Here is a 57,671-nt window from a genome sequence, read left to right as displayed (position 1 = left end):
GGCGATTATTCCGATCGCAGCGTTTGCCGCCAGTGGTGAAATCGAGAAGCTAAAAGTAAGCTTGAACGAAGGCTTGGACGCAGGTTTAACCATTAATGAAACCAAGGAAGTGCTGGGTCAGCTATACGCATATGCTGGTTTCCCTCGTAGCCTGAATGCATTGGCTGCATTTATGCAGGTTCTTGAAGAAAGAAAGAGTAATGGAATCGAAGACGTCGCTGGTCCAGAGTCATCGCCACTACCGACAGATAAAACCAGCCTTGAATTTGGTGCAGAAAACCAAACTAAACTTATCGGCGTTGAAGTAAAAGGGCCGTTATTTGATTTCTCTCCTCAAATTGATGAATACCTGAAATCTCATTTGTTTGGTGACATTTTTGCTCGTGATGTGCTGACTTGGAAGCAACGTGAAGTCGCTACGATTGCGACTCTATCCAATATACCAGGTGTAAACAGCCAATTGGCAGCTCATTACAACATTAGTATGAATAACGATGTAACCGTTGATGAGCTAAAAGAATTCATCACCATCATTGAAAAGCAAGTTGGTGAAGACGTGGCTAACAACGCACAACAAGTTCTGGACTCGGTCCTAAATAAATAACAGGGAATTTGATTATGAAAAACAAACTCATATTAACGCTACTGGCAGGGATGGTTTCATCGACGGCAATGGTTTCAACTGCCAATGCTGCTGACGATGCGGCAGGCAGCCAGCAAGCGTATCGCGCACAAGATCTTAAATCCTTTAACGGGCCGGAAAATTTGTTCACAGGAAATGTAAAAGTGGACATGCTATTCCCTGAAAATGACGTCGCGAATTACAGCGCTGCTTATGTGACCTTCGAAAAGGGCGCTCGTACCGCGTGGCACATGCATCCTGCAGGCCAGCATATGATTGTCACTTCTGGTGTGGCACTTACTGGTACCCGAGATGGTAAAGTGATTCGCTTTAGCGAAAACGAAAGCGTTTGGTGCCCACCGGGTATTGATCACTGGCACGGCGCGACCCCAGATGCACCAATGACACACCTTGTTGTTACAGCATCGAAAGATGGCAAAAATGTTATCTGGAAAGAGAAAGTGACTGACGAGCAATACGCTGCTGGTCAATAAAATCTTGGCATCAATAAAATTAAGCTCAGCTCGCTGGGCTTAATTTTTTTACAACAACTGTGGAAAGATAGAATTTTAGGAACAGCGCAAATGAAATGGGATAGCGTCATTAAGCAGGCTGGATTTTTTCTCGCCTTGCAAGTTCTGTGGCTTACATGCATCAATGCTGTGTCCGCTGCAGAGCAGGTTAATAAAACGGATATAAAAACGCTGGTTATTGTCTCACATCCCTATCCAGAAAGGTCAGTGATGACCAAGGGGATGCAGCAAGCTGCTGAAAGTGTTGAAGGAGTCACAGTCCGAAACCTAGAGACTATTTATGGTTTTGATACTCGCGCCATCGATGCACAAAAGGAGCGCGAGCTAACGAGAGAACACGATCGCATTGTATTTATGTTTCCAACCCATTGGTTCAATATTACTCCGATGATGAAAGCTTACATGAATGATGTTTGGGGGAGTGTAGGACCTGGGTTATGGCAGGGAAAAGAAATGCTGTTGGTGACGACTGCGGCTGGTGGTGCTAGTACCTACGGGGAATCGGGCAGAATAGGCGTTAAACTAGAAGATGTGTTCTTACCAATGAAAGCGAGTGCGCTGCATGCAGGTATGACTTACCTAACGCCATTAGCATTTCAATCCGTTTCTCGTTCGAAATTACCTGAATATCAACAAGCGTTGATAGAAAGGCTAACACACTAATTTGGCTAAACGTTTCTACCGCATTAATTCAACACATTAACTTCTCGTGTTTCTAATAAGAAAACGTTGTTGTCTTGATGCAGACTTTCAATTGAGCCGCAAATTGATAGCGTTATGCGGACAATTGAAAGTCTGGTTTAACGGGGTGCGGGCGACACCTGAATAGATCTGCGGCTTAAACTGAAAATTCGCTTATTGCGTTAATAACCATCTCGCTGTTGCTTCGTCGGTAACTAAACCATTCACCCAGTGTCCTCTCAGTGCGGCGAGAATAGCCGGGCGTTTATCTTCCCCACAAGCCGCGCCAATTCTAGGGCAATCATTGTTACGTATATCGTAACTGGTGATGAAAGTGTTGATGGTGCAGTCGATCACCTCACCCTCAGCATTGATAAAACGACCAAGTATTTCGCCTACCGCTCCTTGCTGATTGAGCTCATCTGCCTTATCTGCAGAGATGAAACCGTCTTTGATAATTGGGCTGGCTTTACTCAATGAACCGATACCGAGGAAAATCACATTCGCACTGTCGGCAACGCTGGATACTTCTTTGAATACACGCATACTTGCCCAAGTTTTGAATTCGTCGGTAGAGGTCGCGTAACGTGGGGCGGGCAATTGGAAGTAATTTGCCTTAATTTTTCGCGCCAGAATCAGTGGCACATCATCATAGTAATTACACTGGCCATCTATGCCCATAGCACTTATTAATGCGACACATTTACTGTTTGGTGCTTCAAAATCAATTCGGTTAATGGCTTTTTTAAGTGTCAGACCAGAGCCAATACCAATGATCTGATTCTGCTGGTCTTTCATGTATTTCGACATGAGCTGGAAGCAGCCAAAAGATACGTTATCAAGCGTCTCATCATCGCTGATGGTTGGCACGATATTACACTCTACCAATTGATACTTCTCTTTAAGCAGTTCTGCGTAGTCCAAACAAGTGGAGATCGGATGGTGAAGGCCGACAGAGACAATCCCTTCTTCTTTCGCTGCTGCTATCAGGCGCTGGACAACTGGACGTGATAAGCCAAGTTCAGATGCTATATCGCGCTGATTTCGACCAGATATGTAATACATCCAGGCTGCGCGAACCATCTGATCGGTTTTAAAACTATCATCTCTCGCCACGTTTTATCCTTATTATTCAGCTTATTGCGTTTCTCTTGATGACAATATTTAGTTCGTCATCGTATCTAGAACATCTATCTTCTCTCTAACTTCGCGTGAGTGCAATAGCAATCAATTACTCACAAATGAACAAAAAACCAATTAACGGTCTTTTGTTCATTTGTGATCTATCGCTCTTTATTTGGTAATTTGATCAATTAGAGTTAAGCCATCAAACAAAAACGAGGAAATATAATGAAAAACCAATATACGTGGCTTCACATCGGTCTAGGCTCATTTCACCGTGCGCACCAAGCCTGGTACCTGCACAAATTGCTAGAAACGGGTGACCAAAGCTGGCATATCGCGGCAGGTAACATTCGCAATGATGCAGAATCAACCGTTGAAACTCTCCGTGCGCAGAATGGTGAGTATGTGTTAGAGACGGTCAGTCCAGCAGGGGAGCGTGAATATGAGGTGATCAAATCTATTCAGACGTTGCTCCCGTGGCAGGAAGATTTGGCGCCGCTGATTGAAGAAGGTGCAAAAGCGCAGACAAAAGTGATCGCCTTTACGGTCACAGAAGGCGGGTACTACTTAAAAACCGATCACTCACTGGATGTTGATAACGCAGTCCTAAAAGCTGATCTGAGCGGTGGCCACCAAACAATTTACGGCACGGTGACGAAAATCCTTGAGCGCCGTATGGCGGATAGTGCTGGACCAGTGACACTGCTGAACTGTGACAATGTGCGTCACAATGGTGAGCGATTCCGAGATGGTCTGATGGAGTTCCTGACTCTGACTGATAAGGCTGACGTGTTGCAATGGGTGAAAGAAAATACGACAAGTCCGAACACCATGGTGGATCGTATTACACCTCGTCCCGCTGAAGACCTGCCATATCGGATTAAAGCACAAACAGGTATTGAAGATAACGCGCCAGTGATGGGTGAAACTTTCATTCAGTGGGTAATTGAAGACAGTTTCAAAGACGTTCGACCTGCACTGGAAAACGTAGGCGTGGAAATGGTGGAGTCGGTTATTCCTTACGAAGAGGCGAAAATCCGAATCTTGAATGCTTCACACAGCTGTATCGCTTGGGCCGGAACATTGGTTGGTCAGTCATTTATTCACGAAAGTACTTTGACGGATTATATCTACAAGATTGCACACGATTACGTCAGTCAGGATGTGATTCCTTGCCTTGGAGACAATGGCATCGACCTGCCGACCTATCTTGAGGTGGTGTTAGAGCGCTTTACCAATCCATACATCAAAGACACCAACCAGCGTGTCGCTGCGGATGGGTTTTCTAAAATCCCGGCCATGATTACGCCGACGATGATTGAATGCTATCAGCGTGGTGTTACACCAAATGCGACTGCGATGCTGCCTGCGTTGTTCTTTGTCTTTATGCACCAGTGGCACAAAGATTTACTGCCTTATGAGTATCAGGATGGGATTCTTGATGAAAATGCCGTACACAGCATGTTTGATTCTGAAGACCCAATCGCCGCTTACGCGCAGGATGTCGCTTTATTTGGTGAACTGGCTGGTCGCGCGGATTTTGAAACATTGCTGCGAGAAAAAATTGCAGCAGCTTACTCAATGATTCAATAAGGAATGGGCATGTATCTAGGTATAGATCTCGGCACCTCAGAAGTGAAAGCGTTAGTGATTGATGAACACGGTGAAACGGTCGCTTCACACAGCGCGCCACTGACGATTCAACGCCCGCATCTTCATTGGTCGGAACAGGCGCCGCAAGAGTGGTGGGAAGCAACGAACTATTTGATCGGGGCTCTGCGTGAGAAATGCACTGAGCACTGGGGAGCAATTAAAGCCATTGGTTTGTCTGGACAGATGCATGGTGCAGTGCTTCTGGATGAGACCAGTGATGTGATTCGTCCAGCTATTTTGTGGAACGACACACGTTGTCACGAAGAGTGCACCGAACTTGAAGCGGCCGCTCCGGATCTGCATGAAATTGCGGGCAACCTTGCGATGCCAGGATTTACGGCGCCCAAGTTAATCTGGGTTCGCAAGCATGAACCTGAAAACTTTTCCCGCATTAGCACAGTGCTGCTGCCGAAAGATTATCTTCGCTTCAAAATGACTGGCAAAAAAGTTTCCGACATGTCGGATTCTGCAGGCACTTTGTGGTTGGATGTCGCTAAGCGTGACTGGTCAGATTCTCTGCTCGACAAATGCCAGCTAACGCGGGAACAAATGCCAAAACTGGTCGAGGGCTGTGAAGTATCGGGTTCTTTGTCCGCTGACTTAGCCCACAAATGGGGATTAAGCCCTTCGGTAATCGTCGCTGGTGGCGGTGGTGATAATGCCGTAAGCGCAATCGGTGTTGGTGCGGTCAGTCCGGGTGATGCGTTTATTTCCCTTGGCACTTCTGGCGTACTGTTTGTGGTCAACGAGAAATATCGCCCCGCACCTGAGTCTGCCGTACACGCCTTCTGTCATGTTTTGCCACAACGATGGCATCAGATGAGTGTCATGCTAAGTGCTGCCAGCTGCCTTCAATGGTTCTGCCGCATAGTAGGCTCAACGGAAGTGGAGTTGTTGGCTGAAATTGAGCAGCTTAGTGAAGAAGAGAAAGCAAAAGCGCCAATTTTCTTACCGTATTTGTCCGGTGAGCGCACGCCACATAATGATCCGGAAGCGACGGGTATGTTCCACAGTATGACCCATTCCACCAACCGCGCCTTACTTGGCTATGCGGTGATCGAAGGGGTGAGCTTTGGTATTGCTGATGGTTTGCGAGTGTTGCAAGAAAGCGGTACGCACATCGAACAGTGCTCATTGGTTGGTGGTGGTGCACGTAGCTCGTTCTGGGCGCAGTTACTCGCAGATATTCTTCACTTGCCAACGATTACTCACAAAGGTGGTGAAACGGGTGGGGCGTTGGGGGCGGCTCGACTTGCTTGCCTGGCGTCAGGAAAATCGGTGGATGAAGTATGTAAGAAGCCGGAAATTCATCGCGTTTATCAACCGAATGTCGAGTGTGAAGCAGGACTGTCTGAGCGTTATTCACGTTTTCGCGCCCTTTACCAAAACGACTTGGCCCTTCGGTCGTAACACTGGCCGTTAAGAGTCACCTTAGAAAGAACATCACAACTAAAAATGGACTGCGCCCCCAAAAAATAAAAAAAGGGGGCGTGGGATTCCTTTACCCTACGAAACGAGGAATATATGGAAAACGTAAGCAAACAGTGGCTTGGATTGCCGCTCAATCTGATATGGGGATACGTCGCTATCGCAATCTTTATGACTGGTGATGGCTTTGAACTGGCGTTTCTGTCGCACTACATTACCGAGCTTGGCTTTAGTCCGGCTCAGTCATCTTTTGCATTTACACTTTATGGTCTGGCTGCGGCGTTGGCCGCTTGGGTATCTGGTGTGGTAGCGGAAATCATTACTCCTCAGAAAACGATGAAAATTGGTTTTTTACTCTGGTGTGTTTTCCACGTACTGTTCTTAACCCTTGGGTTGAGCCAGTCAAACTACGGACTCATTTTACTGTTTTACGGCATTCGTGGCCTTGCTTACCCACTGTTCCTTTACTCATTTATTGTGGTGATTGTACACAACGTTCGCAGTGACGGGGTAAGTTCGGCACTCGGCTGGTTCTGGACGGTATATTCCATCGGTATTGGTGTTGCGGGTAGCTACATTCCTAGCTTTACTATTCCTTGGATTGGCGAGTTTGGTACCTTGTGGTTATCGCTGGCATTTTGTGCTGCGGGTGGTCTAATCGCCATGGTCACTCTGCGTAATGTTAAAACGCCGACGCACATGCATAACCTGACTAACAAGCAGAAACTGACCGAATTAAGCCGAGCAGTAACGCTTCTTTACACCAACAAAAACATACTTTTCTCTAGCTTTGTACGCATTATCAACACGCTGTCGCTTTTCGGTTTTGCGGTCATCATGCCGATGATGTTTGTCGATGATCTTGGCTTTACTACGTCTGAGTGGCTTCAGGTTTGGGCAGTGTTCTTCTTTACCACCATCTTTTCTAACGTCTTCTGGGGAATCTTGGGCGAAAAACTGGGCTGGATGAAAGTAGTACGTTGGTTCGGTTGTGTGGGAATGGCACTATCTAGCCTAGCGTTCTATTACATTCCTCAGCATTTCGGTAATAACTTTTACATGGCGTTGATCCCGGCCATTTCTCTGGGGATCTTTGTAGCAGCCTTTGTACCAATGGCGGCAGTGTTTCCTGCACTGGAACCAAACCACAAAGGCGCGGCGATTTCGGTTTATAACTTATCTGCCGGATTGTCTAACTTCCTTGCGCCAGCCATTGCGGTGGTATTACTACCGTACTTCAGCACAATCGGTGTGGTCATTGCCTACACCACGTTGTACGTGCTGGCCTTTTTCTTTACCTACTTGATTAATGTTGAACAACCAGGGTTTGAAACGACATTTGTTGAGTCAGATAAAGTGTCTGTCGTTTAAAAGACTTAGGGTATGGCAATGGTTTTGGTTGTCATACCTTTTCTAATTTTGAGGTAAGAATGAATATAAAAGCGGTTATTTTTGATATGGATGGTGTACTCATTGATTCTGAGCCTCTGTGGCAAGAGGCGCAGATGGAATCACTCGACAGTTTTGGTGTGTGTATTACACGTGATGACTGCGAAAAAATGACAATGGGGAAGCGTGTTGATGAAATAGCGCAAATTTGGTGTGAGGCATATTCATTGACCGTTCAAACGAAAGAGCTGGAAGCGATGATCCTTTCGAAGTTGTGTCATCGTATTTCTACTTTGGGTGAGGCAATGGCCGGCGTTTACGAGGCATTAGACTACTTTGCCAACCAAGGTTTAAAGATCGCATTGGCAACATCTTCTAACCATGTAGTCATTAACGCAGTCTTCAATCGCCTTCAGTTGTGGGACAAGTTCAGTGTTGTCTGCAGCGCTGAAGATGAAGAATATGGTAAACCCCATCCAGATGTTTATTTAACCGCTGCCCGTAAACTCCAAATCGATGTCGCAGAATGTTTAGTTATTGAAGATAGCTTTACAGGCCTGACGGCGGCCAAAAGAGCGAACATGACGACTTACTTAGTTTCGCCAAATTATGAACAACGTAAGTTTTCTATCGCAGATGAATGTTATGCTGATTTAGAGTCCGTGATACAAAACCACGATAAGTTCGTGTCTAAATCGCACCTTGAAATATCGATTTGTTAATGCAACCCTACAGTAGGATTTAGCTGAATGACCTGCTAGCTTCTCTCTAATCCAGTTTAAACATATGAGCGATCATCTAGCCAATGACGTGAATAACATGAAAAAGCCAGTCAACATACAGCACATGCTATCATGTGCTGTATGCGGTTTTTTACTTAGTCTACCGTAAACCATATTCCATTTTTAAAAGAAACTTCTGCTGCATCGATAACTTTAGTTACCTCCCAAGCTGCTCTGAAATCGGGATACATCGGTGAATTACTTGTAATGCCCTCAATAAGGTCACGTATCTCAACCGATTTCATGTCGTTATATCCGAGGCCATGACCTGCTGAGACACAGAAGTTTTCATAATCAGGATGTTCTGGCCCTGTTAAAATGGTTCTGAACCCTTGTCGAGATTTTTTGTCTTCGGCAGTAAATAACTTTAGTTCAGATAATCTCTCCTGATCATATATTATGGTTCCTTTGGTTCCGGTTACTTCAAACCAAAGACTATTTTTTCGTCCCCAAGCAATTCTTGAAGATTCTATTGTTCCGATAGCCCCACTCTTAAAACGTACCATCATATGGACTTGATCATCATTTTCTACGTTTTTTGGGATAGGATCGTTTGGCTCATATCTAGTTGTGTAGATTGTGCTCATGTCTGCGCAAAGTGAAGAGATAGGAGATACTAAGAACTGCGCCATATTAATAATATGTGATCCCATATCACCTAAAGCTCCTGTACCGGAAAATTCGCGCTGTAAACGCCAACTAAAGGAAGTATTTTCATCTGCTAGATAATCTTCGTTAAATGTACCTCTGAAATGCACAACATCACCAATTTCTCCATTTTCTATGATTTGTTTTGCCAGCTGGATGGTTGGGTTTTTAATGTAGTTAAACCCAACTAGTGTTTTCACACCGGCTGCTTCTGCTGCTAGTGTCATTATTTTTGCGTCTTCGGAGTTAAGGGCTAAGGGCTTTTCTGAATAAACGTGCTTTCCATTTTTAATTGCTAGAAGAGCAATGTCTTTATGTAAGAAGTTAGGGGCACAAATATCTACGATATCGATCAAGGGATCGCTCACCAACAGTTGCCAATCATCTGTATAGCGGTTGAAACCAAATTCTTCTGCTTTGACTTTCGCTTGAGTAAGGTTGATATCGGCGAGAAATTCGCATTTAATGGATGCACTTAGAGGGAACACTGCCCCTGCATTTCGATACGCAATTGCATGAGCCTTACCCATATAGCCAGTACCTATCATACCGATACTTAGACTTTTCATAGTTTAATCCTTTTTAAAAATCATGTTATTTTTGTGGGGAAGAATTACATATTTATGTTTCACATAATTCTTTGTTCTCAGGAAACAATCATAAAATCAGCGGAGGTAAGTAGTACATGTCTGAAATATTCGACAATTTGTCTGAAATTAATTTCGATGGTTTGAAAGAAGTCTACTTTGGCAGCGTAAAGTATCCGCCTGGTGGTTATCACGGTCCCAGAGTTCAACGTGGATTACAGCTTTTTCATTTGTTATCCGGTGAGGTGACTTTTTATGTTGAAGATACTGAAGTCAATATAAAACCAGGTGAATTTTGTCTTTTACTTCCTGGTAACAAGGAAACACACCACTTTAGTCAGCATCAAGAAAGCCACCATACTTGGTGTCAGTTAGACTTTCATGAACGGCCTGATTACTACAACAATATTATTCCCAATGCCCCGTTAGTTACGGAACAGAATATGGACTTACTGCGTTTTATGGAATTGGGGTTATCTTTAACAAGAAATCCGGTTACTCCTACTGTTCAATCGTTAATGTTGTTGGGGCCTGCATTAATTCGTTACTACATTAATTATGCGCATGGGTTTACGTCAGAATCTTCTGAGACAAAAGTACCTAGGGCTATTACAAAAGCCTGCGATTATATGAGTGAGCACCTTGCAGAACCTATTACGTTAACTCAAATTGCTGAAAATTCGAATATAACAGCTAATCATCTGGTGGTTATTTTCAATAAGTACCTATCTATCACACCAATGAAATATTTATGGCGATTACGCTGTCAGCAGGCTGCGCTGCTTCTTAAAGGAACAAGTATTCCTATTGGCAATATTTCGGATCAATTTGGTTTTAGTACGCAGTACCATTTCTCAAGATTGTTTAAGCAGTATTATGGCGTTGCCCCCTCTATTTACAGGAAAAATTAAGATATTTAGGAGTTTCAAGTTAGTTGTTCAGGCGTTCTTCGCGTGGCTGTGTTTTTGCTTCCTGAATTGTAAAGGAGATATGCCAAAATTCTGTTTGAATACCCGGGAAAAGTGATATGGGGAACTAAATCCCGTCTGCTCTGCTATGTGGGCGATAGGTATATTATTTGTATTGTTCAAGATAACACTTGCCCGCTCACACCTAAGTCGCCAAAGATAACGCATTGGAGTGACTGATAAATGAGTTCTAAATAGGTGTATCAAGTGATTAACTGATACGTGTGCTGCTTCTGCTATTTGAGGTAGAGTCAAAGGCCGTGCTATGTGTTGGCTTATATAATCACATGCTAGCAATACACTTTTGGGTAATGGGGGTTGATCATGGTCAGTAGAAGATAATCTGTGAGAATAATTAATAAAATAGCGCAGTAGCGATTTTCCTAGTTCCAAAAGTGCATCGTAGGTATCAAGTTCAGGAGACTGAGTAAGTGCTAAACCCAAGTCCATATAACGGATGATTTCACTATTTGCTTCAACAACGGGTGGAATTGGCTCGAGCTGTAGCCGGAGATGATCTGTATTTCCAAGAAAGTCTAACTGGCACCAGGTATGGTAACTTTCTTGTGTTTGACTGAATCGATGAAATTCATGACGCCCAGGTAAGAGAATACAAAAATCTCCTGCATTGAGTGTTAATGTAAATTCTTCTATTTCAAAGGTGACCTGCCCGCTATGTAGGTGAAAAAACTGTATACCCCTTTGAATACGTGGTCCTTGGGTACCATTTATAGGGTATTTTATACTCCCAAAATAAACTTCCTTTAACTCTTCTATAGTGATTTCAGACAATTTTTTCATAGTTTCAGATATGTACCTTTATGTTATTTAGGCATTATATTATCAGGGCTGGTGAAGATAAATACTTTGTGATTGATTGAAAAAATTTATTAGCGATCACAATTATGGATAAAATGTGACATAACGCAAGTTAAGCGTATTTTTGTGATAAAAGTCAATGTGGCCAAGGATAATAGGTAGCATGTCTAATCTACTGAATGGGGTATTAGTCTGGCTAATGGTGTAATTATTGGCGTAAGAAAATATGAGCATTAGTCAGCTAAAATTATTTATAGATATGTTGGGAATAGTTCTTACTCCTGTTAGATAATTTCCAACAACATGAATACAGATACTACATCTTTAATAACTTTGAGGTGCATCATGTATAACATTGCTTTATTTTAATTCTGTAGTATATGAATCGTTAAAAAACCAGTAAAAAATCAAGCTATAACGATATAACTGCCGGCTATTTATGCAGAATGTTATTTAATGATCATTTAAAAATAATAAACAATAAATCGAAATTAAATTGCAGAGAGAATGTGCTCTCTCTGGAGGAAAGACAATAACGTGGAGAACATCAATGGATAAGAATAAAGTAAAATTAGGTATCGCTCCTATAGCTTGGACTAACGATGATTTACCTAGTTTAGGTGGTGATAATACTTTTGAACAATGTGTGAGTGAAATGGCTCTTGCAGGATTTACTGGAAGTGAAGTAGGTAATAAATATCCGAAAGATACTGCTGTATTAAAAGAGAAATTAGATTTGCGAGGTATTCAAATTTGTAACGCTTGGTTCAGTACTTTTTTCGCAGATGGAAAAGAAGATGAGACTATTACGGGTTTCCTATCGCATATGAACTTTCTACATGAAATGGGAGCGAAGGTTATCGGCTGCTCTGAGCAAAGTGGCAGTATTCAGGGTACAGATAAAGCAGTGTTCGATGAAAAGCCTTCATTTAATGAAGAACAATGGAAAAAGGTTGCATCTGGTTACAATCAGTTATCTGAACTTGCTGCCGAAAAAGGAATGAAAGTTTGTCTTCATCATCATATGGGGACAGCTATCCAAACGCCTGAAGAAATTGATAAGTTTATGGGAATCACTGACCAATCGGTAGGGTTGTTGCTAGATACCGGACATATTTATTATTCAGAGGGAAGTCAGCAGGCAATCATTAATGTATTAACAAAATATGTTGATCGTATTCCTCATGTTCATCTTAAAGATATTCGGGATGAGAAGCGACATCAAGTTATTGATGAGCATCGTAGTTTTCTTGATGGTGTGAGATTAGGAGCATTTACTGTACCTGGTGATGGTGTAATAGATTTCGCACCTGTATTCGAAATCTTGGATAAAAGTGGTTATGAAGGTTGGATGGTTGTAGAAGCGGAGCAAGATCCTGCTACAGCGGATCCGTTAGAGTATGCACTAAAAGCACGTCAATATATTAAAGATATTGCAAATATTTGATTTGCTCGTTAGGAATAAATTTTTGTTCTAGTAGTTACTAAAAAGTAACTATTAGAATGTCAGAAATATTATTGATGCTACTTTATCCCGTTTAATGGGCCTTTTTGTAGGTAATATCTCTGATTTAAAGTTTAATTTTGTGAAATATATATCTGTAATAAAGTGATAGTTAATATTATGTCATTTGATATTGGATATAAAAATAATTTTGAAACTGATGCATAAATTAAGAATTGATAATTAAGAAAATTTGCTATTACTGATTTATGAAATAGGAGACGACAATGTATAATATCGCACTTTTCGGCGCTGGACGAATTGGACAAGTCCATTCTGTAAATGTAGATGCACATAAAGATACCAACCTTTATTCAGTTATTGACCCATTCGCAGAAAATGCAGAGAACTTAGCAACTAAATATGGCGCTAAAGTTCAGTCTATTGAAGAAGCGCTCGCAGACGCCAATGTTGATGGTGTACTGATTGCTTCTGCTACAGATACACATGCTGAGTTAATTGAATTGGCAGCAATGGCAGGCAAAGCTATCTTCTGTGAAAAGCCGGTCCATCTTGATATTGATCGTGTACGCGCGTGTCTGAAGACGGTGAACGACAATCAGGTGCCGCTTTTTGTGGCTTTTAACCGCCGCTATGACCCACAGTTTCGCAAGATTCGTGAAATGCTAAGTTCAGGCAGTATAGGTAAAGCTGAATCTCTGATCATTACTTCACGTGATCCATCACCACCACCAGCAGAGTACGTAAAAGTATCTGGTGGCATGTTCCGTGATATGACTATCCATGACTTTGATATGGCGCGTTTTATCATGGGTGAAGATCCTGTATCTATCTATGCACAGGGGAGTAACCTGGTTGATCCGGCCATCGGTGAAGCTGGTGACATAGATACCGCATTCGTTGTTATGAAGTTCCCATCTGGCGCCCTGGCGACTATCTCAAACACACGCCGTTCTGGCTATGGTTATGATCAGCGTATCGAACTGCATGGTGAAAAAGGTCTGCTGACTGCCAACAACATCAAAGAAGATGCAGTTGAGCAGTGGAACGACGCTGGTTGCACTGCAGCAAAACCAGAACACTTCTTCCTGCAGCGTTACGATGCGGCTTACAAAGCTGAATGGGAACATTTTGTTGATGTGCTCGCAGGCCGCGCTAAACCAGAATGTAGCGGTTATGACGGTGAGCAGGCTTTGGTGATGGCTGATAAAGCCCTCGAGTCCCTGCAGACTGGCAAAGAAGTCAAATTATAATAACGCTATAAATTTTTTAACATTCCAATAGTAGTCTGGCGCCAATTCTGTGTTGGCGTCATGGCAACGTGCAAACACAATTTGGAGGCTACATGTTAGCTCTATTATCCTTTCTTGCGTTCACCCTGTTCGTAGCTGGGTTCGCATACTACAAAACACGTGCGGCTCATCTGGAAGAGTCATCGGAAGGTTACTTTCTTGGGGGGCGTTCTCTGACCGGTGTTTATATCGGTGGTTCCATGTTGTTGATGAATATGTCAACTGAACACTTGGTGGGTCTAAATGGCCTGTCTTTCCGAACTGGTTTTATCGTGATGGCCTGGGAGGTTATGGCAGCAATCACTATCGTATTGTTTGCGATGTACTTCCTGCCTCGTTATCTCAAACTCGGCATCTCCACGATTCCTGAGTACCTAGAAAAGCGCTTCGATAAGCAGACACTGACGATCACATCGATCCTTTTCCTCAGCATGTATGTCATCTCTTTACTACCTATCGTGCTCTATACTGGAGCGATCGCTCTCGAGAGTTTATTTGATGTATCCAATGTTTTTGCAATCGATAAATCAGCGGCGATGTGGCTCATGGTCTGGGGCGTGGGTGGCTTAGGTGCTATCTACGCTGTATTCGGTGGCATTAAAGCTATCGCTGCCGCGGATACCATTAATGGTGTCGGTCTTATTACTGGTGGACTGATGGTAACTGGATTTGCACTAGCCTATGTTGGTGATGGCGATATGTGGAGCGGTTTGGTGGAGGTTTACCAAAGCCACCCTGACAAGTTCAACTCCATCGGTGACAGTGATTCCTTAGTCCCATTTTCTACACTGTTTACTGGTTTAATTGTGTCCAACATGTTCTTCTGGTGTACCAACCAGTCGATTGTTCAGAAAGCACTGGGTGCCAAAAACTTGGCTGAAGGTCAGAAAGGTGTGCTGCTGTGTGCATTCTTTAAGCTAATGATTCCAATGATTATTATCTTGCCGGGTATCATTGCTTTCCATGTGTTCAATGGCCAAATAGACAACCCAGACAATGCCTATCCGAACTTGGTTCACCTTGTGCTACCAGAAGTACTGGTTGGTTTCTTCGCCGCAGTTGTAGTTGGAGCGGTATTCTCGACCTTTAGTGGCGGACTTAGCTCTTCGGTGACTCTGTTTACGGTAAACATCTACAAGAAAACTCTGCGTCCGGATGCCACTGAAGCACAATCCGTTCGTGTAGGAAAACTATTGGGAATGGGGCTTGCGTTAACTTCTATGCTGGTTGCACCACTGGTCGCAAATGCACCGGATGGCCTATTTTACCTGATTCAGCAGTTGCAGGGGATCTTTAATTCGCCAATCCTGAGTGTAGTGTTGGTTGGGCTACTGACTAAGAGAGTACCGGCTATTGCAGCTAAGCTTGGCTTGGTCTTTGGTATGGCGGCATACATTCTGTTTAACTTTGTGATTAAAGTCGATATCCACTTCTTCCACCTTGTCGGCCTTCTGTTTGTAGCAAACGTTGTATTCATGCTAATTGTTGGACACTTCTATCCACAAGACGCGTACGAAGAAGAATACACAGAACAGGTAGATATAACTCCTTGGGCCTTTGGTAAGGCTGCCGCATCACTTATTTGTTTGGCGTCTATCTCTATGTACATCTTCTTAGCTCACAATGTACCGGGCTGGGTGATGAATGGATATTACGTGTTGGCTATTGCTATCTTGGGTTTTGTTTTTTGGTCAATCGCCAAAGAGCTGATGCGTGTATCGCAGTCTAAAAAAGTGGCGCCAGTATCTGAATAGCTAGCTTAGAAAACTACGAGTTTTTTGATTTTTAGACTTAAACCACCTACTGAAGTAGGTGGTTAACATTAAGTAGGTTGAGTTAGCCTAAAGACAAAGCTCCCTTCTCGGGACTTAAGAAAATCCCACTTTTTTGTGGGTGATAGTTTACCTTCAAATTTCTCTCAGGTGATTATCGAAAGAATTGTTTTGGAAACGTGACGACATGGAACAATCATTACTTCCTAATATCTTTGGTTTTCTGTCTAAACTGCCACCTTTTGATCAGCTACCTTACCGTGAAGCCAACGCTATGGCTTCTAAAATAGATATCCTGTATCTCCATAAAGGCAAAGCGCTGGAGGAGGATCAACTAGTTGGTAAAGGGCTTTACATTTTAAGGGTAGGGGCTGTAGAGCAGTATCATCTAGATCAATCGCTCAGAGCTCGTTTGGGCTGTGGTGATCTATTTGGTTTCAGCCATCTGTATCAGAAACAAACGTGCTCATATACGGTTAAGGCCATAGAAAATACCTTGTTATACCGTATCCCGAAAGCGGTTCTCTCTGAGCTTATTCGCTGCACTCCATCACTTGGTGATTATTTTTCCGAACATGAATCGGTGAGATTGGCTAAGTCAACTGAGGTTATGACCAGAGGCGATGATGCTGTTTACTTGCGCCCGGTAGATTCTGTTATGAATAGAGACATGGCCATCGTTTCGGCTGACACCTCGATAGATGAAACGGCTAGAGTAATGGTCAAAGAGCACAGGTCAAGTGCCTTAATAATGCAGGGACACGAGTTGTTGGGCATTGTGACTGAACGCGATATGACAAAACGTGTCATCGCTCAATGCATGAATTATAGCCAGCCTATCTCCACTGTTATGACCAGTAACCCGCTAACAATCACCAGTGGCACCTCGATGTTAGAGGCTATTGAAACCATGATGCAGCATAATGTGAGGAGTCTTCCTGTTGTAAATGCTGGGAGGGTTCAGGGAATAGTAACGGCAACAAGTATGGTTGAGCGCAGCCAAGTACAGGCTGTGTTTTTAATTAGTCGCATCTATCGCAAAGAGTCTCTGGAAGAACTGGTTGCCCTTACGAGTCAGCGTACTACCGTCTTCAGAACCTTAGTTGAGAATCGCACGCATCCTAGAACTATCCAGCATATGATGACCCTTATAGCCGATGCTTATAATAAGCGTCTGTTACAACTGGCTGAGAAGCTGTTGGGACCTGCTCCTGTTGACTACGTCTGGTTTGTGGCTGGGTCACAGGCTCGGTACGAGATCCATAACCTGTCGGATCAGGATAACGGTATCATCCTTAAACGTAAGGTTGATGTTAAAGAGCGGGAGTATTTTGGCAAATTGTCGAATTATGTATGCCAAGGCCTAGATCAATGCGGCTACTCCTTGTGTAAAGGAGACATGATGGCATCTAATCCGAGCTGGTGTACCGACCTTTCGACGTGGACTGGCTATTTTGGCCGTTGGATCAAATACCCCGAAGCAGAAGCATTGTTAAACTCCTGTGTCTATTTTGATATTCGGCCGCTATATGGAGATTTTGAGTTAGCGGAAGAATTAAAGGACAACATTAACCGGTATCTCAACGGGAATCGGCGTTTTATATCTATCATGTTGGCGAACTCACTTAGAGTGTGCCCGCCGCTTGGTATGTTCAGGCAGTTTGTGTTTGAACGGAATGGCACCAATACTAAGTCTTTTAATATTAAGCGTCATGCTGTGAATTTGCTGGTTGAGTTAGCACGGATCTATGCATTAACGGCCAAGAGTAAAGAGACCAGTATGGAGGAGCGGCTACGCGCAGCAATTAATGCTTCTCTGTTGAGTGAAGAAGGCGGGAGAGAGATCCTAGAGGCATTTGATTTTATTAATCAAGTTCGTTTTAACCATCAGTGTAATACGTCTGAGCGTAACCTCGCTTTGAGTAACAACATAACTCCAGAGGTCTTAACCCAATTTGAGAAAAATCATCTAAAAGACGCATTTCGGATAATATCTAGGTATCAAGAAGCAGCAGAGCAGAACTTTAAAACTCTGGAGATTAGAAGTTGATCAAATTTAGGAAACATAAGATTAGTTCTCTCGAGAGATTGGAGCAGCAACGCCAGCAGTTTATACAGCGCAGTGATATACCTAACGCAATAAGACGCTGGTTCGTATCGCCTGTCGCATCCGTAGATAGTGTATTTACTGCGTTACCCTTGGTGGTGATGGATTTTGAAACCACAGGGCTGGATCCAGAGAGCGATGAGATCTTGTCGGTCGGTTTAGTTGACATCAATGAAAGTGTTTTATCTTTATCTAGTGCAAAGCACTATTACCAGTTATCGTTGGCCGGAGTTAAACCTGAGACTGCTGTGATCAATCATATAGTGCCTGAGACGTTGCATGGCGGTTTGGAAACGCAGGAATTTGCGGAAAAAATCCTGAGGTCAATCTGCGGAAAGGTGGTAGTGGTCCACTGTGCCATTATCGAAAAACGCTTTTTGGCGAGGTTGTTACAGTTGCCACAAGGTGTTGAGCTCCCAGTTATCTGGATAGATACCTTAGTCCTGGAAAGTTCGCTATACGTCAACAAACTCAGTTTTCTTAACGATTATCGCCTGTGTAAGATCCGAGAAAAGCGCCAATTGCCAGCTTATCTGGCGCATAACGCCCTTGCTGATGCTGTGGCGACCGGAGAGTTATTGCTAGTGTTAATGCAGGAGATTTTTGCCTCCGGCAGCGAGGCAACGTTGGCACAACTCTATGCAAGATCCTGCGGTTATCGCTAGATCATGTGCTAATTTAACGATTAGTTGCTTGAGCTAGGATTAGGCGCAGCAGTTAAGCAAAAAGTATAGATCCTAGGCTGACACGAATCATATTACGGTCGTTTAAAACTTCAGTATTAACCGTAAAGAGATTACCTCAAAGCCTCTGCCTAGTAGGCCAGGATTGGAAGACAGCCTTTAATTGCAATCGACTTCGCCAAAAGCTTTGGGTAAGTTCGTGTCTAAATCGCACCTTTCAGTCGTTGCCAATTAAAATTGCATAAACGAAAAAGGCCGTTAAATTATTAGCGGCCTTTTTGCTAAAGTGCCGACTAGACCGAGCAGTTCAATTGGCTTAAACAGGGTTGAACGGTACCAGCTCTACTTCCTTAGTACCCCAAACACCTCTCGACACAAACTAAACAGACAGCTTTCCTTTACATCCAAAATGATGTTGTTCCGATAGTAAGGACTTAGGTCAACGCCCATGCCGACGCCGTAGATTTCTATTTTATTGCGGTTTGCTTCGCGCTCGATGACCTGCTTTAAATGATTATCGAGATAAAATTGGTCGTTGGCTGTGCTAGTGGCAGTGTCCATGGGACAACCATCGGAGAATACGATAAGTATCTTTCGCTGCGCACCTTGTGCAGTTAGACGTTGAGCGGCAAACTGTACGGCTTCTCCGTCAATTCCTTCTTTGAATATGTCGGCTTTTCGTAAGCTGGCGATGCCGAGTCGAGCTCGTCGCCAATGAGTATCGAAGTCTTTGAATATAATATGTCGAAGTTCGTTTAAGCGACCAGGGTGTTTTGGTTGTCCTTGTTGTAGCCACTGTCGATAAACTTTCCCGCCGTTCCAATTTCCGGTTGTGAAGCCAAGGATTTCAAAAGGAACTTCGGTTAGACCTACGGATTTAAGCAGTGTGTCCATCAACAAGCTCATTTTATGACTGTGCTTTTGCATGGAGCCAGAGCAGTCCATCAAAAATGTAATGGCGCATTGATGGGATGCACCGAGTTCTGGTTGTGAGAATATGGTGCGTTCAAGCGGAGAAGTAACCAGTTTGGTTATGGTGTTCGCATTAACGACTCCTTCTTCCAGATGATCTTGGCGTTTGTTTCGCTGCGGGGTTTGGACAATACTAGACAGTATTGCTGCTAATCGACGAGTGTTAACCTGTCTTGCCATCATGTCGTCAGTAAGCTTTTGTCGTAGCTCAAGCAGTAACGCTTGTCTAACCACAGTTTCAGCACCCACCTCTCGGTCAAACTCTCGACTAAAAACTTGATATTTAGACCCAGCGAGTTGGAAAGCTTTACTGCTACCAGTGATATCCGCGTCGTATTCTTGGTCTTCGATGTCCCCGTCTACAATTAGCGCCAGTTGGGCAAGGATTTTAATGTCTTCTTCAACGGCAGGAATGGTTTGATTGTTTGATTCTTCTTGTTCTTGATCGATAAGTTCACTGACGAGAGTCGCAAGTTGGTTGGCATAAGTGGCGAACAAACGCTGATCTAATCGATGTCTTTTTAGTTGTACCAGACAAGTGCCTATGATCGGTACGATTCCAGCTCGAGTGGATTCGATAGCCTCGGCGATAGGTTCCGAAACAGGTATCCCTGTTAAACGCGAATGGATGATCTGCATAAGCGTAAAAAGAAGCATACCAAGACGAGACTCAGTAAAGCCATTCTGATGATACTGTTCACTCCAATAACAAAAGTTGAATCGAGTGCTAACTTGAATACCTGCTAAGTAATGCGGGACTTGGGACTCGATTCGGACTTGCTCGCAAAAATCAAACAATAGACGTTCAACTTCGCCATTGGGGCGTTGCGAGTAATGAAGCTCTGCGTCTGACACCAAAAGGCGCAACGCTGAAGAATCGGTCTTACCTTGCATAGCCATTTTACTCTTAGTTAACTCATGGCGAGAAACAAAAGTGAGGTCATTGGTGTGGGCTGAGAGAAAGTAGTAAGGCTGATCGCCTCTATATAAACGCTCACCCCTATAATTAAGTGTGAGATTTCCACTGATCGCTCTGGCAACGGAGACACTAAGATCGAGGATCTTTTTCTGTTGAGACGCTACATTAGCCATGGCTAAGTTGCTCCATACCAGAGCTAACTGATGGATTGGCAATCAAAGTTTCACCAAAGCAGCGGAAGTAGTATTCGCAAACAAGCTGTTTTTCTTCTTCTTCACATCTATTTAGAAATGACAGCCTGAACGCGGTTGCGACGTCGTTAAAGATACGAATGTTCTCGGCCCATGTCAGTACCGTTCTGGGAGACATTACTGTAGATAAATCGCCCGCCATAAAACCGTTTCTAGTCATTCCGGCTGTTGCGATCATTTGCTCAACTAGCTGCAAACCTTGTTCATTATTGAGTTCCGGATTCTTGGATAACACGATATTGGCTTCGTGTTTAGGGTCAAGGTAGTTCAGAGTAGCGATGATATTCCATCTATCCAGCTGACTGTGATTGAGCACTTGTGTACCTGAATACAGACCAGAAAAATTGCCGAGACCGAGCGTGTTACATGTGGCGAACAATCGAAAATATGGGTTCGGGGTAATGACGCGGTTTTGCTCCAATGAGGTGTATTTACCATCTTGCTCAAGCAATTGCTGAATAACGAACATCACATCTGGTCGCCCTGCATCGTATTCATCCAATACCAGTGCGATAGGTTGTTGGATACTTTGTGGAAGGATGCCTTCTTTAAACTCGGTGATTTGCATGCCGTCTTTTATAACGATGCTGTCTTTCCCGATGAAATCGAGTCTGCTCAAATGTCCATCAAGGTTTATTCTCAGGCAGGGCCAGTTCAGTCGAGCTGCCACTTGTTCTATGTGAGAAGACTTACCGGTTCCGTGTGTGCCTTGAATGAGAGTGCGACGATTTGATGAGAAGCCCGCTAGGATGGCTAGCGTCACTTCAGGGTCAAAACAGTAATTTGGATCGATTTGCGGAACATACTCGCCACCGTGCTCAAATGCCGATACTGTTAAATCACTGTCTATACCAAAACATTCTCTGGCGCTTACTTGTCTCGTCGGTATCAATTCCGTTTCTTTCATTGCTCATTCCCTCTATATATCTTGCGAACTACCTGCAACTGTTGGTGATGTTCGTCGATTATGAACAGCTAAATCTAAGTTAACGACACTATTTGTACAAAATATTGTTAACAATGTGATCTAGTTTTGTTAATTGGAATAAATCATTCCAATTAAAGATAAATCGTTGACGCGCAAAAATTCTCCTACTAAGGTGAATGTGAATGCAAAAAAGAGACAATTCATTCCGAAAAATGAAATTTTAGTTCAACTCAAGGAGAAGGGAAGGATGAGCGAGCAAGAAAAACGCACGGTTGTTTCCGGCAATACAACGATGACACCATCAGAAGCGTTTGTTGAAACTATGGTCGCCAATGATGTGACAGACATGTTCGGCATCATGGGATCAGCATTTATGGATGCAATGGACATATTTGCTCCTGCTGGCATTCGATTAATTCCAGTGGTGCACGAGCAGGGGGCTGCTCACATGGCGGATGGTTACTCACGTGTATCAGGTCGTCACGGTGTGGTTATCGGTCAAAATGGTCCTGGTATCAGTAACTGTGTTACTGCGATTGCAGCTGCTTATTGGGCACACAGCCCAGTGGTTATTGTCACGCCAGAAACAGGTACAAAAACAATGGGATTGGGTGGTTTCCAAGAATGTAACCAACTTCCTATGTTCCAAGAGTTCACTAAATACCAAGGTCACGTGACGCACCCTGAGCGTATGGCGGAATACACCGGTCGCTGTTTTGACCGCGCTATGAGTGAAATGGGACCGACTCAGTTGAATATTCCACGTGACTATTTCTACGGTGAAATCAAAACGGAAATTCCAAAACCAGCTCGACTAGACAGAGGTCCAGGTGGCGAAAAGTCACTTAATGAAGCTGCGGATCTGATTGCCGAAGCGAAATTCCCAGTCATCATTTCTGGTGGTGGGGTGGTCATGGCCGATGCTGTTGAAGAATGTGCGGCATTAGCAGAAAGACTGGGTGCACCAGTTGTGAATAGTTATCTGCACAATGATTCATTCCCGGCAAGCCACCCATTGTGGTGTGGTCCACTTGGCTATCAGGGCTCTAAAGCAGCGATGAAGTTGATTGCCCAAGCGGATGTGGTTATTGCATTGGGTACACGTCTTGGTCCATTTGGTACTTTACCTCAACACGGTATGGACTACTGGCCAAAGAACGCGAAAATCATCCAAATTGATGCCGACAATAAGATGCTTGGTCTGGTTAAGAAAATTTCTGTCGGTATTTGTGGTGATGCTAAAGCTGCTGCAGTTGCACTAAAAGAACGACTAGAAGGTCGTGAACTACTTTGTGATGAAAACAAAGCGTCTCGCCAAGACACAGTCGCAACGGAAAAGGCACTGTGGGAAAAAGAGCTGGATGAATGGACACATGAACGTGACCCATTCAGTTTGGATATGATCGAAGAAAACGCGCAAGAAACGCCGTTCTCTGGTGGTGAATATCTGCACCCACGCCAAGTGCTTCGTGAGCTCGAAAAAGCTATGCCGGAAGATGTAATGGTGTCTACTGACATCGGCAACATTAACTCTGTTGCTAATAGCTATCTACGTTTCGAAAAACCACGCAGCTTCTTTGCCGCAATGAGTTTTGGTAACTGTGGTTATGCCTTCCCAACCATCATTGGTGCAAAAGTTGCGGCGCCACATCGTCCTGCTATTTCTTATGCAGGTGACGGTGCGTGGGGAATGAGTCTAATGGAAACGATGACATGTGTTCGTCACAATATTCCTGTGACTGCGGTGGTATTCCACAACCGTCAATGGGGCGCAGAGAAGAAAAACCAAGTGGACTTCTACAACCGTCGCTTCGTGGCTGGTGAGCTAGACAACCAAAGCTTCGCTGAAATCGCGAGAGCAATGGGTGCTGAAGGTATCACGGTTGATAAGTTGGAAGATGTAGGTCCAACACTTCAAAAAGCCATCGACATGCAGATGAACGAGGGCAAAACAACAGTCATCGAAATCATGTGTACACAGGAACTGGGCGACCCGTTCCGTCGCGACGCACTGTCGAAACCTGTTCGCTTCCTAGATAAATACAAAGACTACGTATAGGTCTCGGGGAGTATGTCCGGCCATTATATGGCCGGGCATTTTGAACACACGGAAAGGTGGAAGCGATGATTTCTAAAACCATGAAAATGCCCAGAACGCTATATGGAGAAGCGACGGGCATCGCACCGGGATTATTACTCAGTATTGTAATAGCCGCAGCGGCAACGTTTGTCTCTGATCACTACGGCGGTCCTAAGTTTCTTTATGCACTATTACTGGGTATTTCTCTGCATTTTCTCTCTGACCATGAAAAATGTGGTGCCGGTATTGAGTTTGCGGCTAAGAAGTTGGTTCGAATTGGTGTTGCCTTGTTAGGTGTGCGCATTGCCTTTAGTGATGTCAGTACCATAGGTCTTCATGGCGTGGGTATCCTAGCTGGTGCTGTAGTGCTGACGATTATGTTCAGCCTTTTGTTCGCAAAGCTACTTAAGGTGTCTGGTACATTTGGGTTACTGGCAGGCGGCGCAACAGGGATTTGCGGCATCTCCGCGGCGATGGCGATTTCATCTACGATTCCACAGAGCAAAGAGAACGAGCAATACACATTAATGACAGCGATTGGTGTTGCTGCATTTTCAACGATAGCCATGGTTCTTTATCCATTTGTCGTTACTTCACTACAGTTATCACCGAGTGAAGCGGGTATGTTTTTGGGTGGCTCCATTCATGATGTGGCTCAGGTGGTCGGTGCGGGCTTTATGTTGTCTACCGAGATCGGGGATGCTTCAACATTAGCGAAAATGTTTCGAGTCGCGATGCTGATGCCAGTGATACTGTTAATTGCATTGTCATTTCGTGCGCAGAGAAAGAATGATGGTCAAGAATCGCATATTAACGCCCCAATAATACCGTTCTTCCTGATGATGTTTATTGCACTGATTGTAATCAATAGCTTTAACCTAGTACCTCCTACAGTGTCAGAAGGAATGTCAGAGATATCTAAGTGGTGTTTAGTTATTTCTATTGCCGCTCTAGGCGTAAAAACATCATTTGAGAAGCTTTTCTCTCTAGGGTGGAAACCAATTATATTGCTTTTATTGAATGCAATGTTTATCGCAGTATATATGTTGACGGTTATTTATATTCAGAGAATAGTTTAATCATTACTTTGTTTTTCGATAGTAAGAGTATTAATTATGAAAGGTAAATATTATATCAGTATGCTCGAAGAATTATATGAAATAGTAAATGTATTTTCTGAGTCCAAAAGAAATAACACATTAATATATCGAGCGGAAGAATATAAAGTCGGTGCACTAATTCCAAGTTTAGGCAAAGTAAATAGCAATAACCTTAGAAGGGTAGAACAAGAACTTCTTTCCACAATGAAAGTTTACGGAGTACCGATGCTGGGTTCCCGTGCTGTTAATGAATGGCTATTAATGTGTTTGTCCGAACAACAAGGGTTTCCTACACGACTACTAGAGTGGACTGAGAGTCTTTTTAACGCAATATGGTCTGTCTGTAACAGTTCGACCAAGGATTGTATAAATATAATAAAGGTTCGGGGACGTCATAAGGCTAGTTTTATAAGTTCACCCCATCATATTGAAAGTACAAAGGTATTTAAAGCTGTCGACTGCGATTTTCAGGAGCAACAACAGGATAAATGGTATTCAATTCATCCATTTATAAACGAAAGAAATAGCTGTATACATTCTCTTCATGATGAGCAAGAGTATGTGAAAGATCTAATATCTATTAATATTTTACCCTCAGTGAAAAATAACTTATTAAAGGAGTTGATATCTATGAGTGAATTAAATAAGACAACATCGAATGTTGAAGAAAAAATGACGAGTATAGATTTTGAATCTAGTTCGGAAAATGACTTAGACAGTCAAAGTGGCGAAATTAAAGACGACTTTGAAGTCAATTTTCATGATAGGAAACTAGAACAATATGGGCGTAAGTATAATCAAGACTTTGATTTCGACTAACAACAAATTAACGTAGAAAATAAACAAGCGTTTGAATAATCAGTCGATGAAAAACGATTTTAAAACTTACTAGGTCAAAAATTAAATTATAAAAAAATTAAATCTGTGAGCTTAGAGTTTGTACATACCACAACTGAAAGTTAGAGTGGAGGGATGTTATAAACTTGTTAATTGTTCGTAATTATAGTTTAAATGCTCTAATAAAACGGCAATGTAGAACTGCTCTGTATTAAACCAATAACGAAAAAATAAAAGGTCTTTGGAACATGAATATGCAAACAAACACAGCAACATTATTACAGGAAAACCAAGTCGACACGACATTTTTACAGTCCTTTAGCGATGCCTGGAATAACCACGACATTGACGCATTAATGTCATTTATGACCGATGATTGTGTGTTTCAGACCGTCGCAGGAGATGGCTTGCTTGGAAACACCATTGAAGGGTACGAAGCCGTTCGTAATAGCTTCGAACTGGTTTGGCAGAATTTCCCAGATGCGGCTTGGAGCGACCCTGTGCACTTTGTTTGTGGCGATCGTGCAGTAACGGAATCAACCTTCTCTGCTACCAACCCTGATGGTACGGTGATCGAAGCTCGTATGGTGGATGTTTTTACTCTGCGTGATGGAAAAATCAGTGTTAAGAATGCCTTTAGAAAAGCTCGACCAGTTATCACTCCAAATAAGTAAACATGGCAACCACTATTCGTTCAGGGGTTATGACTAGGAGAGTCGAATTATGAGTTTAGTAATGGAAGAACCAGCAGTCGATGCTGTAGAAACTAATGCGAAAAGCACCCAAGCGAAAGATAAATACGATCCTAAATATGATCCGCTAAAGGATAAAACGCCGGGTCATGGTAAAGAGTACGCCCCAACTTACTGGGTAGATACAGCGGGTGCTCCACCGGAAGACGATGGCCCAATCACATCGGATATGGATGTCGATGTTGCGATTATTGGATCTGGGTTTACAGGCTTAAGTACTGCAATTCACCTTGCGGAAATGTATGGGATTAAAGCAACAGTTATCGAGGCGAATCGCTTGAGTTGGGGGTGTAGCACCCGTAATGGCGGTCAGGCTCAATGTGCGTCAGGACGACTAAAGCGTTCTCAGTGGATTGAACGTTGGGGCCTTGAAACGGCTTTGAAAATGCACCGCGAGTGTGTGGATGGCATGAACACATTCAAGGAACTGATCAAGGATATCGACTGTGACCCACAACCCGGTGGTCACCTATATGTGGCCCATCGTCCAAAGATGATGCCGGGATTAGAGAAAGAAGCGAAATTGCTTCGCGAAACCTTCAACTACGACGCGCAAATTTTAGATGCTGACACGGTAAAACGAGACTATGTCGGCGACCAAGAAGCAGCAGGTGCAATGCACGAACCAGAAGGTATTGGTATTCATGCAGGTAAGTTGGCTTTTGGCTACTTGAGAAAAGCGCGCGCGTTGGGCATTAAGGTCCATCCAGCTAGCCCTGTTATGGGGTGGGAAACTCGCGGTGGCGTACACTACCTCAAAACACCAGGTGGTGTGGTAAAGGCTCGCTCGGTGGGGGTTTGTACTGGCGGTTATACCAGCCAGGGTCTGCACTCGGAGTTAAAAAACCGTTTGCTCCCAGTCTTATCAAACTCAATGGTAACGCGTCCTTTAACTCAAGACGAAATTGCCGCGTGTAACTTCAAAACCAATCAGGTGATTACGGATACTCGCGTACTTCGTCATTACTATCGTTTACTTCCAGACAATCGAGTTCAGATTGGAACTCGTAGTGCGATTACCGGTAAGAATGCGCCAGAGAAGAAATACGAGGACATGTTACGTTCAGACCTTACGCGAAAATTCCCAGCATTAGACCAAATCCAAATTGATTACTCATGGTGGGGGTGGGTGGACGTAAGCCACGACATGATGCCAAGAATCTATCAACCGAATCCATCACAATCCATCTTCTACGCCTTGGGTTATGGCGGTAATGGTGTGATGTATTCAGCGCAAGCCGGTAAACGTCTGGCTCAGTGGATTGGAGGAGAGGGACACAAGCTCGACTTACCAATATTCGAATCAAAACTTCCGTTTCCAAACGTGAGGGAAGTGGTGGAATCGGAGATGTTTGCACCATTTCGACGAGTAGGACAGCGATTCCTTTACCAGTGGTACTCACTAAAGGATGAAGTGCTGTAACACTCAAAGCCTATCTCCAAAATAGGGAAATGACGACGACCAGGAAAGTTGTACCAGGTCACCTTGTAAGCAAAGTACAGAGTGGATGTCTGTACGTTATGAAAGGTTAAGACTATGAAACTTATTAAAAACAAAATCATTGCTGGAGTGACAATTGCAGCGACAGCAGTGTTTTCGTACACGGCTTCGGCAGCAAACTTCAAAATGGCTATCGGCGATGCTGCTGGTGGAACGCAATGGGAATTAGCCAAGACTTTTTCCGAGTTGATGGAGAAAAAGACAGATGGCAAAGTAAAAATTGACCTATTCCCAAATGGACAATTGGGTAATGAACAAGACACCGTTAATGATGCGGCTATTGGTCTGTTAGATTTTTCCGTTTTAGCAATTAACAACGTAACCCCATTTTCACCAACGGTTGGCTTATTAACGATGCCCTATGTGATTCAAAGCCCTGAAGAAGCCGTGCTTTTGACACAAGGAAAGGTAGGTCAGGAATTGGTAGAAAACACCATTCGAGATGCTGGTGTTCGAATCGTTGGTTGGGCGTATTCAGGCTTTCGAGTATTGACCAACTCGAAGAAGCCAGTTGCCTCGCCAGAAGATCTAAAAGGGCTGGTGATTCGTGTTCCTCGTAACGAAATCATGATTGCTTCTTACCAAGCTTGGGGCGTAAACCCAACACCAATGGCTTGGTCTGAAACCTTTACGGGTCTGCAACAAGGTGTGGTTGACGGTCAAGATAACCCATACATTACAGTGTATGCGATGAAGTTCAATGAGGTACAAAAGTACGTTACTAACATCCGCTACATCTTTTCGCTTGAGCCGCTCATCATCAGTGAGTCAGTATTCCAGCAACAATCTCCAGAGATGCAAAAGACCATTCTTGAGGCCGGTCAAGAGGCAACAGATCACAGCTTTGCTTACTTAGAAGAAACGGAAATCAAGATCCGTAAAGATCTCGAAGGTAAAGGCATGGTATTCACCGACCCTGCGAACGGTGAAAAAGAGTGGATAGAGAAAGTTACTACTTCAGTATGGCCAAAATTCTACTCAAGCATTGGGGGTAAAGAGAAGCTAGATAACGTTCTTGAGCTACTGGGTAGACAATAACGATTAGTTACACCCTATTTGACGGCAGTCCGTTGGATAGGGTTTTTGCATGGCGTTACTCGTTTATCTGCTCAAACACATTGAGCGACTGGTTGTCATGTAAAAATCAACATTGGAGGTTATATGTCAGTCGCTAAAATAATTAGAAAGCACCTAAACAACATCGAGGAGTATACCTGTTGTTTATTACTAGCGAGCTTTGTCTTACTACTTTTTACGCAAATTTTATCTCGTCAGCTGTTTGACTATTCCATTCCTTGGGGTGATGAAGTTGCCACCTATATGTTTGTCTGGTTTGCTTATTTAGGTGCGGTGGTTGCCGCGAAAATGTCAGCCCATAACCGAGTAAGTTTCCACTTTAAGTTCTTTCCTCCCATCGTACAGACCATCAGTGAAACCATAGCGGATTTACTATGGCTGCTGTTTAACGGTTATTTTGTGTACCTCTGCTACGACTTTGTATTCAATAAAATGAATCTTTTCTGGAAATCGCAGACGACCGGTATCCCGATGAAGTACTTCTACATGATTTTACCGATCGCATTTTCTCTGATGATGGTTCGGATCATTTGGAACAACTATGAGCGCTTGTGTAAAGGTGCCAAGAATGAAGACCCAGAAGTAAAAGAACTTCGCAAAATGACCGCTCAAAAGTCACTGCCAGAGTCGTAACAGAGAGATGTAATTATGGAATCCTATTTAACTCTAATCCTATTTGGTGGTTTTTTAACACTGTTAATTCTAGGCGCACCAATTACTGTATCGCTCGCAGGCGCATCCATGGCTGCCTACTTGATATTGGATAAAAACCCCATTGCACTAGTGCAAATAGCTTTTACTTCAGTGGGCAACTTCCCTTTGATGGCACTGCCATCCTTCGTATTGGCTGGCGCATTGATGGAAGCCGCTGGCATTTCCAAACGTTTAGTGGATATTGCTGAAAGCCTGGCGGGACCAGTGACTGGTGGCCTAGGGGCTGCAACGGTTATGGCGTGTCTGTTCTTCGGAGCGATTTCTGGCTCTGGCCCAGCAACCACAGCGGCGGTGGGTATGTTAATGGTACCCGCAATGGTTAAGCGCGATTACGAAAAAAGCTATGCTTCCGCAGTAACCGCTGCATCAGGTGGGCTTGGGATTATTATCCCGCCGTCGATTCCGCTAGTTATCTTCGGTATCTCTGCCATGGGCTTAATGGCACCGCCAGAGGCCATTGCTCAACATGGCCAGTTTGCATCACTATCGATTCCAAAGCTGTTTGTTGCGGGCGTGATTCCAGGACTGATCATGGCATCAACCTTGGTAATTACCAACTATATGATTGCGAAAAAGCAAGGCTATCAAGGTCTGACAGAAAACTGGTCATTTGGAGAAATCAGGCAATCATTACGCCGCGGGCTTTGGTCTGTTTTAGCGCCGTTCTTGATCCTCGGCGGCATATATAGCGGTATGTTTACCCCAACAGAATCGGCAGTGGTGGCTATTTTCTACTCGCTGTTTGTTGGCTTGTTTATACACCGTGAACTCTCGTTTAAGAACATTCTTAAATCGTTGTCGACAACGACATGGATCACTGGGCGCGTTCTATTGATCTTATTTGCGGCAACCGTGTTTGGCCGCTTACTGATTGAACAGAAAATTCCAGTAGTGGTAGCAGAGTCACTACTTGGCTTTACAGACAATATGTATCTCGTATGGGCACTAACCATCATATTGCTGTTGTTTATCGGCATGTTTATGGAAACGTTAGCGGCGATTATGATCATTGTGCCAGTCTTGCTCCCAATCATGTACATGTTAGGTGCTGACCCAACTCATGTTGGTATTGTCGTGGTTTGTACGTTATCGATAGGGTTTGCTACTCCGCCTCTCGGCGAAAATATCTTTGTCGCCTCGGGTATTGGTGGAGCCACAGTTGAACAGATTACCGCTAAGATTCACCCATTTGTTCTTGCGTCGGTACTGGGCGTGTTTGTTATCGCCTTCTTCCCACAAATCACGCTTTGGCTACCGTCATTAGTTGGCTATTAGGAGAGATAACCATGAACATATTGAAACTGATTGTTATAGGTTGTGCGTTGTCCATTGTGTTGGGTAGTGTCGCTTTGCGTGCGGAAGATAGCGCTGCCGTGAATGTACTCGATATCACGGAGCCTCACGTAGCAAGTGAAGCGGAAAAGCGTGCGAAAACCCTCTTGGCCAAGGCAGTTATACATGTTCAAACAGTAGGAGAGGAGAGCGTAAAAGACTTCATGAGTGACCCTGAATACATAGATGGGGAACTGTATGTCTTTGCCTTAGGTATTGACGGTGAATTCCTAGCGAGCGGTGGCTCGTCTATGGTGTTGATTGGCGATAGTGTGCTTGATACGCAAGACGTTTACGGCAAGCCGTTTTTTCGGGAAATGATCACCAAGGCGCTACATCAAGGTTACGGGGAAGTGAAATACAACTGGACCAACCCTACTGACCGTATGGGGGAGCCTAAAACCACCTTCTTTGAGCGTGTTGGCGAAGTGATTGTGGCCGTCGGCTACTACCCAGAGCGCGCTAGTACATCCGAGGCGAAGCGGTTACTCGCTAGAGCGATGAAAGCCATGGTGGAATCTGAGCAGAAAAGTATTGATGAGTTTAACGACCCTGAAGGAAGCTTTGTTGAGGGCGATTTATACGTCTTTGTGATGGACATGAGTTCGGGAAAGTTTCTTGCTCATGGCGCATCTCCGGAGTTGGTGGGACGCTCACATGATGAGATTTTAAGCCCGGATAATAAGCCTATTCTTACCGAATTACTGACGTTAGCTAAGAAAAACGGTCGAGGCGTGTACATCTATCAGTGGCTAAACCCTCAATCGAACAAAGTGGAAACCAAGCACACTTATTACCGAGTGCTCGATAATAAACTTGTCGCTGTTGGCTACTACGTTAAATCAAACCTATCCTAGCTCAGCTTTCCATTCGTTATCGCTATCAATCTTTAATTTGATTGGTAGCGATCCATTCTATTCCATTTCTTCTTTTACATTCATATAAAACACAATAGTGGAACAAGTATGGTAGAACCATAGCCACTCGAAGTGTGTTCTCAGCCGATTCGTGCTCTCGGTTGCGTTTTTAAGTGACCGATCTGTGTCATGTCGACCGAAAGAGACAAACCCCAGTAGATTGGATCTCACTGGGGTTAGGATTTGTGTTTGGCAATAAGGTCAGCGACTGGCGCCACAGGGTTGGTTGTTTTGCCAGGCTAAGTGGCTAACGTATCCATTGAGTATTTTGGGGACTAATGTTCGCCCCAGTTATCGGCTTCTATTTTTGCTAGTGCTTTCGCTGCTTTTTGCAGAGTAGGCAAGAACTTAATAGCTTCATCTGGTTTGACGCGAATAACAGGGGCCTGTATTGCTAAACCAAGATTAGATTGTCCTGTCGGAGAAGGCACAAGCACGGCAATACAGACTAGACCGGGCAGAAACTCTTCATCATCAATGGCAAAACCTTGGATTTTTGCTTCCTCGATGTTTTTTTCCAACTCGGAGTAATCAGTAATCGTGTTTACGGTATATTGAGTGAGAGGAACATTCTCAATAAGCCGCCTACGTTGTGACTTAGACATATGCGCTAAAAACAGTTTGCCCGTTGCAGAGCAGTGAACAGGTACTCGTGACCCCGGATGCAAATGGAAGCGAAGGGGGGCTTCTGTTTCTGCACGATCGAGGTAGATGATCTCGCCGCTGGACAGCGCTGTTAAATTACAACTTTCACCCACCTCTTCTCTGAGGTTCTCGAGAATTGTGCGTCTTGCGCTATGCATGGTGCTATTAAGCAACAAGTTCTCGGCTAGCTTTCTCAAACGAATACCCGAGCTATAGTGCTTTTCATCTCCGTCTTTTTGAATGATGCCTGCGGCTTCTAACTGCTGCAACATACGATGCAGGGTTGGTTTTGGTAGTCCGGTTTCTTCTACTAATCCTTGTAGAGATATGAACTCGTCTTTTTGCGCTATCACCTCTAATAGTGCAAAAAGTCTGAGCGTAGGAGTATCTCCTTGAACTTGCGGTGTTTCTGTAGGCATAGAGTCATTTATCCTTGCGATACGTCGAAGTCTAAGATTGTACATTTCAATTTAGTATATATCCATTTTCTGAATAAAATTTGATCTTTTTTATTAGTGCGATTAACATTTAATTAAAATATGGAACAAAATGTATCATTAAATGGAATTTATAGTATGAAGGCGATGGAAAGGATTATCAACAAAGCTCAGTTAGATCGTAAGCGAGTGGTGTTGAGCGAAGCTGAAGACCCTCGAGTGCTTGCCGCAGCGCGGATGGCCGAGGATAAGCAATTGGCATACATCACTTTGATTGGTGATCAACAAGTGATTGCAGAGACTGCGGAGCGGCATAATGTGAGTCTTGCAGGCATTCAAATTGTTTCGCCTCAGGGTTCGCCTCTTAAAGAAGCATTAGCTGACCGTCTATACCTTTTGCGTAAAGCGAAAGGCATGTCCTATAACGACGCCCTAGAACAGGTTCAAGATCCTCTCATATTTGCCAATTTAATGGTGAAAGAAGGGTTTGCTGACGGCACGGTGAACGGTGCTGTTTATACTACCTCCGATGTGGTTCGTACGGCTTTACAAATTATCGGCCCTGCACCTGGCTGTGAGTTGGTGTCGAGCTTCTTTTTGATGATGTTGTGCGAACCTTTTCACAACCTCAAGGGTGGTTTGATTTTCAGTGACTGCGGACTGGTGATTGATCCTAATGAAACGCAGCTTGCTTCCATTGCTATTGCCGCATCAACCAGTGCTAAATCGCTATTAATGGAAGAACCTAAAGTGGCCATGCTGTCTTTCTCTACTAATGGCAGCGCGAAGCATGAATCTGTCGACAAAGTTCGCAACGCAGCTCAGCTAGTGAAACAGCGTTGTCCTGATATCGCCGTGGACCAAGACGTTCAGTTGGATGCCGCTATCGTAACTGAGATTGCTGCTAAAAAACTGCCGGATTCGCAAGTGAAAGGCCAGTCTAACGTTCTGGTATTTCCTAATTTAGAAGCGGGAAATATAGGCTACAAGCTGGCAGAAAGGTTAGGTGGTGCGGTGGCAATAGGCCCTTTGTTACAAGGGTTAAACCAGCCAGCGAATGATCTATCTCGAGGATGTTGCGCTGAGGACATTTTTAATGTGATTGCGGTTACAGCGGTTCAGGCTCAACAAGATAAGAAAATAGACCAAGTTTCATCCGCCTCAATAAAAGAAGACATAACCAACTAGGGAAATAAATGGAATTACCGACGTTACTCGCCATTCTTGCCGCCATCATGATTGGCACTTACTTTCAGACCGTGACTGGATTTGGTCTCGGTATCATTGTGATCGGTTTAACTGTGAGTCTTAATCTGGTTGCACTGCCCGTTATCGCCGCAGTGGTGAGTATCGTCACTTTGTTTAATTGCTTAGTGGCATTGGTAGGTAAGCCCTTGTCTGGGGAACTTAAAATCATGCTGGCTTTAGTGGCGGGTATAGTACCTGGCGTGATTGCTGGGGTATTTTTGCTCGATCAACTCAGTGACTCAGCGACCAACATATTACGTGGTCTACTAGGCATCATGATTTTAGCCGCAGGGCTCAATTTCATGTTTAAACCGAAGACGTTAGTAATGCGCTCCGCTTCGACGTCCTTTTTATTTTCAGGATTCGGCTCCGGCCTCACTGGTGGGTTGTTTGGCATGGCAGGACCACCCATTGTTTATCATCTCTACAGACAGCCATTTTCCATTGAATTAGTACGTAGCACGCTATTGATGGTCTTTGCCTGCACTTCTGCTTCGCGCACCGCTTATGTGTATTTTGATGGTAGTTTAGGTGCAAGTATTATTTGGTTGTCCGTCATTGCAGTTCCGTTAGTCGCACTAGTCACTTTGATAGCCAGACGATATCCGCCCCCATTGTCTAACGACCAGTTGAGGAAATTGGTATTTGGAGTATTAATGATGGTTGGTGGGTATTTGATAGGGACTTCTGCTACGTCGTTGGGGTAAAGCTGAACTCATCTTACTGAGCCAATAAAGTATAGGGCGTCGTAAAAGATCGACACCAGTGGAAAGTCAATGCGCAATATCTAACAGAGCCAATGACTAATTACTGTGTAGTATGGTGCTACCAGCAAATTTGACATCTCCTAATTTAGGTTAGGTGTGATACTCTAGGCATTCTCATTTCTTTCATCTCGACCCGATTTATCTCATCTAACTTTAATGGATTCTTATCGAGTGATTGGTTAACATGTTTGAGTGTTTTGCGTCACCTTTACATTATCAGCGGTTTATTTGACCCACTTAGCCTAAGCAAAAAAGTAGTGATTAATTCAAGCTCAAGCCTCATCGATTTTGCCAGCGTAATAAACAATATTGTTTGTAGTGCTGTTGGCTGCATATTTTTATCTCAGATTCGTTCTGGCTTGACTCACTATCAACGTCGATCAGCACTTTATTTCTTTTACTTTTTCCTGCTGTTTGGTTTTGCGTTTGCAGCAATGGCTATTCGCTCCTGGCTTCCGCTTATTTATTCTGTTTTATTAAACAATTTTATGTACATGACAGTTGCGTATTTGTTGCTATTTGGCTCTATAAGTTGGTATCAACGCGATATTAAGCCGTGGTTATGGAAGCTAGCAATTGTTCATGTCTGCTCATATACAGCGATACAAACTCTTATTTATCACTTCGTACCAAATACACTTGAATTGCGTGTTCAGATTGCGTTCGTCAATTTTGCTCTGGTGTATGCTTCCACTTTTTTACTTTGTCACAAACATAGAACTTCAAATGGTAAGGGCGAGCGTATGCTCGCTTTAGCTGCATTGGTTTGCCTTGTTGCTGCTGGTTTTCCTACTTTTGCATTGGCTGTAACAGGTCAAGTAGAGTATTACCGTGTCGCAGTCGTGGTGACTCAAAACATAGTTTGCTTCTTCTTGTTAGGCGGATTATTGTCGTTATTTCTTTTTAATCAGATAGACTGGCACTACGAAAGATCCATTAGGGATGAGCTGACAGGGTTGTTCAACCGTCGTTACATTAATGAGCGTATTGCCCATTTGTTTCAGGGTGATTTGCCTATTCAGGGAACGCTTGCAGTTGTCGACATTGACCATTTCAAAAAAGTAAATGATCGCTTTGGTCACGACGTTGGTGATAACGCGCTCGTTTATGTCTCTAAAATTCTGTCTGGTAGTCTTAAAAAGGGCGATTTGGTTAGCCGCTACGGAGGAGAGGAGTTTGTGATTTTTATTGCGGATAATGATTCCAAACAAGCTCTGGCGACGTTGCATACAATCCATTCATCAGTGGAATCACAGAGCCGTTTATCGGCTATGAGCATTCCCATTACAGTTAGCATTGGTTACTGTAACTTAACTTCTCAAGACACATTACAAAGTGCTTTCACCAGAGCTGATTCAGCTCTGTATATGGCGAAAAACCAAGGTCGTAACTGTATTGTTGGCCAGTAATTTCGCCGCTCCCATAGCTTCTATATATCGAAATTGTCCATAGGCGAGCTAGCACGACCGTGGTTAGCACGTTTGAGCCCCAAACCGTTTCAGAGCGCGTCGTTTTGGCTATAGAACTAGCTAATGTGCAAAATATGCACATTGATTATAATGTTACACCTAACTGATCCACAGTAGCACCGAGTCGTGATTTGACATACTGGGGCAGTCCACAGAGGTTATCTCAACAATATCGAATTTGTTTATCCAACGCCCAAAAAGATTACATGAAATTTGATTTGAGTTTGGTGTCACTGCTAACTATCCTGCCCACAACTTGAAGGAAAGCAACGGTGTACAAGAGATAAAGTGGTCCAGTGCAGTTTATACTGATTACCGCTAGCGTATCCGTATAAACCCGTAAACAGGAGAGGGACGATAAATAATCGAATCACTTTTATGAAAGAATGGACGTTACTCATGAGTAATACCTAGTTGTTTCAAATCCTGACTATCCTGTTGTTCTGCATACTGCGCAATAACTGGAAACTGAGTATGATCAATACGCTCTGACCAGATATGCTTTGGGATATGGTTAAAGGTGTCAGCGTAGCTCGGTGCTATCTCAAGCACTAACCTGGCAATGCTATCGAGCTCTATTGACTCAGAAGATGCTGGTAAGGTCAGGACTGTTGCGGAAGATTGCGCAAGATATAGCAAACTTGGATTCTGTTCGCCTAATAACTCTGGTGTCAGCAGATGAGGCGTTTGTTGGTCGCCAAGGTCGTAATGACGCTGTAGAACCATGTACTTGTTTGGGATCGACTCTTGTGAGTTCCACCATTTTCCGTCGACGGCGGCTAAGACCATTTTTGCTTTCGACTTATCGACAATGCCAAGTCCTCGCAGGCTTGCATTGAGAAGCAAGCTGACGTTTTGGTTATAGTCTCTTTCGTTTAACACCTTATGCTGTTGAATGAGGCTAAGTACGATTTTCGCGCCCAACATATTGGAGTAAAGATCTTCAAGCGAGTAGGCTGAAATCGTCTCTGGCCATCCAGAAAAACTAGCGTAGCCGTGCCATTGGGCAATCTCGTGGGATTCCGCCTTGAAGTAGGCTAAACGCGCTGCAAGGTGAGCCGCAACAGACCATCTTTGCTCCTCGGTTAGTAAAGACGCGTCGAACGGGGTCATCTCGATATACCTTGGCCCTAATTCGGCTGGTAAATCAATGCGGTGGGCTTGACCCAGGTTAGCGAATATCTCAAAAAATAATCCCATGGTGTCATCGGCGGTATCGCGTACATGGGCGAGGTCTATAAAGCCACCTTTCTGCGTGTATAAGATACCGTTATTTTCGCTGCCGCCATGGCCCAATGCCGATGAGGATGAAGGCGTGTAGTGATATATCCCGCTGGCAAACTTGTGCGGACCTATCTCCTCAAGTTCGACAATGTTGTTCAGTCGGAAAAAAGGCACTGGGACTGGCCCGAATTTAACTTTCTGCATATCCCCAAATGCACAACACGGGCGAACGTTCTGCGGTACCGTCAATTGAGGGAAGCGAGACTCATCCAAATACCAATTCTGACTGGTCGTCAAATTGCCTGCTAGCATATCTGCGGCCTGATTCGAAGTTGGCACAGCATGGGTTTCCCAATCAGAGGATGAACATCCAGTAAGAAAGGCACACAGTGCGATAGTATAAAAGGGTTTATAAAGTACACGGTTCATTTCAGTTAAAACGCTTCATTAATTGCAAAGTAAAAACCACTTTGATCGTTACCAAAGCCGATATCTAAACGCAGGTTAACTCGTTGCTTGATTTCAAATCGGTAGCCAACGCCGACAGAGTAAAGCCACTTGTCATGACCCAGTTGATCAAATTCCTCAGCCAATGTGCCGGCTCCTAACCAGTACACCATGCCATGGCGACCGGATAGCGGCTGCCGGTACTCCACTTGGGAAATAAGCATGTTTCTGTCGCGATATTGACCTTGTTCGTAGCCACGCAGCGCCTCTGCGCCTCCGAGCATCGCCATTTGATCCCAGCTCACGTCACCGAAATTAGATTCGGCACGCACCTGCCAGGCCAGAACCCCAGGAATTAACGATAGAGCGTGGTAGTCACTGTAATTGAACCTTACACGTTCAAAATCATTGTCTGAGCCTAATTCAGTACTGAAGTTCTGATATTCAAGCTCAATCAGCCTTCCTTTTGATGCATTAAGGGCAAAATCCCGCGAGTCATAAGTCACACTGAGCAAGCCGCCAATGTTACGCTGCGTTTCAGGAAATTCCGCAAAATCATCACCAATCCAAGGTGTGTTTGTGTTTTCTTGTTTGGCGTTGGACGCTCCATTATGGGAAAACGAGAGACCAATTCCTAAGTAGGTGTTAGGTAATATACGCGTCATACCAGTGATGGAGGCGGAATAACTGCGTCGGTTATAATCGACCCGTTCATTGTGCATTCCTGCATCAACCCCAAAGCCATGAAATACATCGGGAGAATCCACTAGCTCAGCATCAAAAAATAAACGGTATTGGTCGTTTTTGAGGTAGTTGGCATTATTGAGCGATACCCCATAAGCGCCGTTTATTGACCCAAATCCATTAATGGTAATCGAGCTTGGCTGCGAGTCGGTATCGTTAATATCTGGTTTGTAAAGGCCAACTGCCGACACGCCAATACCAAACTTTTTCTCCGGAGTATAAAAGGGCCCGGGCATGACACTCCAGTCGACGCCTTTTTCAGGATCGAACTGACCATCTGCGCCGAGCTCCAGCAATAGATCCTCAAGCCACGCTTGATATTGCTGATACTTGGTCTGTTCATGCTGTTCTGGTTTCGGTTCCGTCTGCTCGGCGAGGGCGATCCCAGACATAAACAGACAAACAAGAGGGAGTGTTGTTTTCATGATTTTCAATGCCTAGAATCGACGTCCTAGAGAAAAGAACAGAGTCTCACGTTCGCCAAATCCGGCCTCCATCAAGATTTCCCAGTCTTTGTTAAAGGTATATTGGAAGCCAACCACGCCGTTCCAGTTCTCGTCAGCAGTTTGACTGACATTGAAGCCGGCATCTGGACTCAAGTGATCGACGAGTTCATGGATTTCTCGCGGTAGATTTAAGCTCTTTAGATCACCAGACAGTTCTTGTTGAACATGTTGATACATGGCACCGGCAAATACACGTAGCTCGCGTCCGCCATCATATTGCCAGCGATACCCGACACGAGGTGCGGCAACGAAGGTTTTAATATTGCCATCAATAGCGGCAATGCTGGTGTAGGTGTAGTTCATATCGAGTAAAGCAAACCAATTTCCTATGCCTCCCGCCAACGTGGTACCTGCGCCATAGGTTCCGCCGTCCATATCCAGCTCAAATACGGCATTGTCCGGTAACTCGTCGCCTGCAGCATCCAGCAACGAGCACAGAGCTTTGTTTCCGATACCGTTCACAGAGGAAGCATCACAGCCGAGTGAGTTAATTTTTGCCGTACTGGTACCTTGGGTATAACCAATAATGCCGTAGATATTCATAAACGGGAAAATCCAAACATCTCCCCTCAGAGTAATATTTGAGCCTGTAAAATCTGCGTGGTTGGCATCAATATCAAGCGCGTCAAGTACAGGGTGTCCTGTCAAATCAATGCTGTTGACTGTAATAGGGTTGCTCATATCCATATAGGAAAGAGAAAGGCCGTAAGGCTTGGGTAGTGAATAGCCTCGCTTTTCAGCTTCCTCACCCCAAATAGGGAAAAATGATTCTTGAGCAACGCCCAATGGGGCAAATAGAACGGTCAAAAAAGCCAGTACGAAGTTTATTTTCACAATAGCATCTCCTCAAGTTAGTCAAATACCTCTTCCTTGAGGAAATCAGTAAATTTATTATGTTTAATGGTCTGTTATTTTAAATTTTGAGGTTTACAAAATAGATCTGAAAATAACTTCCCAATCAGAAGAAAAATTAAAATATTCGTCAGCATAAGAATTGGCGTTTCAATTTTATATGTTGGAGTCAGGTTTAAAGCGCCAGAGGTAAGTACGACCAATAGATTGATTCCTAGTATTCGATGAATCATCATTTTTGGTGCTGAAAAAACCTCCCAAATCACTATTGTGTTAATGAAGTAGAATAGTGCTAACTGCCATAGTTCGGTCATTAGGGGCATCAAAAACACATACTCCAGTAAAATTACCGTTCCAGTACCTATTACGCCGAAGAAGGCATCTTTGAGTACACTCGGCGGCATTGTCGGCAAGATGCAAGAAAAAGCAGCTGCAATCATTGGGAAAATTGAACCACCAGGTACCGGGAGATAAATCCAAACGAGTAATGATGTTACGAACATCGACACACCATGAAAAACTTTACGTCTATCGTCTTTGATATGTTGGCTAAGTGTCCGTTTCTTCTGATGAATTGATACTTTGACACTTTCAGTTTTATTGCTGTTTCTATAGCCGATAAGAGACGTTTGAGGCTTATCTACATAAAAGTTTTCTAATTTTTCTGCCAACACTTTCCATTCAGCGCTGTTTTCATTCGAGTTATTCACTCGACTCAGTAGTCTTTCTTGGATATGAGTCATTTCATTGACTCGATCAAGCCAAACTCGTCTGTGCTGCCTTAGTTGATAGCTGTCCTTTAACGGCAAGTTTAGTAGCTGATATAGCTTATTAATATTTCCCGCATTAGCTTCAAGCGCTTCAATGTTAAAGTCGTGCTTATTTTTTAATGCTTCAAGCAACAGAGTTCGGCTATTTTCAAACTTCTGGATAAAATTTTGTTCGGTATTAATAGGCCAAACAATTCTATAAACAACAGAAAACGTTATTACACCTAGTACCGTTTCTTGAAGTCGTAATATTGCGAAGTGAAATATAGTTTGATCATCAAATTGACCCATGCAAGCGACGATGGAGCATACTGTAAAAGCCATCGAAAATATGTATCCATATTTCTCGTCGCTTGACATAAAAATACATAACCCAAGAAACATGGTTAGAAAACTCAGGAACAAGAAAGGATCCTGGGGAAACGTACCAATTAAGAAAAGCGCATAAGCGATACCGACTAGCGTTCCCCACACACGGTTGTGTCCTTTATGAATGGAATGGGCATAGCTCTCGTTCAATGCCATAACCACAACTGCAATTGCAGCCCAGTATGGTTTTTCCCACTGGAACCATAGCGCAAGACTGAGCGCAATCACGATAGATAGCGCGACTTTAATGGCTTCTTTGGTAGAGGCATTGAGCATGGTATTTACCTATTAGTGTTTCATGATTTTGATGGATGCTGTCATGCCGACACGTAGCTGTAGACCCTCAGGGATCTCGTCCAGTGTTACCTTGACTGGAATTCGTTGAGCCAGGCGTATCCACTGAAAGTTAGGGTTTACATTAGGCAGGAGATCGTTGCCCGTAGTGCCATCTTTTTTAGCAATGCCGAAACCAATACTCTTAATCTTGCCTTCTAACAGCACATCATCGCGCATCAGTAACGTCACGTAGGCTCGGTCGTCTGGATTAATACCCGCTAAGTCAGTTTCTTTAAAGTAGCCTTCAATCCAAAAGCTGTTCTCATCAATAAGAGCAACGACTGGAGAGTTGGCCACCACTTGTGAACCTGCCTGAACATTTAAGTTGGTAATGAATCCGTCAGTTGGCGCGTAAATTTTGGTGTAATCGAGGTTAAGTTGCGCCTCCTCGATCGTTGCTTTGGCCAGTTCTACGTTTGCTGCTGAAGTTTCGACGGCGTTTGCTAAATTGCTTAGCGTTAAGGCCGGTACGGCACCAGGACTACGCTTTGCGAGATTAATGGCGCGTAGTTCTTCATTTTTCGCTTTAGCCAGGAGTGCAGAGGCTTGCTTTTTACTCGCCAACGCTTTGTTGTATGTCGCTTGGTAGATGCTTGGGTCAATCTCAAACAGCAAATCGCCTTTTTTAACTTTTGAGTTATCAGCTACGTATACGTTGGTTACCTGTCCTGTGACGCGCGGTGTTACCGAGATGACATAAGCACTGACTTGACCGTCTCTTGTCCACGGATTATTGGCGTATGTTTCGTAGTAGGAATAGGCCACAGCTCCTGCCCCACAAAGCAATAACAGACTAATTAGATAACGTTTAATCACGGTGAACTTACCTCAGAATATCGTAATAAATTGGCCGATAACGCCAGTGAAAATAACAATTAAACTCAGCTCGGCTATCGCTGGGAACGCCACATGTTTGTGTAGGCCCAAACGAACAGCGAAGGATGTAACTAGTGTGGTCAGAACGTAAGCCAATCCGATCACCAGCAACAATGGGGGGAAGTAAATCTCGCCCCACACGAGTTCATGCGGCATTGGGTTCATGAGTTGTGCCTCAGAGTTATTTGATGGGACAAATATAAAGGAAGTGATCTACTTCAAATAATCGCTTATGTAGGATGACATCCATCATGTTTGGGGCGTGCAACCATCACTCGTTTTTCATTCAGAGGTCGATGCCTTGATGTTGAAGAGGAACTTTTGGTGCATTTCTTTGGCCATTAGTGCGTTTTGAATTGCGAGGTGAACTCATGACAAAGATCATATTCTCCGGAATTAACCCAGTTAATTAATCAATTAGACTCATCACGACAAATGAAACCTTGAAACGTTGGCTAAGCTTAATCGAGGTAAGCATCCGCAGTTTTTACTCTGTATTGAGTGATTTTTCGCAATGTGGGTGTGTGTTTATTGGTGAGTGGAAGTCTATGAATGAAAGCAATTTAGAAATTGAGTTGGCTGATAGCATTACTTCTGCTGTTGTTGGAGAGCTTTGGGATAAAGCGAACAAGCTTCTCGAATCACACCCAAATTCTCCCATCGTGGTAGACGCGAGCAATCTAACCTTTATTGACATCTCTGGTGTCGCATTCTTATTGGATTTACAGACCCGATTTCGTGCTCCTGGCGCTGAAATTTCCATAATTGGCCTCAAACCTAGTTTGGCAGAGCTTGTTCCCCCTGTACCCACGAGGAGTACGTCTGCCAACGTTAAAAGAAAAAGTGTTTTTTTCGAGCGTGTCGGGCAAGCAACGATGGAAATGCTCGTTTATGTCGGTTCTGTGGTTAAGTTTATCAAAGAGTGCGTACTGGTTTTTAAGATAGGAATACGTGGGAGGAAAAACGTCAACTGGGCGACTGTTTCGAATATTTCGACAAGGGCAGGGGCGGATGCGGTCCCTATCATTCTGTTAATTGGCTTTCTAATGGGAGTCATCATCGCCTTTGAAATTGGCTTAGTTGCTCAACAATTTGGTGCAGTTCTGTTCGTAGCGGATGGGATTGGGATATCCATGTTTAGAGAGTTAGGCCCATTGATGACGGCGATCGTTTTCGCAGGTCGTACTGGTGCGGCATTCGCCGCGGAGATTGGGACTCAGAAAGTCAATGAAGAGATAAACGCGCTGCGCACCTTTGGGATAAGTCCTGTGGAGTTTCTCGTCATACCTCGCATCTATGCCTCCGTTATCGTGCTCCCTCTATTGACCATACTTGCCGACATTGTCGGTGTTTTCGGTGGTGCACTTGTCTTACTGAAGTTCGATATAAGTTTCGTCCAATATTACAACCAACTTTTAAATGCACTTTCTGCTTGGGACTTGATATTTGGCTTGGTAAAGGCGACCACTTTTGGGTTTATTATTGCAGTCATCGGTTGTGAGCGGGGGTTAGCCACTGGCCAAGGTTCGACTTCGGTCGGCTTGGCAGCAACAAGCGCAGTGGTGAGCAGCATCATATGGATAGTCGTGATTGATGGCTTCTTTACCGTATTACTAACCTGAGGGTGTCCAATGAATTCGGCATTCAATGATTCAGATAAAGATGATGCAGTCGTGGTCACCGGCTTAAAAATGGGATACGGCGATAAAATCTTGCTAGAAGACGCCAGCTTTAATGTAAGGCGTGGTGAGGTTCTCGTTATCTTAGGTGGTTCGGGCTGCGGAAAATCCAGCCTCATGAAACACATTATTGGTTTGTACGAGCCAATGTCTGGCGACATATCCATAAATGGCAAGAGTATCGTACATGCGGGACAGTCGGAAAAGTCATCCATTCAGCGCGAGCTGGGTGTTATGTATCAGAGCGGCGCGTTATTTGGGTCATTAAACATATTAGAAAATGTGCGTTTCCCTTTAGATGAATTTACCGACCTCGGTTTGGCGGAGAAAAATAAAATTTCGCGGACATTATTAGAGTTATTAGAGATGGGGCATTCTGCGGAACTCATGCCAAGTCAGCTCTCTGGAGGGATGCTCAAGCGAGCCGGTATTGCCAGGGCCATGGCGATTGGGGCGAATATTTTGATTTTGGATGAACCGTCGGCAGGCTTAGACCCAATCACTGCGGCGAACTTAGATCAAACCATTTTAAATTTGAGAGAGAGTTTGGGGTACACATTCATCATCGTGACGCATGAGCTGCAAAGTATTTTTTCTATCGCCGATAGGGCAATCATGCTCGATCCTATATCGAGAAGCATTATCGCAGAGGGCAGCCCTAAAGATTTACGAGATAACAGTAAAGATACGCGGGTTCGCCAGTTTTTCAATCGGCAGCCAGATGCACTAAAACAAGAGAGTGAGCTAAGTAATGGATGATTCAAAAGGCAGTTATAAATTAGGGCTGTTTGTGGTTTCGGCGTTAATCTCGCTATTTGTTGTCCTGTTCATTTTGGAAGGAAGAAGCTTATTTGAGCCCAAGATGATAGTCGAGACCTACTTTGATGAGTCAGTCTCAGGACTTGATGTAGGCGCGCCCGTGAGATTCAGAGGGATAACGGCAGGAGAGGTGGTATCGATTGAACTCTCCGATGCTATCTATGAATCGGATGTACCAAGAGAAAACAGAAGGTCATATGTTGTGGTTCGTAGTGAAATTACCGGCGCTAAAAAGACAGTTGCTGAGTGGGACATGAGTGTTCAAGTGGCCATCGATCGTGGGCTGAGAGCGACAACTCAGTTAGCTGGTATCACTGGCCAACAGTTCCTATCGTTTGACTTTATATCAACAGAGAAAGGCTTGACCTTTGATTGGACTCCAGAATACCCCTATGTACCATCGACAAAAAGCTCTACAGGTAAAATTGTTTCCGGCATACAGAACCTCATTGACCGTTTGGACGAGGCAGATATCAATACACTGGTAAGTAATATCAATATGCTAATTGAGACTCTCGACGGCAGCATTGGGCAGATAGATGTTGAAAGTCTGAGTGTGCAGTTGATAGAGCTATTGAAGAACACGAACCAAATGGTGAAAAGTGTTGATGGCGTGGTTTCGGACGCTGAAATTAAAGCGATCATTTCATCCGTTGCGCAGATCAGTAAAAAGTTAAATACGACCCTCAATAATGGGGGAGAGCTGAATCAATTAATCAATGATTTAGACCGAGCTGCTGTCAGGCTAGACGTCATTATGGCCGACAATCAGTCAGATATTAATTATGTAATAAAAGACCTCAGGGTCACGGTGGAAAATCTAAAGGACTTTTCGGAGACTTTGAAGAGTCAGCCATCTAGCATCATATTTAGTGCTGAGCCCGAGAAGTTGAAGCTGGATTGATAGTTTAAACATACATAATCAAACAAGTGTGGTCAGTTATGAATATTAATAAATTACTCCCTTTGATTTTGTGTTCTATTGCATTAGCCGGTTGCAGTATCAATGAGCCGGTGGAAAGCCCAAAGCACTACACCATCGTGCTTGATGATTCTGACAAAACCTTTTCCCCAAAGTTTGAGTTTTTACTCATTGATAGCGTTCGCGTAGACAGCCCTTTCAATAATACTCAGATGGTTTTCAGGTTATCAGACGTGAGTTTCGAGACGGATTATTACAATCGCTATATATCCGAGCCGAGCACTTTGATCGAAAGCCACTTACCAACCACACTTACTCGTTCTGGTCTAGTTGAACATGCCGTTCCATACAGTTCAGGGGTTTCTACTCCGTTGGTTTTAAAGACCATCGTGACGCAATTGTACGGTGATTTCAGAAAGGACCAAACACCAACAGCCGTAATGGAAATTCAGTTCATATTGGTAGACAGTTCGAGTGTTCGACCAACGATCATCTTTGATAAAAAGATTTTGAGACAAGTGGATTTGTCAGAGAGAACGCCTGAAGCATACGCGAGAGGTTTGGGCGTTGCGCTCACGCAGATTCTCGAAGTTTTGTCAGTGGAGATTAGCCAGGGTTAACCGTGGTAAGTCTATAATCATTTGTGACAAATGTGTTCCCTGATTCTCCGTATTGGTAAGGGGTGGCTGTGATTAGAAAAAAGGAAATTTTTTCGTATGTCGTTGCATTTACGATCATGGTTGTCATGTCGATTTCCATCTACGTTCTTACCTATGAGGAGCAAACCGCCTACTCTAAAGTTTTCAACAGGGAAAACTTTATAGAGAGAGAAATCGAGTATGACCAAGAGAACTTCACCGATACTCATAAGCTCGAAATCGAGCTTGATAAGGTTAAGCTCGAAATCGCCAAAATGTCCTCAGATTTGGAAAGAGTCAGTCTGGAGTACGCCGAGCTTACAGAAGAGTTGGAGGTGATAAAAAGTAATCTGGATTGGCTTAATAAAACAACGGAATTCGGAGCTTACACCAGAAAAATGCTGCAAGAGTTGCCCCAAAACGTCGACCTTGAAAGTCTTCAGGATTATCGGGCACAGGTTAATATTCGACTATATGAGATAAGCAAAGCGGAACGGGTTTTGGAGTCGGACAAGCTCCAGGAATTGATTGCATTATATAAAACGCTTTCAACGGCGATAGACTCGTTATTAGCAGTGTCTAGTGACTACTCTCTAGTCCTCGAAGAGGCCAGATCTTTCTTTAAAGAGCGCCAAGTTTGGACATACAGTAACTCACCGATTTGGGAAAACGTTTTTAAGCTCGACAGCCGAAAACTTTTTGGCGTAAGGGAAGTGATCAGTTCAAGTGTTCAGAGTATCGACTGGTCTAAGGCGCGTATTTCATTAGTCTATTTTGTTGGACTCTCACTGCTATTGCTGTTTTTAAATTGGTGGTCGAGGTTAAAACTTGATCTTGTTTCTCAGCGGCAAGAAAAGGTATTTGGAAATCCGTTAAAAGACAGCTTTTCAAACAGCATCATTGTGTTGTTGATAACATTTGTTGCGTCGTCAATTCTACCGATATTTTTCTTTACCTGTGTGTGGTTTATAGATTTCATATGGGCACGCCATCCGTCAATTCTGTTCGATGAGGTCATGGTTGCCAGCTTTATTCTCTTATGGAGTGTTGGTTTTCTCTATCACTTGAGCAGAAAGAAAGGGGTGCTTGAGTTGCATTTTCGGTGGTCAACGGAGGTGTGCCATACGATTCATCATCGAATACGAGTGATAATGTTTCCCTTACTAGTCATTCTGGTTTTCTTCCAATTTTTCCGTTTGATCGCTCAACAAAATGATGCCGAAATTCTACGCATACTCTATCTGCTGGTGGTCATTCTGCTTTTTGTGCTTTACAAGAGCGCGTTAAATTTAGGCGATGTTAATGCTCACCTGCCTGCTTTTTTCCAATCTGGAATGGGGCTCTTTGTTGTTTATTATTCAATACTTGGTTCATTTTTTGTGGTTATTGTTATGGCCATACTGGGTTTGTATATTGGCTCTTGGAAGATACTTGTTCTTCAGCAGCTCAATATATTTGCGTTAACCGGGGTATTATTGGTTTATCAGCTGGGTGAGCGTTGGTTGATTCTAGAGCAACGACAGTTAAGTTATCAGCGTTTTCTTGCCAAACGAGAGGAAAAGATTGCCCGGGAAAGCGAGGGATTGCCTGAAGATGTCATGGCTTTTGATGCTGAAGACCAGGGTTTGGATAAGGCATCCATCAGCGAGCAGTCAATGGCGTTGTTGAAAGGGCTGAGTCTGGTCTTGCTTGTTACTGTGCTTTCGACAGTATGGTCCAGTCAGCTGGAGTTAACCAACTGGATGGACAACGTTGTTTTATGGCAGGTGACTCAATCTTCGGGGGGCGATGCTGAAGCGATAGATATCACTATGAAGTCCTTAGTCTATGCGGTACTGACTTTAGTTGTAGCTTTTGTGAGTATTCGTAACATCCCTGGTCTTTTAGAGTTGTTGGTTCTACGCAGGATGAGTCTGGCACCGGGAACTGGCTACACAATCACTACATTACTCCGTTATGTGATCCTGATGCTCGGCATAACTATTGCGTTTACGACAATCGGAGTCGATTGGGAGCGCTTGCAATGGCTGATTGCGGCAATTGGTGTTGGGTTGGGTTTCGGGTTACAGGAAATTTTTGCCAATTTCATCTCAGGCTTGATTTTGCTGTTTGAGAGGCCAATAAGGATTGGCGATACAGTGACGATTAACGAGCTCTCTGGAACGGTAAGCAAGATTCAAACGCGTTCAACAACCATTATCGATTGGGACAATAAAGAGATTGTCGTCCCCAACAAAGTATTTATCACAGACAAGCTTATCAACTGGTCCTTAACTGATTCTGTTACTAGGGTAGTGATCCCTGTTGGTGTTGCCTATGGCTCAGATATAGACCTTGTTGAAGACTTACTATATAGAGCCGTGGCTGATACTCCGCTTGTGTTGAGCGTTCCCGCACCACAAGTTTATTTTCTGAAGTTCGGCGATAGCAGCTTGGAGTTTGAGCTTAGACTTTATATCAATTCAATTGATGACCGCTTGCCAACGCTTCACCTGGTTAACAAGAAAATTAATCAGTTATTCAAAGAGAATGAGGTGGAAATCTCTTACCCTCAACTTGATCTGCATATAAAGGAAAAATAATGAATTTTCATTCACCTTTCATACACGAGTGTCGAATTATATTCAGTAAGAGGGTGGTTTAGCGTTCGAATTTATCATAGTCAGTTCTTTTGGAGGATTCTGCCTACTAAGTTCTAAGTATTTCATTCCAAATAGATGTTTAATAAATGCATGTCGAGCTAATACGGTTAAGTTTCTGATAAACTAGAAATGTTGGTGGTAAGACAAAATAGAGTTTTCAAATACGGTTTAGTGCGTCAAATCTTCGAGGGGGGAGTATGAAAAAAACGCGGTGGTATATTGTTCTATCTTATTAAAAACAGCTCAGTTAACTTGTTTAACTCTAGTGTATTTGTTAATTGAAGACTTTGTATAACGCTTATTATAAGCCACTCTTCAGTTTACGGAACCTACCAAAATAAAAAGAAGTAGAAAATGTCAAACACAGAAAAATCGTCAAGAAAACTAAGCATATACATTATTACATTGGTGTTGTTTATCTGGCTGTATAGCCTTTGGTCTGATCGAGTTACGCCAATTACCAGCATTGCGAGAGTACATTCGTATTTAGTGCGTATCGCTCCGGAAGTAGCAGGAAACATTGTTGACGTTAATATTAAGAACAATCAAGTAGTGCGAGCTGGTGATGTGCTCTTTAAGATTGACGCGAGAAACTATGAACTCGCAGTGCGTGAAGCTCAGGCTAATTTGGCGATCGCCGGGCAAAGTATAGGGGCGAGTACTGCTGCCGTCGAGGTAGCACAGGCTAAGGTCGTCGATGCTCTCGCGGCTAGAAATAATGCCAGAGAGCAAGCTGCACGTATTTCTGAATTGGCATCACGTGGCGTTCTTAGTCAGTCCGAGCGAGACAACGCCATTGAAGCGAAATCACGAGCGCAAGCCTCATTGGAAGCCGCTGAAGCGTCTCTTGTTCAGGCTAAACAAAATCTTGGCCCCGAGGGTAACAACAACCCTCAAATATTGGCGGCAATGGCTAGGCTTGAAAAGGCACAGCTGAATCTACAAAAAACGTCTGTTGTCGCACCCTCTGACGGTATTGTTACCAACCTTCAACTTACTTTAGGACAGCCAGCTTCTGTCGGCGCGCCGATGCTGACATTTATTGATCCCAGGGAGATTTGGATTTCAGCTTTAGTTCGCGAAAACTCTTTGGAATACATAAAAGTTGGGCAAACTGTCAAAGTTGTATTGGATTCACTACCGGGCAGGGTATTAGAAGGCGAAGTGTATAACGTTGGATGGGGTACAGGAGACAGTAATAATATAGATGCAAACACCGGGTTCATTCGTGCTGACACGACCTCTCTAAATGCTCAGCGATACCCAGTGAATATTGTGTTTAAGGGTGTGCCACCAAACATTCGTTATGGCTCTCAAGCAACGGTAGCGTTTTACACCGAACAAAGTTCGCTAGGGGAGTGGTTAGCGGGACTATGGATGAGAATTGTTAGTGTATGGACTTATGTTTCGTAGCAGCGTTAACCCAGTAATAAAAATAGTATTTGCGCCAATTTTGTTACTTTTCTATTTAAAGTACATTGGTCAGCCTTTACCTATTTTAGCCCCTATGTTCGTGGTCATACTGTTGACCACGTTACCTGCAAAGCCACCAATTAAAATGATTCTACAGGTTGTTGTTGTTATTTTATTTGTTAGTTTTGTTGTGGTTTTCTTTGCGCGAATTTTGTCTGATACCCCAACGGGTTATGCTTTGTTTTGCTGGTCTCTATTTTGTTGGAGTTACTATCGTAGTCATAAGAATCCACAAGACATCATTTCAACATTAACTTTGATTGTCTTGATTATTGCAACGGTAGTAAGTAAACAGATGGACTTTGCAATTAGCGGAGTACCGTTAGTTATCTTTAAAGCGTTTTTGATCGCGATAGTTGTCTTCTGGTTATCTCACTTCTTATTTCCTGGTGAACAGGAAGATATCTTGCCCGATGAAGGCATCAAAGGGAGTGAAGCGCATTTAGGGATTGCGATGTTTAAGGCTACTGCGATGAGTATCGCTCTGGCGATTTTGATAGGTATTGGAAGCTCTCAGACAATGCTTATTGCGATTACCGTTAGCAGCATGATTAAACTTCCTATGTCTTTTCATCAAAGGGATTTTAGCTCTCAAAGGTTAGTAACCACAGCAGCAGGAATTTTATTTACCTTACCTATCATGCTGTTATATGGTTTTGGAGCACCTTATTGGGTTGTACTAGGCTTCACGTTGTTTTTGGGTATCCAATTAGCTTGCTACGCAATTCGTCGTCAAAGTCATTCTACGATTTATCAATTATTGTTCACCAACTTTGTGGTTATCACTTATCAAATCATTAATCATGAAGGCGTGGATTCACTTTCTTCAGGTTTCAAGCGTTTAGTATCGATAAGTATCGCTATTTTCATAGGTGCGTTGATATTGAGGCTAATAAATCACAGCCCAAAAGACCCAGAACCAACAGAGAAACTTAATTGACGTGTATTCATCCACGGTGATGGATGTTGCCGTTCATAATTGGGTCGATATCAGGAGTAAGTTTGAGCGAGAGAGGGAGTGCTACTAACTAACTTCTATTGCAACGAGCTAATTAACATAAAATTCCACGAGTTAAAGTTTTTGAGTACCGAATCGACTTATGTAGGATGGAGTCCTACATAAGCGATTGGTCGAGGGAGCTCTTTTCTATAATACTGAGTTGAGTTGATTGATGGCAATCAGCCGGTTGAGGCGGGTTACGTTATTAACGCTTCGCAAGTTCAAGTATACGAAGCTAATTAATCCGTTTTAGTGCATGTGAAATTGTGAGAATTAATCTGGTAGCGGCTATTAATTAATAATTCAGGTTTATTTATGAAAGGTATTATCTCCATTCAAGCTCATGTTGTGTATGGGCATTCAGGCAACAGTTCTGCGGTATTTCCTGTTCAGCGAATGGGTATAGATATGTGGCCAATCCATACTGTTCAGTATTCTGACAATACACGCAGTGGACAAGTGAACTTGGGTAATACTTCACCCACCGATAATATTCAAGCATTGATTGATGGGTTGGACAGTATCGGGCAATTATCAGAATGTAGTGCAGTGATATCGGGGCATCAAACTCGCTCAGTGGATTGCGATTCAATTTCTGAAGCGGTTATTCGAGTGAAGAATAAGAATCGACAGGCACTTTATGTTTGCGATCCTGGCCTAAACGATCCTGCAATGAGTTGTGCAGTCGACAAGTCTGTTCAAGATAAATTGATGGGTGAACTGATGCCAATGGCAGATGTACTTGTTCCGGACCAATTTGCATTGGAGAAATTTACTGAAGTATCGATCCACAGTGTCGAGGATGCTGTTGAGGCCTGTAAAAAAGCGCTCTCCATTGGCCCTAAGATCATCCTTGTGAGAAATCTACAGCTTTCGAGTAATCCTGTTATCAACATGATGCTGGCGACGCCAAAAGCCATTTATCTGTGTCAAAGACCGATGATGGACTTTGAAGGTGACATGAAGGGCATCGGGGAGCTAATCACGGCAGTGTTTGCTGCTTGTCTTGTCAAACGTATGTCTCCAGTCGCTGCATTTCGTCACACCAACAACGCCATCTACGGTGTTCTTGAATTAACTGGTGAAATTGGCAGCTTGGAGATGGAAACTATAGCGGGACAGTGGGAGTTTATTGAGCCAACCTACGACTTAGAAATTACAAAGCTCGCGGTGTTATAGCGAATAATGAGAAGAGGGAGTCGGTGCCTTAGAAGGAATAATGCATCCTCCTGAAATTAATGCAAAAGTAACGTCAATTAGTGTTATCTTTTAGTATGTATGACACTGACTGGGAAATGATATGACTTTTAACCATGAGCAACTGTTGGCCTTTGTCACTGTGTACGAAGAGCTGTCATTTAGCAAAGCAGCTGTCAAACTAGGTAAACACCGCACTACAATGAGCCAAGTTATCGCTAACCTTGAAGATCAATTAGCCATAACGCTGTTTGAACGTCTCGGACGTTCGGTTGAACCTACTGAAGATGGTCATTTGCTTTATCATTATGCTAAGAAGACGGTTGAACAGGCACGAGTATTTGAAAATATAGCGTTAAGCTTGTCATACGGTGGTTTGGAGCGTGTTGTTATCGCCTATTCTAGTTTTATGCCTCCTGAAGCTTTATACATGATCCGAAAACAACTGGCTCAAGATTTTCCGACAATGAGCGTGGAATTACTGGTGCGAGATCGTTCGGAAATTAAGCAGGGCATTGTAGAGGGCTCGATTCATTTTGGGCTGGTCAACGTACACGAAAGCAGTGCGATCCACAGTATGGACGCGGTCTTTTTAGGTCATGTTGAATTTGTTCCTTATGTACAAACGGGTGGCAGACTGGCAAAGATGAATAAAACATCTGTCGTGGATGCGTTGGTTACGGAGCGTCAATTCATATTAAAATCTCTCGTCGATGAGGGATTGAAAGAGAAATTCGTATTTTCAGCTAATAATGAGCAAGTGGATCAACTCTCGGTTGTGACACAGATGGTCAAGGAAGGGCTAGGATGGGCATGGTTACCTAAAGCTCTAACAAAGCCGCAGTTCAAAGTTGAAGGTATTGAACCTGTCACTCTCGACTTGATGCTGGAAGGCATGAAACTGCCTCTGTCAATGTGGTGCCCGCACGCTAAATATCTAAAAGAAATTAAAGCGTCAATAATGAACGCGATACATGAACACGTTGAGTCATACAATTATTAGCGAGTTTAGTGAGTAGGAGAGAATATATATTCTTCTAACTGCTATTTCTGTTTTGTAAATATATAATTGGTACGTTTTAAGTCAGTCACGTAAGTTGTTTCATTGTATATTTTTAGGGTGATAAAATGATTGCTTTGATAGTAAAATATTTGTCTATCTTTGTGTATATATCTACGTCTGTCATTTTATATATTTAATGAATGCCTGTGTTCATTACCATCTCGTTTATATAAATATTGCTTTTGATTTGTAGGAAATAATAATGTTAAAATATATTTCAATAGCTGTTTTATCCTTAGTTGTCGGAACTGGATGTGTGGGCAAAAGTGTCTCAAATTTTCAGTCAGAACAAGCTCTTGATCATCAACAGAAAACGGTTTTCGCCAATGAAAAGCATAATGCTCGTCACTCTCTAGAATGGAATGGCATCTATAAAGGTAGCGTTCCATGTGATGACTGTGCTGTTACTAATTTATTTCTGGAAATAAAGCAAGATGGCCAATACTTACTGTCTCGCAGTTACATTGATAAAATGAGCGCTACAGCGATGGAAGAGGGTGAAATTCACTGGAATAAACAAGGTAATATTATTCAAATAGGTGAGTATCTATTCCTCGTTACGGAGAATAAACTTTCACTGGTTGATAAAAATGGAAAGATTACACTAGACGAAGACAGAAATTCGTACGAGCTTGATAAACAAATTCATTAATATCTAACTAGGTTTTGATACAGACTTATTTACTATAAAAATAAGTCTGTACTCAAATAAATTACTACAACTAAAAGTTAACCCACCTTCTCCCCTTAATCTAGTCCAGTCTACACTTAGTAATGTTCATCCAACCAAGGAGATGATGAACATGAAAAAGCAATTCAATGAACAAAAAATCATTACCATTTTAAAGGAAGCGCAAGCGGGGATTCCCTCCCGAGAGCTAGGCGGCAAATACGGGATATCGGATGTAACGCGCGTCAATGAGATATCAACGTCAGGCTAACCACTAGGATATTACGCTTCAGATTCGTATAAAAGAGCCAGCATTAGAGCGACGTCGGTTCTCGTCATATCCACCGCCTTCTGAGGCGAGAACGGGTTGATGTTAACCATAAGCGAGTTTGTCGCTTGTACTGTGAATTGGGCTTAATGGTTAGAAAACGGAGCCGTAGAAAATCACTCCCGCTCAGCTCTGGGTTGTCTGACTTCTTCTGAGCTGTCGGGGCCAGTAAGAACGCAAACCGTTTAATTAGTTGTTGGAATAAAAGTTTCAAAAATAAGGGGCTACAATGTGAACAATTCAAATGAGAACCTAGAAAAGGTACTAGTGAAGGCATTCAGTACTTCATTGATACGATTTTCAGCTATTACGCTTATTGTCATAGTTTGCTGGTGGGCGTTTTTACCATTTTTACCTATTTTGCTTTGGGCTCTGGTATTGGCGATTGCACTTTACCCGATTAAGTTGGGTATTGAGCATAAGTTGGGCTTAAGGTCCAGTCGGGCGGCGACTTTAGTCGCTGTAATTGGAGTGCTGGTCCTTGGAACTCCGACCGCTATGGTTGGTAACTCATTTGCGTCTAAAACGTTGGAGACAGTCGATTCTTATCGAAATGGCACACTAGTCGTGCCGACGCCAACTGACAGCGTGAAAGAATGGCCTTTGGTCGGGGAAAAAGTATATGAAGCCTGGGACGAAGCTGCAGTCAACCTGCCAGACTTTATTGAAAAACATCAGCCTCAAGTAAAAAGCATCTTTGGTTGGGTCTTTGATAGTGCGGCTGGGGCAGCTAAGAACGTATTTGTATTGATAGGTGCGGTAATCATTGCTGGGATAATGTTAGCTTGGGCTGAACCCGCATCGGCATCAATAAGTAAGATTTTCATTAGTTTTACTGATCCAGTCAAAGGCCCCAAGCTTCATAAGTTAACAACCGCAACGCTCAGGCAGGTCGCTATTGGTATTATAGGCATTGCATTTTTAACAGCGATGGTATTTGGCGCTGTTGTTGCTTTAGCAGGTGTTCCAGCGGCTGCTCTGTTTACCTTAATAGCTTTAATTCTTGCTATCGTTCAGCTTCCTGTGACCGTCATAGCTCTGGTCGCTGTTGCGGTATTGTGGTCAGGGGATAGTGGAACGGCACATAATGTTATTTTCACGATATTACTGATTGCTTCGAGTCTGATAGATAATTTCTTAAAACCGATCATTCTTGGAAGAGGGTTAGATGTACCAATGCCAATAATACTCATCGGTGCTGTTGGCGGGGTTATGTCTGGCGGAATACTGGGTATGTTCGTTGGTGCGGCATTTTTAGCAGCAGGATATCAAGTATTTATGCAATGGGTAGAGGATGAAAACACGCAAGTTTTAGAAACCATGGAAAAAACGGAATCCAAATATAAAGGCTCTAGTGAATAATTTGCCATTTAGTGTCCTTCTGGTTGCAGGTTATTAATCCGAAGTTTTAAGGTAATAAAATTTTCTAGTCCAATTCGAGTCAGCGAGATCTGAGTTGACTCGTTTGTGTCTTTTTTTCATTTAGATTGATACCAATAGCGAACCTAAGCGTTATTAGTTAAGGAAAAATTGATATCTTTCTTAAACACTAGTGCGGCAAAAAAGACAAAGTTAACAGGAGGGAAAAATGCGAAGATCAATGAGAATAATGCTGCAAGCTTTGCACGAGATAACTTACGCTTCCCTAAGTAGTAACCAGCCACCATGTTCCCTATAAGATATAGTGAGAAGATTACTGCTCCAATTATGATGTGTCCCATTCCGCGCTCCTATCTGATCATCAGGTAGAATAAAACTCCAGATGTAAATCCAACAACGCTTAGGTTATTACTCAAAAAAATACTAATTTTTCCCTTCACAATTAAATCCTTTCGTTGGTTAATAAGATACCAACAGTATTAACGTATTCATTTAATTGTCAAATTTTGAATGGTTGCTGAAAGTACAGGCAGGAAGCTGCTTTTGGAAAATATACATATCAAACGGTTGAGGTGTTTCAATATACATCTTTCAATCTGGGAGCAAGATTGAGGGTTATACGTCTAGATCGGTTCTGTCCATAGGCGTGTTTGAAAATATTAAATATTTTTGTGATAGATATTTATGTCTGCCGACACTCACGTCCATCTCCTGAATCTATTGGGTGTCCTGTCTGAATAGATACTCAACACATTAGCCTGTCGAGCGATCTGTCTTACTTCACTTCATTGCTGGAGGAAGACATAAGCAAGAAAAACTACGTGGGTCAGAAATGAAAAAAACCGCTGATAAATCAGCGGTTTAAATGTGGCGGAGAGATAGGGATTTGAACCCTAGATACGCTATTAACGTATGCCGGTTTTCAAGACCGGTGCTTTCAACCACTCAGCCATCTCTCCGTTGTGTGGCGTATGATAGTGAGAGTAACAAAACTTGTAAAGCCTTGAACTAACGAAAAAGAACTGTTTGGTTGTTTTGTAATCATAGGTCTATGCTGTGATAGGTCGTGATAAAGAAATATCTATTAAAATGGGGCATTTTATAGAGTTTTTACTTTATCTCATTACTTTTCAATAAAATGGTGTTTTATTGCTATCTTTATGAAAATAAAGAAATAATCACCTTTGAGTATACATGTGTTCGCCCGAAAGTGTTTGCATCAGTTTGTGAACTAAT

General features: G+C 43.3%; 50 protein-coding genes and 1 tRNA gene (1 of these 51 cut by a window edge). 38 read left to right on the top strand and 13 right to left on the bottom strand.

Features of this window, described 5'->3' with window-relative positions:
• From V1U08_RS03040 to V1U08_RS03030, 3 genes are all read left to right on the top strand, one after another.
• Positions 1 to 604: the 3' portion of a carboxymuconolactone decarboxylase family protein gene (locus tag V1U08_RS03040; RefSeq protein ID WP_330469887.1), read on the top strand. Its footprint begins 113 nt before the window's first position; 604 of the gene's 717 nt are visible here — the last part of the coding sequence; its start codon lies off the left edge, out of view; the stop codon is at positions 602 to 604.
• Positions 605 to 618: 14 nt separating this feature from the next.
• Positions 619 to 1,116, top strand: coding sequence for a (R)-mandelonitrile lyase (locus V1U08_RS03035; protein ID WP_065303789.1), 498 nt, complete (start codon positions 619 to 621; stop codon positions 1,114 to 1,116).
• A gap of 90 nt (positions 1,117 to 1,206) precedes the next feature.
• Entirely contained in the window at positions 1,207 to 1,818 is a 612-nt protein-coding gene (locus tag V1U08_RS03030) for an NAD(P)H-dependent oxidoreductase (RefSeq protein ID WP_155759630.1), read from the top strand.
• Between the two features lie 192 nt (positions 1,819 to 2,010).
• Here V1U08_RS03030 and V1U08_RS03025 read toward each other — a convergent pair whose 3' ends face one another.
• The gene (locus V1U08_RS03025; RefSeq protein WP_330469886.1) at positions 2,011 to 2,952 is read right to left on the bottom strand and encodes a sugar-binding transcriptional regulator; all 942 of its coding nucleotides are present in this window, start codon (positions 2,950 to 2,952) and stop codon (positions 2,011 to 2,013) included.
• 234 nt (positions 2,953 to 3,186) lie between these two features.
• On the opposite strand from V1U08_RS03025, the gene dalD reads away from it, so the two are divergent.
• The 4 genes from dalD (at position 3,187) to hxpB (ending at position 8,153) form a co-directional block, all read left to right on the top strand.
• Positions 3,187 to 4,554, top strand: a complete 1,368-nt coding sequence (gene dalD, locus V1U08_RS03020; RefSeq protein ID WP_330469885.1) for a D-arabinitol 4-dehydrogenase — start codon at positions 3,187 to 3,189, stop codon at positions 4,552 to 4,554.
• 9 nt (positions 4,555 to 4,563) lie between these two features.
• Positions 4,564 to 6,024 (top strand): xylulokinase, encoded by a 1,461-nt coding sequence (xylB, locus tag V1U08_RS03015; protein ID WP_330469884.1) that lies wholly within the window; start codon positions 4,564 to 4,566, stop codon positions 6,022 to 6,024.
• A 114-nt stretch (positions 6,025 to 6,138) separates the two neighbouring features.
• Positions 6,139 to 7,413, top strand: coding sequence for an MFS transporter (locus tag V1U08_RS03010; RefSeq protein ID WP_330469883.1), 1,275 nt, complete (start codon positions 6,139 to 6,141; stop codon positions 7,411 to 7,413).
• A gap of 59 nt (positions 7,414 to 7,472) precedes the next feature.
• Complete coding sequence (gene hxpB / locus V1U08_RS03005; RefSeq protein ID WP_330469882.1) at positions 7,473 to 8,153, top strand: hexitol phosphatase HxpB; 681 nt, start codon at positions 7,473 to 7,475, stop codon at positions 8,151 to 8,153.
• A gap of 155 nt (positions 8,154 to 8,308) precedes the next feature.
• On the opposite strand, the gene V1U08_RS03000 is transcribed toward hxpB, so the two are convergent.
• Complete coding sequence (locus V1U08_RS03000; protein WP_065303785.1) at positions 8,309 to 9,430, bottom strand: Gfo/Idh/MocA family protein; 1,122 nt, start codon at positions 9,428 to 9,430, stop codon at positions 8,309 to 8,311.
• Positions 9,431 to 9,546: 116 nt separating this feature from the next.
• On the opposite strand from V1U08_RS03000, the gene V1U08_RS02995 reads away from it, so the two are divergent.
• Positions 9,547 to 10,359: a helix-turn-helix domain-containing protein gene (locus tag V1U08_RS02995; RefSeq protein ID WP_065303784.1), complete on the top strand. Its 813-nt coding sequence runs from the start codon at positions 9,547 to 9,549 to the stop codon at positions 10,357 to 10,359.
• A 27-nt stretch (positions 10,360 to 10,386) separates the two neighbouring features.
• Here the strand turns inward: V1U08_RS02995 and V1U08_RS02990 are convergent, their stop codons facing one another.
• On the bottom strand, positions 10,387 to 11,217 hold the full coding sequence (locus V1U08_RS02990; RefSeq protein WP_014234526.1) for an AraC family transcriptional regulator: 831 nt from the start codon (positions 11,215 to 11,217) through the stop codon (positions 10,387 to 10,389).
• Between the two features lie 568 nt (positions 11,218 to 11,785).
• On the opposite strand from V1U08_RS02990, the gene iolE reads away from it, so the two are divergent.
• The 5 genes from iolE to V1U08_RS02965 all read left to right on the top strand — a co-directional run bounded on the left by iolE (position 11,786) and on the right by V1U08_RS02965 (position 18,536).
• Positions 11,786 to 12,682 (top strand): myo-inosose-2 dehydratase, encoded by an 897-nt coding sequence (iolE, locus tag V1U08_RS02985; RefSeq protein ID WP_014234525.1) that lies wholly within the window; start codon positions 11,786 to 11,788, stop codon positions 12,680 to 12,682.
• Positions 12,683 to 12,966: 284 nt separating this feature from the next.
• On the top strand, positions 12,967 to 13,953 hold the full coding sequence (gene iolG / locus V1U08_RS02980; protein ID WP_014234524.1) for an inositol 2-dehydrogenase: 987 nt from the start codon (positions 12,967 to 12,969) through the stop codon (positions 13,951 to 13,953).
• Between the two features lie 92 nt (positions 13,954 to 14,045).
• Positions 14,046 to 15,746, top strand: coding sequence for a solute:sodium symporter family transporter (locus tag V1U08_RS02975; RefSeq protein WP_065303783.1), 1,701 nt, complete (start codon positions 14,046 to 14,048; stop codon positions 15,744 to 15,746).
• Between the two features lie 205 nt (positions 15,747 to 15,951).
• A complete protein-coding gene (locus V1U08_RS02970; protein ID WP_014234522.1) occupies positions 15,952 to 17,814 on the top strand; it encodes a DUF294 nucleotidyltransferase-like domain-containing protein in 1,863 nt (620 codons plus the stop codon).
• The gene (locus V1U08_RS02965; protein WP_330469881.1) at positions 17,811 to 18,536 is read left to right on the top strand and encodes an exonuclease domain-containing protein; all 726 of its coding nucleotides are present in this window, start codon (positions 17,811 to 17,813) and stop codon (positions 18,534 to 18,536) included. The genes V1U08_RS02970 and V1U08_RS02965 overlap by 4 nt, the downstream gene beginning before the upstream one ends.
• A gap of 360 nt (positions 18,537 to 18,896) precedes the next feature.
• Here V1U08_RS02965 and V1U08_RS02960 read toward each other — a convergent pair whose 3' ends face one another.
• Together V1U08_RS02960 and V1U08_RS02955 are read right to left on the bottom strand one after the other, a co-directional pair.
• Positions 18,897 to 20,618 carry a cobaltochelatase CobT-related protein gene (locus tag V1U08_RS02960; protein ID WP_330469880.1) on the bottom strand — a complete coding sequence of 574 codons (1,722 nt, stop codon included), beginning with the start codon at positions 20,616 to 20,618 and terminating at the stop codon, positions 18,897 to 18,899.
• A complete protein-coding gene (locus V1U08_RS02955; protein ID WP_330469879.1) occupies positions 20,611 to 21,603 on the bottom strand; it encodes a MoxR family ATPase in 993 nt (330 codons plus the stop codon). Before V1U08_RS02955 ends, V1U08_RS02960 begins: the two co-directional genes overlap by 8 nt.
• A gap of 268 nt (positions 21,604 to 21,871) precedes the next feature.
• On the opposite strand from V1U08_RS02955, the gene xsc reads away from it, so the two are divergent.
• The 9 genes from xsc to V1U08_RS02910 all read left to right on the top strand — a co-directional run bounded on the left by xsc (position 21,872) and on the right by V1U08_RS02910 (position 31,874).
• A complete protein-coding gene (gene xsc, locus V1U08_RS02950; protein WP_020335198.1) occupies positions 21,872 to 23,683 on the top strand; it encodes a sulfoacetaldehyde acetyltransferase in 1,812 nt (603 codons plus the stop codon).
• A gap of 65 nt (positions 23,684 to 23,748) precedes the next feature.
• On the top strand, positions 23,749 to 24,783 hold the full coding sequence (locus V1U08_RS02945; protein WP_330469878.1) for a YeiH family protein: 1,035 nt from the start codon (positions 23,749 to 23,751) through the stop codon (positions 24,781 to 24,783).
• A 36-nt stretch (positions 24,784 to 24,819) separates the two neighbouring features.
• Positions 24,820 to 25,623, top strand: coding sequence for an FRG domain-containing protein (locus V1U08_RS02940; protein WP_330469877.1), 804 nt, complete (start codon positions 24,820 to 24,822; stop codon positions 25,621 to 25,623).
• A gap of 266 nt (positions 25,624 to 25,889) precedes the next feature.
• Positions 25,890 to 26,315, top strand: coding sequence for a nuclear transport factor 2 family protein (locus V1U08_RS02935; protein WP_330469876.1), 426 nt, complete (start codon positions 25,890 to 25,892; stop codon positions 26,313 to 26,315).
• A 49-nt stretch (positions 26,316 to 26,364) separates the two neighbouring features.
• A complete protein-coding gene (locus tag V1U08_RS02930; protein WP_330469875.1) occupies positions 26,365 to 27,816 on the top strand; it encodes an NAD(P)/FAD-dependent oxidoreductase in 1,452 nt (483 codons plus the stop codon).
• A gap of 114 nt (positions 27,817 to 27,930) precedes the next feature.
• The gene (locus tag V1U08_RS02925) at positions 27,931 to 28,932 is read left to right on the top strand and encodes a TRAP transporter substrate-binding protein (protein WP_020335193.1); all 1,002 of its coding nucleotides are present in this window, start codon (positions 27,931 to 27,933) and stop codon (positions 28,930 to 28,932) included.
• Positions 28,933 to 29,055: 123 nt separating this feature from the next.
• The gene (locus V1U08_RS02920; protein ID WP_020335192.1) at positions 29,056 to 29,604 is read left to right on the top strand and encodes a TRAP transporter small permease; all 549 of its coding nucleotides are present in this window, start codon (positions 29,056 to 29,058) and stop codon (positions 29,602 to 29,604) included.
• A gap of 15 nt (positions 29,605 to 29,619) precedes the next feature.
• A complete protein-coding gene (locus V1U08_RS02915) occupies positions 29,620 to 30,960 on the top strand; it encodes a TRAP transporter large permease (RefSeq protein ID WP_020335191.1) in 1,341 nt (446 codons plus the stop codon).
• 11 nt (positions 30,961 to 30,971) lie between these two features.
• Positions 30,972 to 31,874 (top strand): cache domain-containing protein, encoded by a 903-nt coding sequence (locus V1U08_RS02910; RefSeq protein ID WP_330469874.1) that lies wholly within the window; start codon positions 30,972 to 30,974, stop codon positions 31,872 to 31,874.
• Positions 31,875 to 32,209: 335 nt separating this feature from the next.
• Here V1U08_RS02910 and V1U08_RS02905 read toward each other — a convergent pair whose 3' ends face one another.
• Positions 32,210 to 32,998 (bottom strand): IclR family transcriptional regulator, encoded by a 789-nt coding sequence (locus V1U08_RS02905; RefSeq protein WP_020335189.1) that lies wholly within the window; start codon positions 32,996 to 32,998, stop codon positions 32,210 to 32,212.
• 156 nt (positions 32,999 to 33,154) lie between these two features.
• Between V1U08_RS02905 and pta the strand changes: the two genes are divergently transcribed.
• The 3 genes from pta to V1U08_RS02890 all read left to right on the top strand — a co-directional run bounded on the left by pta (position 33,155) and on the right by V1U08_RS02890 (position 36,440).
• Positions 33,155 to 34,204, top strand: coding sequence for a phosphate acetyltransferase (pta, locus tag V1U08_RS02900; RefSeq protein ID WP_330469873.1), 1,050 nt, complete (start codon positions 33,155 to 33,157; stop codon positions 34,202 to 34,204).
• An 8-nt stretch (positions 34,205 to 34,212) separates the two neighbouring features.
• Positions 34,213 to 34,971: a TSUP family transporter gene (locus V1U08_RS02895; protein ID WP_330469872.1), complete on the top strand. Its 759-nt coding sequence runs from the start codon at positions 34,213 to 34,215 to the stop codon at positions 34,969 to 34,971.
• Positions 34,972 to 35,288: 317 nt separating this feature from the next.
• Entirely contained in the window at positions 35,289 to 36,440 is a 1,152-nt protein-coding gene (locus tag V1U08_RS02890; protein ID WP_268669146.1) for a GGDEF domain-containing protein, read from the top strand.
• 453 nt (positions 36,441 to 36,893) lie between these two features.
• Here the strand turns inward: V1U08_RS02890 and V1U08_RS02885 are convergent, their stop codons facing one another.
• The 6 genes from V1U08_RS02885 to V1U08_RS02860 form a co-directional block, all read right to left on the bottom strand.
• Complete coding sequence (locus V1U08_RS02885; protein ID WP_330469871.1) at positions 36,894 to 38,063, bottom strand: DUF4056 domain-containing protein; 1,170 nt, start codon at positions 38,061 to 38,063, stop codon at positions 36,894 to 36,896.
• 95 nt (positions 38,064 to 38,158) lie between these two features.
• Positions 38,159 to 39,340 (bottom strand): BamA/TamA family outer membrane protein, encoded by a 1,182-nt coding sequence (locus V1U08_RS02880; protein WP_330469870.1) that lies wholly within the window; start codon positions 39,338 to 39,340, stop codon positions 38,159 to 38,161.
• A gap of 12 nt (positions 39,341 to 39,352) precedes the next feature.
• A complete protein-coding gene (locus V1U08_RS02875) occupies positions 39,353 to 40,255 on the bottom strand; it encodes a hypothetical protein (RefSeq protein WP_330469869.1) in 903 nt (300 codons plus the stop codon).
• Positions 40,256 to 40,329: 74 nt separating this feature from the next.
• Positions 40,330 to 41,688 (bottom strand): FUSC family protein, encoded by a 1,359-nt coding sequence (locus V1U08_RS02870; RefSeq protein ID WP_330469868.1) that lies wholly within the window; start codon positions 41,686 to 41,688, stop codon positions 40,330 to 40,332.
• Positions 41,689 to 41,700: 12 nt separating this feature from the next.
• Positions 41,701 to 42,564 carry an HlyD family secretion protein gene (locus V1U08_RS02865; RefSeq protein ID WP_014234515.1) on the bottom strand — a complete coding sequence of 288 codons (864 nt, stop codon included), beginning with the start codon at positions 42,562 to 42,564 and terminating at the stop codon, positions 41,701 to 41,703.
• A gap of 12 nt (positions 42,565 to 42,576) precedes the next feature.
• On the bottom strand, positions 42,577 to 42,789 hold the full coding sequence (locus tag V1U08_RS02860; RefSeq protein ID WP_014234514.1) for a DUF1656 domain-containing protein: 213 nt from the start codon (positions 42,787 to 42,789) through the stop codon (positions 42,577 to 42,579).
• A 278-nt stretch (positions 42,790 to 43,067) separates the two neighbouring features.
• Here V1U08_RS02860 and V1U08_RS02855 point away from each other — a divergent pair, with 278 nt between their 5' ends.
• The 13 genes from V1U08_RS02855 to V1U08_RS02795 all read left to right on the top strand — a co-directional run bounded on the left by V1U08_RS02855 (position 43,068) and on the right by V1U08_RS02795 (position 56,417).
• Positions 43,068 to 44,246 carry an ABC transporter permease gene (locus tag V1U08_RS02855; RefSeq protein WP_330469867.1) on the top strand — a complete coding sequence of 393 codons (1,179 nt, stop codon included), beginning with the start codon at positions 43,068 to 43,070 and terminating at the stop codon, positions 44,244 to 44,246.
• A gap of 9 nt (positions 44,247 to 44,255) precedes the next feature.
• A complete protein-coding gene (locus V1U08_RS02850) occupies positions 44,256 to 45,062 on the top strand; it encodes an ABC transporter ATP-binding protein (protein ID WP_330469866.1) in 807 nt (268 codons plus the stop codon).
• Positions 45,055 to 46,026: an MlaD family protein gene (locus tag V1U08_RS02845; protein ID WP_330469865.1), complete on the top strand. Its 972-nt coding sequence runs from the start codon at positions 45,055 to 45,057 to the stop codon at positions 46,024 to 46,026. The genes V1U08_RS02850 and V1U08_RS02845 overlap by 8 nt, the downstream gene beginning before the upstream one ends.
• A gap of 38 nt (positions 46,027 to 46,064) precedes the next feature.
• Entirely contained in the window at positions 46,065 to 46,664 is a 600-nt protein-coding gene (locus tag V1U08_RS02840; RefSeq protein WP_330469864.1) for an ABC-type transport auxiliary lipoprotein family protein, read from the top strand.
• Between the two features lie 68 nt (positions 46,665 to 46,732).
• Entirely contained in the window at positions 46,733 to 49,264 is a 2,532-nt protein-coding gene (locus V1U08_RS02835; RefSeq protein ID WP_330469863.1) for a mechanosensitive ion channel domain-containing protein, read from the top strand.
• A 414-nt stretch (positions 49,265 to 49,678) separates the two neighbouring features.
• Complete coding sequence (locus V1U08_RS02830; protein WP_330469862.1) at positions 49,679 to 50,737, top strand: HlyD family secretion protein; 1,059 nt, start codon at positions 49,679 to 49,681, stop codon at positions 50,735 to 50,737.
• A complete protein-coding gene (locus V1U08_RS02825) occupies positions 50,727 to 51,737 on the top strand; it encodes a DUF2955 domain-containing protein (RefSeq protein ID WP_243978365.1) in 1,011 nt (336 codons plus the stop codon). Before V1U08_RS02830 ends, V1U08_RS02825 begins: the two co-directional genes overlap by 11 nt.
• Positions 51,738 to 52,112: 375 nt before the next feature.
• Positions 52,113 to 52,976 carry a pyridoxal kinase gene (gene pdxY, locus V1U08_RS02820; protein ID WP_330469861.1) on the top strand — a complete coding sequence of 288 codons (864 nt, stop codon included), beginning with the start codon at positions 52,113 to 52,115 and terminating at the stop codon, positions 52,974 to 52,976.
• Between the two features lie 121 nt (positions 52,977 to 53,097).
• Entirely contained in the window at positions 53,098 to 53,997 is a 900-nt protein-coding gene (locus tag V1U08_RS02815) for a LysR family transcriptional regulator (RefSeq protein ID WP_014234505.1), read from the top strand.
• Positions 53,998 to 54,259: 262 nt separating this feature from the next.
• Positions 54,260 to 54,709: a copper resistance protein NlpE N-terminal domain-containing protein gene (locus V1U08_RS02810; protein ID WP_330469860.1), complete on the top strand. Its 450-nt coding sequence runs from the start codon at positions 54,260 to 54,262 to the stop codon at positions 54,707 to 54,709.
• Positions 54,710 to 54,860: 151 nt separating this feature from the next.
• Positions 54,861 to 54,998: a hypothetical protein gene (locus V1U08_RS02805; protein ID WP_330469859.1), complete on the top strand. Its 138-nt coding sequence runs from the start codon at positions 54,861 to 54,863 to the stop codon at positions 54,996 to 54,998.
• Positions 54,999 to 55,066: 68 nt separating this feature from the next.
• A complete protein-coding gene (locus V1U08_RS02800) occupies positions 55,067 to 55,210 on the top strand; it encodes a hypothetical protein (protein ID WP_372379859.1) in 144 nt (47 codons plus the stop codon).
• Positions 55,211 to 55,286: 76 nt separating this feature from the next.
• Complete coding sequence (locus V1U08_RS02795; protein WP_330469858.1) at positions 55,287 to 56,417, top strand: AI-2E family transporter; 1,131 nt, start codon at positions 55,287 to 55,289, stop codon at positions 56,415 to 56,417.
• Positions 56,418 to 57,303: 886 nt separating this feature from the next.
• Here V1U08_RS02795 and V1U08_RS02790 read toward each other — a convergent pair.
• A tRNA-Ser gene (locus tag V1U08_RS02790) sits at positions 57,304 to 57,394 on the bottom strand.
• Positions 57,395 to 57,671: the final 277 nt, after the last annotated feature.

It is taken from the genome of Vibrio sp. YYF0003, assembly GCF_036350715.1.
GTDB lineage: Bacteria > Pseudomonadota > Gammaproteobacteria > Enterobacterales > Vibrionaceae > Vibrio > Vibrio natriegens.
Note: the sequence above shows the minus strand (reverse complement) of the source record. Positions and strands in the feature narration are given on the sequence as shown.

What these genes read in the sequence shown, in the direction of transcription:
- V1U08_RS03035 (WP_065303789.1), top strand. Translation starts at nt 619, where the DNA reads ATGAAAAACAAACTCATATTAACGCTACTGGCAGGGATGGTTTCATCG.
- V1U08_RS03030 (WP_155759630.1), top strand. Translation starts at nt 1,207, where the DNA reads ATGAAATGGGATAGCGTCATTAAGCAGGCTGGATTTTTTCTCGCCTTG.
- dalD (WP_330469885.1), top strand. Translation starts at nt 3,187, where the DNA reads ATGAAAAACCAATATACGTGGCTTCACATCGGTCTAGGCTCATTTCAC.
- xylB (WP_330469884.1), top strand. Translation starts at nt 4,564, where the DNA reads ATGTATCTAGGTATAGATCTCGGCACCTCAGAAGTGAAAGCGTTAGTG.
- V1U08_RS03010 (WP_330469883.1), top strand. Translation starts at nt 6,139, where the DNA reads ATGGAAAACGTAAGCAAACAGTGGCTTGGATTGCCGCTCAATCTGATA.
- hxpB (WP_330469882.1), top strand. Translation starts at nt 7,473, where the DNA reads ATGAATATAAAAGCGGTTATTTTTGATATGGATGGTGTACTCATTGAT.
- V1U08_RS03000 (WP_065303785.1), bottom strand. Translation starts at nt 9,430, where the DNA reads ATGAAAAGTCTAAGTATCGGTATGATAGGTACTGGCTATATGGGTAAG.
- V1U08_RS02995 (WP_065303784.1), top strand. Translation starts at nt 9,547, where the DNA reads ATGTCTGAAATATTCGACAATTTGTCTGAAATTAATTTCGATGGTTTG.
- V1U08_RS02990 (WP_014234526.1), bottom strand. Translation starts at nt 11,217, where the DNA reads ATGAAAAAATTGTCTGAAATCACTATAGAAGAGTTAAAGGAAGTTTAT.
- iolE (WP_014234525.1), top strand. Translation starts at nt 11,786, where the DNA reads ATGGATAAGAATAAAGTAAAATTAGGTATCGCTCCTATAGCTTGGACT.
- iolG (WP_014234524.1), top strand. Translation starts at nt 12,967, where the DNA reads ATGTATAATATCGCACTTTTCGGCGCTGGACGAATTGGACAAGTCCAT.
- V1U08_RS02975 (WP_065303783.1), top strand. Translation starts at nt 14,046, where the DNA reads ATGTTAGCTCTATTATCCTTTCTTGCGTTCACCCTGTTCGTAGCTGGG.
- V1U08_RS02970 (WP_014234522.1), top strand. Translation starts at nt 15,952, where the DNA reads ATGGAACAATCATTACTTCCTAATATCTTTGGTTTTCTGTCTAAACTG.
- V1U08_RS02960 (WP_330469880.1), bottom strand. Translation starts at nt 20,618, where the DNA reads ATGGCTAATGTAGCGTCTCAACAGAAAAAGATCCTCGATCTTAGTGTC.
- V1U08_RS02955 (WP_330469879.1), bottom strand. Translation starts at nt 21,603, where the DNA reads ATGAAAGAAACGGAATTGATACCGACGAGACAAGTAAGCGCCAGAGAA.
- xsc (WP_020335198.1), top strand. Translation starts at nt 21,872, where the DNA reads ATGAGCGAGCAAGAAAAACGCACGGTTGTTTCCGGCAATACAACGATG.
- V1U08_RS02945 (WP_330469878.1), top strand. Translation starts at nt 23,749, where the DNA reads ATGATTTCTAAAACCATGAAAATGCCCAGAACGCTATATGGAGAAGCG.
- V1U08_RS02940 (WP_330469877.1), top strand. Translation starts at nt 24,820, where the DNA reads ATGAAAGGTAAATATTATATCAGTATGCTCGAAGAATTATATGAAATA.
- V1U08_RS02935 (WP_330469876.1), top strand. Translation starts at nt 25,890, where the DNA reads ATGAATATGCAAACAAACACAGCAACATTATTACAGGAAAACCAAGTC.
- V1U08_RS02930 (WP_330469875.1), top strand. Translation starts at nt 26,365, where the DNA reads ATGAGTTTAGTAATGGAAGAACCAGCAGTCGATGCTGTAGAAACTAAT.
- V1U08_RS02925 (WP_020335193.1), top strand. Translation starts at nt 27,931, where the DNA reads ATGAAACTTATTAAAAACAAAATCATTGCTGGAGTGACAATTGCAGCG.
- V1U08_RS02920 (WP_020335192.1), top strand. Translation starts at nt 29,056, where the DNA reads ATGTCAGTCGCTAAAATAATTAGAAAGCACCTAAACAACATCGAGGAG.
- V1U08_RS02915 (WP_020335191.1), top strand. Translation starts at nt 29,620, where the DNA reads ATGGAATCCTATTTAACTCTAATCCTATTTGGTGGTTTTTTAACACTG.
- V1U08_RS02910 (WP_330469874.1), top strand. Translation starts at nt 30,972, where the DNA reads ATGAACATATTGAAACTGATTGTTATAGGTTGTGCGTTGTCCATTGTG.
- V1U08_RS02905 (WP_020335189.1), bottom strand. Translation starts at nt 32,998, where the DNA reads ATGCCTACAGAAACACCGCAAGTTCAAGGAGATACTCCTACGCTCAGA.
- pta (WP_330469873.1), top strand. Translation starts at nt 33,155, where the DNA reads ATGAAGGCGATGGAAAGGATTATCAACAAAGCTCAGTTAGATCGTAAG.
- V1U08_RS02895 (WP_330469872.1), top strand. Translation starts at nt 34,213, where the DNA reads ATGGAATTACCGACGTTACTCGCCATTCTTGCCGCCATCATGATTGGC.
- V1U08_RS02880 (WP_330469870.1), bottom strand. Translation starts at nt 39,340, where the DNA reads ATGAAAACAACACTCCCTCTTGTTTGTCTGTTTATGTCTGGGATCGCC.
- V1U08_RS02870 (WP_330469868.1), bottom strand. Translation starts at nt 41,688, where the DNA reads ATGCTCAATGCCTCTACCAAAGAAGCCATTAAAGTCGCGCTATCTATC.
- V1U08_RS02860 (WP_014234514.1), bottom strand. Translation starts at nt 42,789, where the DNA reads ATGAACCCAATGCCGCATGAACTCGTGTGGGGCGAGATTTACTTCCCC.
- V1U08_RS02850 (WP_330469866.1), top strand. Translation starts at nt 44,256, where the DNA reads ATGAATTCGGCATTCAATGATTCAGATAAAGATGATGCAGTCGTGGTC.
- V1U08_RS02845 (WP_330469865.1), top strand. Translation starts at nt 45,055, where the DNA reads ATGGATGATTCAAAAGGCAGTTATAAATTAGGGCTGTTTGTGGTTTCG.
- V1U08_RS02840 (WP_330469864.1), top strand. Translation starts at nt 46,065, where the DNA reads ATGAATATTAATAAATTACTCCCTTTGATTTTGTGTTCTATTGCATTA.
- V1U08_RS02830 (WP_330469862.1), top strand. Translation starts at nt 49,679, where the DNA reads ATGTCAAACACAGAAAAATCGTCAAGAAAACTAAGCATATACATTATT.
- V1U08_RS02825 (WP_243978365.1), top strand. Translation starts at nt 50,727, where the DNA reads ATGTTTCGTAGCAGCGTTAACCCAGTAATAAAAATAGTATTTGCGCCA.
- pdxY (WP_330469861.1), top strand. Translation starts at nt 52,113, where the DNA reads ATGAAAGGTATTATCTCCATTCAAGCTCATGTTGTGTATGGGCATTCA.
- V1U08_RS02815 (WP_014234505.1), top strand. Translation starts at nt 53,098, where the DNA reads ATGACTTTTAACCATGAGCAACTGTTGGCCTTTGTCACTGTGTACGAA.
- V1U08_RS02810 (WP_330469860.1), top strand. Translation starts at nt 54,260, where the DNA reads ATGTTAAAATATATTTCAATAGCTGTTTTATCCTTAGTTGTCGGAACT.
- V1U08_RS02805 (WP_330469859.1), top strand. Translation starts at nt 54,861, where the DNA reads ATGAAAAAGCAATTCAATGAACAAAAAATCATTACCATTTTAAAGGAA.